The following is a 57063-nucleotide window of genomic DNA, read 5'->3' on the forward strand; positions in this document are numbered from 1 at the left end:
TCCTCGGCGCGGCCGTCGTCTTCCTGTTCTCGGGCCTGGCCATCAACGCGGTGTCCCGCTCCGCCGGGGCCGTGGTCTACGAGGTGCGCCGCCAGTTCCGCGAGCACCCCGGGATCATGGACTACACCGAGAAGCCCGAGTACGGGCGCGTCGTGGACATCTGCACCAAGGACGCGCTGCGCGAACTCGCCACGCCCGGCCTGCTCGCCGTGATGGCCCCCATCGCGGTCGGCTTCAGCCTCGGCGTCGGCGCGCTCGGCTCGTACCTGGCCGGCGCCATCGGCACCGGCACGCTGATGGCCGTCTTCCTCGCCAACTCCGGCGGGGCGTGGGACAACGCGAAGAAGCTCGTCGAGGACGGCCACTACGGCGGCAAGGGCAGCGACGCCCACGCCGCGACCGTCATCGGCGACACCGTCGGCGACCCGTTCAAGGACACCGCCGGCCCGGCGATCAACCCGCTGCTCAAGGTGATGAACCTGGTGGCGCTGCTGATCGCCCCGGCCGTCGTGCAGTTCAGCTACGGCGCCGACGCCAGCGCGACCGTCCGAGCGGTCGTCGCCGTCGTGGCGATCTTCGTGATCGTCGCCGCGGTGTACGTGTCCAAGCGGCGCGGCATCACGGTCGGCGACGACACCGGCAGTGGCGCGGCCGAGCGGGTGGCCCAGCCGACCGACCCGGCGGTGGTCTCCTGACGGAGCGGCGACCGGCCCTCCCCGAGGGCCGCCGCAAGGGACCGAATGGCGGACGGACGGCGCGGACTGACGCGCCGTCTGTCCGTCTTTCCGCTTATCCGGATGCAGACGTGTATCTTCCGGGCCGAGAGCCTTGGAAGGGACCGATCCGGTGAACAAGAAGTTTGCGGCCGCCTTGTCCGGCGGCGCGGTACTGATGCTCGTGCTGTCCGGTTGCGGTGACGACGGCGGCAACAAGACCGACGACTGGGCCAAGAAGGTCTGCGACAAGTGGCAGCCCGAGCTGAAGAAGATCGAGGGAGCCAACGCGGACATCAAGCGCGTGGCGACCGAGAGCAGCAAGCCCGAGGACGTGCAGAAGACGGACGCGGGCGCGTTCCAGACCATGTCCGAGTCCTACAAGGCCATGGGTTCCGCCCTGACCAGCGCGGGAGTTCCTCCGGTCAAGGACGGTGAGGCGACGCAGAAGGCCGCCGTCAAGGGCTTCGAGGACACCTCCAAGGGCTACGCGGACCTCAAGACGAAGATGGACGCCCTCGACCCCAAGGACCAGGGCAAGTTCGCGGAGGGCCTCAAGACCATCGCCAGCGGCCTCGACCAGACCACCCAGGGCGGCAAGGCGGCCCTGGAGAAGCTGAAGTCGGGCGGCCTCGACAAGGCGATGAACGGCCAGAAGGGCTGCCAGGTCCAGGCGACCCCGGAGCCTTCCAAGAGCTGACGGCCCGCCCGCTGACAGGGCGTACGCCGACCAGGGCGGCCGGGACCGTAAACGGGCCCGGCCGCCCTGCCGCGCGCCCGGCCGGGTCCCCGCGGCCTCCCGCCCGGGCCGCCGGCCGCGGCCGCTTCCCGGCCCGTTCCCCGGCCGTGTCCCGTACGTCGCACGGATTCCCGGTGGCAGCGGACACAATGGACCGGTGAGTACCACCAGCCTTCCCCGCCTGCCCTCGCCCGACCGTGCCGGCGCCCTGCGCTCGGCCCTGCTCGCCGCGGGCTTCACCGCCGACGGCCTGCTCGACCTGCTCGGCGCCCCCGCCTACGCCGCGCTGGCCCGCAGCGAGACCGTTCCCGCCCTGCGCGCCACCCGGGCCGACGGCCCGCTGGCGAGCCTGGTGCGGCTGTTCCTGCTCCAGCGGCCCGTGCCGTACGACCGGGCCGCGGCCGCGCTGCCCGTCGAGGAGGCGCTGGCCGACGGCTGGCTGCGGCGCGCGGGGGACGACGTACACGCCGTGGTGGACGTACGCCCGTACGGCGGTCCCGACGGCGAGGACTGGTTCATCGTCTCGGACCTGGGCTGCGCGGTCGGCGGGGCCGGCGGGATCGGCAGCCGGGAGGAGGGCGTGGTCCTCGGCGTCGGAGGGGCCTCCACCACCCTGGCCGGGATCACCGTCCGCACCCCGGTCGGCTCGGCCCTGGACGTCGGCACCGGGTCCGGCATCCAGGCGCTGCACGCCGCGCGGCACGCGACCCGGGTCACCGCCACCGACGTCAACCCCCGCGCGCTGGACTTCACCCGTCTGACGCTCGCGCTGTCGGGGGCGCCGGAGGCCGAGCTGCTCACCGGTTCGCTCTTCGAGTCGGTCGGCGACGCGACCTACGACCTGATCGTCTCCAACCCGCCCTTCGTGATCTCCCCCGGGGCCCGGCTGACCTACCGGGACGGCGGGATGGGCGGGGACGACCTGTGCCGCGCGCTGGTCCGGCAGGCGGGCGACCGGCTGAATCCGGGCGGATATGCGCAGTTCCTGGCCAACTGGCAGCACGTAGAGGGCGAGGACTGGCACGACCGGCTGCGGTCCTGGGTCCCGGCGGGCTGTGACGCGTGGATCGTGCAGCGCGATGTGCAGGACGTGACGCAGTACGCGGAGCTGTGGCTGCGGGACGCGGGCGACCACCGCGAGGACCCCGAGGCCTACGCGCGGCGCTACGAGGCCTGGCTGGAGGAGTTCGAGGCGCGCAAGACCAAGGCGGTCGGCTTCGGCTGGATCACCCTGCGCCGCACGGACGCGGCGGTCCCCTCGATCGTGGTCGAGGAGTGGCCGCACTCGGTGGAGCAGCCCCTCGGCGACACGGTCCGGGCCCATTTCGCCCGCCAGGACTACCTGCGCGAGCACGACGACGCGGCGCTCCTGGAGGGGTACTTCCGGCTCGTCGAGGAGGTCGTCCAGGAGCAGGTCGGCGCCCCCGGCGCGGAGGATCCCGAGCACGTCGTGCTCCGGCAGAACCGCGGGATGCGGCGCGCCACCAAGGTCGACACGGTCGGCGCGGGCTTCGCCGGAGTGTGTGACGGCTCACTGAGCGCCGGGCGGATCCTCGACGCGATCGCCCACCTGGTCGAGGAGGATCCGGTGCTCCTGCGGGACCGCACCCCGGAGGCGATCCGGCTGCTGGTGGAGCAGGGGTTCCTGGAGCCCGCGCGGCCGGCGCAGCCATGAGTTAACCCGGGGTTGGCGCGCCGTACGCCCGGGGCTGGAAAGGTCCGGACCGGGGGAGTCCGGGGGGACTCGGCAGCGGCTCGCGGGCCGCGCCCGCGGCGGGGGGAGACGGTATGGAGAGCGGCCCGGCGGTGTTCGCCGCAACGGTGTTCCTGCTGTTCGGGGCGGTCCTGCTGACCTGGACGGGGGCGCGCGCACGGCGCGGCGCGCCGGTCGCCGAGGGCGTGCGCCACGCCGTGGCCGTACCGGTCGCGGTGCTGGCGGGCGCGGGGTCGCTGGCCCTCGGCGCGTGGTGCCTGGGCCGCCTCTGAACCGGGCGCTCCGGGGGAGGGGCCGGACGGCCCCCGGACCTCCCGCGCGATGATCGGGAAGGGTCCGCCGCGCCATCCGGGCGGCAGAAGTGGCACTTGTCGGGTTACCGTTCGAGTGGCCGTTGCGGGCTTGTCCCGTTTGACACGGGGGCGGGTTGTACCGTCACACTCCGCAGCGTCGCCGTACCGCGACCGAGTGCCGACCGGAGAGAAGAGCCAAGTTGTCCCCGACTAGCGAGACCGCAAAGGGCGGCCGCCGACTCGTCATCGTCGAGTCTCCTGCCAAGGCGAAGACGATCAAGGGCTACCTCGGCCCGGGATATGTCGTCGAGGCGAGCGTCGGGCACATCCGCGACCTCCCGAGCGGCGCCGCGGAGGTCCCCGAGAAGTACACGGGCGAGGTCCGCCGTCTCGGCGTGGACGTCGAGCACGACTTCCAGCCGATCTATGTCGTGAACGCCGACAAGAAGGCGCAGGTCAGGAAGCTCAAGGAGCTGCTGGCCGAGTCCGACGAACTCTTCCTCGCCACCGATGAGGACCGCGAGGGCGAAGCCATCGCGTGGCACCTGCAGGAAGTCCTCAAGCCCAAGGTCCCCGTCCACCGGATGGTCTTCCACGAGATCACCAAGGACGCGATCCGCGACGCCGTCGCCAACCCGCGCGAGCTCAACCAGCGCATGGTCGACGCCCAGGAGACCCGCCGCATCCTCGACCGCCTCTACGGCTACGAGGTCTCGCCGGTCCTGTGGAAGAAGGTCATGCCGAAGCTGTCGGCGGGCCGCGTCCAGTCGGTGGCCACCCGCATGGTCGTCGAGCGGGAGCGCGAGCGCATCGCCTTCCGCTCCGCCGAGTACTGGGACCTGACCGGAACCTTCTCCACCGGCCGCGCCGGTGACGCTTCCGACCCGTCCTCGCTGGTCGCCCGCCTGAACACGGTGGACGGCAAGCGCGTGGCGCAGGGCCGCGACTTCGGATCCACCGGGCAGCTCAAGAGCGAGGTGCTGCACCTCGACGAGGCCAACGCGCGCTCCCTGGCCGCCGCGCTCGACGGGGCCGCCTTCGCGGTCCGCTCGGTCGAGTCCAAGCCGTACCGCCGCTCCCCGTACGCGCCGTTCCGTACGACCACGCTCCAGCAGGAGGCCTCGCGCAAGCTCGGCTTCGGTGCGAAGGCGACCATGCAGGTCGCCCAGAAGCTGTACGAGAACGGCTTCATCACCTATATGCGTACGGACTCCACGACGCTGTCCGAGACGGCCGTCACGGCCGCCCGGGCACAGGTCACGCAGCTCTACGGGGCCGAGTACCTGCCGGAGAAGCCGCGCGTCTACGCGGGCAAGGTCAAGAACGCGCAGGAGGCGCACGAGGCGATCCGCCCCTCGGGCGACCGTTTCCGCACGCCCGCCGAGACGGGTCTGACCGGCGACCAGTTCCGCCTGTACGAGCTGATCTGGAAGCGGACCGTCGCCTCCCAGATGAAGGACGCGGTCGGCAACTCGGTCACCGTCAAGATCGGCGGCCGGGCGAGCGACGGCCGCGACGCCGAGTTCTCCGCCTCCGGCAAGACGATCACCTTCCACGGCTTCATGAAGGCGTACGTCGAAGGCGCCGACGACCCGAACGCCGAGCTGGACGACCGCGAGAAGCGGCTGCCCCAGGTCGCCGAGGGCGACGCGCTGACCGGCGAGGACATCACCGCCGACGGCCACTCGACCAAGCCCCCGGCCCGCTACACCGAGGCCTCGCTGGTCAAGGAGCTGGAAGAGCGCGAGATCGGCCGCCCGTCGACCTACGCGTCGATCATCGGCACGATCCTCGACCGCGGCTACGTCTTCAAGAAGGGCACGGCGCTCGTGCCGTCCTTCCTGTCGTTCGCCGTGGTGAACCTGCTGGAGACGCACTTCGGCCGGCTCGTCGACTACGACTTCACCGCCAAGATGGAGGACGACCTCGACCGCATCGCGCGGGGCGAGGCGCAGTCCGTGCCGTGGCTCAAGCGGTTCTACTTCGGCTCCGAGGACGCCTCCGAGGTGGTCCCGGCCACCGGCGACCACCTGGGCGGGCTGAAGGAGCTGGTCACGGACCTCGGCGCGATCGACGCCCGGGAGATCTCCTCCTTCCCGGTCGGCGAGGGCATCGTGCTGCGCGTGGGCCGCTACGGGCCGTACGTCGAGCGCGGTGAGAAGGACGCCGAGGGCCACCAGCGCGCGGACGTCCCGGAGGACATGGCTCCCGACGAGCTGACGGTCGAGTACGCGGAGGAGCTCTTCGCGAAGCCGAGCGGCGAGTTCGAGCTGGGCCAGGACCCGGTCAGCGGGAACCAGATCGTCGCGAAGGACGGCCGCTACGGGCCGTACGTGACGGAGATCCTGCCCGAGGGCACCCCGAAGACCGGCAAGAACGCGGTCAAGCCGCGGACCGCGTCGCTCTTCCAGTCGATGAGCCTCGACACGGTGACGCTGGAGGAAGCGCTCAAGCTGATGTCGCTGCCGCGCGTCGTCGGCGTGGACGCCGAAGGCGTCGAGATCACCGCGCAGAACGGCCGCTACGGCCCGTACCTCAAGAAGGGCACGGACTCGCGCTCCCTGGAGACCGAGGACCAGCTCTTCTCGATCACGCTCGACGCGGCGCTGGCGATCTACGCCCAGCCCAAGCAGCGCGGCCGGGCCGCGGCCAAGCCGCCGCTGAAGGAACTGGGCACCGACCCGGTCAGCGAGAAGCCGGTGGTGGTCAAGGACGGCCGCTTCGGGCCCTACGTGACGGACGGCGAGACGAACGCGACGCTGCGGCGGGACGACGACGTCGAGACGATCACGCCGGAGCGGGGCTACGAGCTGCTCGCGGAGAAGCGGGCGAAGGCCCCGGTGAAGAAGACCGCCAAGAAGGCCCCGGCCAAGAAGGCGACCGCGGCCAAGAAGGCCACCGCGGCGAAGAAGACGACGACGGCCAAGAAGACGGCCGCGAAGAAGACGACGACGGCGGCGAAGAAGACGGTGGCCAAGAAGGCCGCGGCCACCCCGGCGGCGGACGAATAGCACCACCTCCGCCACCACCCGGCAGGTGGCGGCCGTACCGCTCGAACCGAGGGCCCCGCGCGCAGGCGCGGGGCCCTCGGCGGTGTGGGGTGGGGGCCTCTGCGGTGTGCGGGCAGGGCCGGGGCAGTGTGCGGGCGGGGCCCTCGGACCGGGGCCGGGGCCGCACCGTCCAGCTGTCCGCGGGCCGTCCGCGGCGGTCCGCCGACGGCTTGTGGACGGCCTGTGGACGGGCGGCGAGTGGACCTTGTCCACAGCCCTCCGCACCCGCCAAGCGCAGCGGATAGGCTGGGCGGATGACGCGAGCCGAGCAGCCGACGGTCGTCACGGCCCCCGAGACCTCCCCTTCCGCCCCGACCTACGACGAAGCCCTCGCCGCGGACTCCCGCGAGCGTGCGGTGCGCGCCCTGCTGCGCACGCCCAGGCTGCGCCGCCTGTGGAGCGCCCAGCTCGTGAGCGGCATCGGCGACATGCTCGCCCTGCTGGTCCTGGTGCTGCTGGCGCTCCAGGCCGCCGTTTCGGAAGGCTCGTTCGGCGGTGGCGCCCGCGGTGTCGCGCTCGCCGTCGCCGCGGTCCTCGGCGTCCGCGTCCTGGCCACCGTGGTCTGCGGCGCGGTCCTGCTCGGCCCGCTGACCAAGCTCACGGCGCCGGGCGGCCCGCTGGACCGCCGCTGGACCATGATCGGGGCCGACGGGGTGCGCATCGCGCTGTTCGTCGTGGCCCCGCTCTGGCTCGACTGGATCCCGGAGCACGCGCTGACCGTGCTGCTCGCGACCGTCTTCGTCTCCGGCGCCGCCGAGCGCCTGTGGACGCTGGCCAAGGAGAGCGCCGCCCCGGCCCTGCTGCCCGGGCCGCCGCCCGAGGGGGCGACCGTACGGCCGCTGCCGGACCACCTGGACACCCTGCGGCGCCTGACCCTGCGTACGGCGTTCGCCGCGCTGCCGGTCGCCGCCGCCGCGCTGCTCGCGGCCACTCTGCTCGGCCGGGCCATCGGCCTCGGGGTCGACTGGTTCGCGGCGAACCAGGCCGCGCTGGGCTCGTACGTCGCCGCCGGGCTCTTCGCCGCTTCCGTCTCGCTGCTGCTGCCGCTGGTGCTCCCCGAGACGAAGACCCCGCGCCCGCGGTCCCCGCTGGAGGGGCTGCGCGCGCCGAAGGCGGGGGACCGCCCGGAGAAGGGGCGTACGGGCGCCATCCGGCTGCTCGTGCTCGCCTGCGCCGCGGTCGCCGGAGCCGTGGCCTGCGCCGTCGGCGTCGCCGCGCTGCACGCGTACGACCTGGAAGGCGGCCCGGCCACCTTCGCGCTGCTGGTGCTCGCGCTGGCCGGCGGCACGGCCGCGGGGATCCGGCTCACCCAGGCCGGGAAGATACTGCCCGCGCTGTCGCGGCGCCGCCTGCTGGCCCTGGCGCTCGCCCTCACCGGGCTCGCCCTGCTGCTGAGCGGCCTGGTCGTGGACACCGCGACGGTCCTCTTCCTGACGCTGCTCGCCGGAACCGGCGCGGGCGTGGCGGCCAACACCGGGCACACGCTGCTGGACCAGGAGACCGAGGAATTCCGCCGGGCGCGGGTCACCGAGCACCTGCACGCGGCCGTCCGGGTCGCCATCGGCCTCGGCGCCGTCGGCGCCCCGGCGCTGGCCGCGCTGATCGGGCCGCACCGGCTGACGGCCGGCAAGGTCGTCTTCGACCACGGCGGCGCCGACTTCGTGCTCCTGCTGGTCGGCGCGCTGCTGCTGCCGGTCGCCGTGCTCGTCCTGATCAAGGCGGACGACCGCCGGGGCGTCCCGCTGCGCCGGGACCTGCGCGAGGCGCTGCGCGGCGGCGAGCCGGTGCAGGCCGCCTCCGCCAACGGATTCTTCATCGCCCTGGAGGGCGGCGACGGCGCGGGCAAGTCCACCCAGGTGGAGAAGCTCGCCGAGTGGATACGGAACAAGGGCCACGAGGTCGTCGTCACGCGCGAGCCGGGAGCCACCCCGGTGGGCAAGCGGCTGCGCTCGATCCTGCTCGACGTCTCCTCGGCCGGGCTCTCGAACCGCGCCGAGGCGCTGCTGTACGCTGCCGACCGGGCGGAGCACGTCGACACGGTGGTCCGGCCCGCCCTGGAGCGCGGCGCGGTCGTCATCTCCGACCGCTACATCGACTCGTCCGTCGCCTACCAGGGCGCGGGCCGCGACCTGTCCCCGACCGAGATCGCCCGGATCTCGCGCTGGGCCACCGACGGACTGGTCCCGAACCTGACGGTCCTGCTGGACGTCTCCCCGCAGACGGCCCGCGAGCGCTTCACGGAGGCGCCGGACCGGCTGGAATCGGAGCCGCAGGAGTTCCACCAGCGGGTGCGGGCCGGTTTCCTGACCCTGGCCGCGTCCGACCCCGGCCGCTATCTGGTGGTGGACGCGGGCCAGGACCCGGAATCGGTGGCCACGGTCGTCCGGCACCGGATGGACCGGATGCTGCCGCTGTCCGAGGCCGAGGTGGCGGCGCAGATCGAGGCGCGCCGCCGGGCGGAGGAGGAAGCGCGCAGGGCCGCCGAGGCGGAGGCCGCGCGCAAGGCCGAAGAGGCGCGGCTGCGGGCCGAGGAGGAAGCCAGGCTGGCCCGGGAGGCGGAGGCCGCCCGCCTCAAGGCCGAGGCCGAGGCCGCGCGCAAGGCGGAGGAGGAGCGGCTGCGGGCCGAGGAGGAGGCCCGGGTCCGGGCCGAAGCCGAGCGACTGCGCGTGGAAGCCGAGGAGAAGGCCCGCGCGGTGGAGCAGGAGCGGCTGCGCCGGCAGGCCGAGGAAGAGGCGCGGCTGCGCGCCGAGGCCGAGGAACGGCGGCTGGAGAAGCAGCGCCGGGCCGAGGAGGCGCTGCTGAAGGCGGAGGAGGCGCGTCGGCTGGCCGAGGCTTCCGCGGCGGCGGTGGCCGCAGCGTCCGCGAAGGCCGCTGCCGAGGCTGCGGCTCGTGCTGCGGCCGAGGATGCCGCGAGGGCCGCCGCCGAGGCTGCCGCCCGGGCCGAGGCCGAGGCCGCCGCTCGCGCGGCCGCGACGGCCGCCGAGGCGCCCGCTGCCCCCGCCCCTGTCGAGGGAGCGCATCCAGCGGATGCGGTCACCGTGGTCACGCCGGTGGTGGGGCCGGACGACATCACCCAGACGGTGCCGGTTCCGAAAATTGATCCGCAGCAGGGCCCGGGGCCTGAGTCGTCGACGCCGTCGGCCTCCAGGTCTGCCGACCCCCGGACCGCGGCCGCAGCGCGTCCGGTCTCGCCGAACGAGGAGACGGCCGTGCTGCCGCCGGTCCGGAGCTCCGATCCGACGTCCCGGGTGCCGCAGCGGATCTTCAGGGATGCGGCGGACGAGCAGGGCGGCGGCGCCGAGCGCGGGGGCGCCCGTGATGAGGGTGGCAACGGCAACGACGCCACCCGTGAGCTGCCGGTCGTGGACGCCTCCGGCCGCCCGCGCCGCCGCTCGGACTGGGCGGAGGAGACCCCGATGGACGATCTGCCGACCCTCGCGGACGAGCTGCTCGGGCCGCGGGGCCGGGACGAGGAAGACGACGAGGGCCGCCGCCCGCGCCGCCGCTGACCGGGCCCGCGCCGTGGCCCCGGAGGCCGTCGGCCGGGACTGTCAGTGGGTCCCGCCACAATGGTGGTGAGCGGTGGGTGACCGAGTGAACGCACAGAGAGAAGGGCGGTGGGCGGCATGCCCGTATGGGACGACCTGGTGGGCCAGGAGCGCGTGCAGGCACAGCTGGCCGCCGCCGCCCGTGACGCCGACGCCCTGGTCACGGCCGACGCCGCGGGCATCGAGTCGGCGACCGGCTCCAAGATGACCCACGCCTGGCTGTTCACCGGGCCGCCCGGTTCCGGCCGGTCCACCGCGGCCCGCGCCTTCGCGGCGGCCCTGCAGTGCACGAGCCCCGACCGGGCGCTCGGCGGCGAACCGGGATGCGGATTCTGCGACGGCTGCCACACCACCCTGATCGGCACCCACTCCGATGTGGAGATCGTCCGTACCGACCTCCTCTCCATCGGCGTGAAGGACACCCGGGACCTGGTCCGCCGGGCCCAGCTGTCCCCGGCCGTGGGCCGCTGGCAGGTCATCGTCCTGGAGGACGCCGACCGGCTCACCGAAGGCGCCGGGAACGTCCTGCTGAAAGCCGTCGAGGAACCCGCTCCGCGCACGGTGTGGCTGCTGTGCGCGCCCTCGCTGGAGGACGTGCTGCCCACCATCCGGTCCCGCTGCCGTCACCTGACGCTGCGTACCCCGTCGGTCTCCGCCGTCGCCGACGTACTGGTCCGGCGGGACGGCATCGCGCCCGAGGTGGCCGCCGCGGCCGCCCGCGCGACACAGGGCCACATCGGCCGGGCCCGCCGGCTCGCCACGGACGAGCGGGCCCGTAGCCGCCGGGCCGCCGTGCTGAAGCTCCCGCTGCGGGTGGACGACGTGGGCGCGTGCCTCAAGGCGGCCCAGGAGCTGGTCGACGCCGCCGCCGAGGACGCCAAGCAGGTGGCCGAGGAAGTGGACGTCAAGGAGACCGAGGAGCTGCGCGCCGCGATGGGCGCCGCCGCGGGCACCGGCGGCCGGATGCCGCGCGGGACCGCGGGGGTGATGAAGGACCTGGAGGACCGGCAGAAGCGCCGCCGCACCAGGACCCAGCGCGACACCCTCGACCTGGCCCTCACCGACCTGATCGGCTTCTACCGGGACGTGCTGGCGCTCCAGCTCGGCTCCGGACTGGCCATCGCCAATGAGGAGATACGTCCGGACCTCGACCGGGTCGCCCGCGCGTCGGGCCCCGAGCGGACCCTGCGCCGCATCGAGGGCATCATCGCGTGCCGGGAGGCGCTGGACCGCAACGTGTCCCCGCTGCTCGCGGTCGAGGCGATGACGATGGCGCTGCGGGCGGGCTGAGCCGGCGGGGCGGGGGCCGGCGTCCCACCGGCCCGACGGGCCGGTGCTCCGGGCGCTTCGGTACGCCGGGGCGGGGATGACGGGGGACGCCGGTTGACCGGTTCACCCTTACGGGCGCCCGTACGGCCGCGACCGCGCCGGCCCCGTCCCGCCGGTGCGCGGGTCCCGTGCGCGCCGTGTCACCCCCGGGGCCGGGCGCGGCCTCCGGCTCAGGGGCACCGGCCAGGCCGTACGCTCCGGAGATGGACACGAGTCGCCTGCTGCGCACCACCGGAACCGTGATCGCCGCCGCCGGACTGCTCCTCTCCGGGTGCACCTCGGCAAGCTCGGGCTCCAGCGCGGCCGCTTCCTCCGGGGCCGCCAGCCGGACCGGCCCGGGCGCGGAACCAGGGGCGAGCCGGAGCGCCGGCGCGCAGTCGCCCGAGCCCACGGCGATCCCGGCCGCGCTGGCTCCGTACTACGCGCAGAAGCTGACGTGGCGGGACTGCGGTGCGCCGGGGTTCCAGTGCGCCACCATGAAGGCCCCGCTGGACTACGCGCACCCCGGCAACGGCCAGGACATCGACATCGCGGTCGCCCGCAAGGCGGCCACGGGCCCGGGCAAGCGGATCGGTTCCCTGCTGGTCAACCCGGGCGGCCCGGGAGGCTCCGGCATCGGGTACCTCCAGGCGTACGCGGGCATCGGCTACCCGGCGCCCGTGCGCGCCCGGTACGACATGGTGTCCTTCGACCCGCGCGGCGTGGCCCGCAGCGCCCCGGTGGACTGCCTGACCGGTCCCCGGATGGACGCCTACACCCAGGTGGACCAGACCCCGGACGACGCGGCGGAGCGGGCGAAGCTGGTGACGACCTTCAAGGAGTTCGCCGCGGGCTGCGAGGCGAAGTCCCGCCGGGTACTGCCGCACGTCTCGACGGTGGAGGCGGCCAAGGACATGGACATGCTGCGCGCGGTCCTGGGCGACAAGAAGCTGACGTACGTCGGCGCCTCGTACGGGACCTTCCTCGGCGCGACCTACGCCGACCTCTTCCCCACCCGCGTCGGCCGGCTGGTCCTGGACGGCGCGATGGACCCCGCGCGCCCGGCGCTGGAGCTGAACCGGGATCAGACGGAGGGCTTCGAGACGGCCTTCCGCTCCTTCGCCCGGGACTGCGCGAAGCAGCCCGAGTGCCCGCTCGGCCACGGCGACCCGGACGAGGTGGCCGAGCGGCTGAAGGAGTTCTTCCGCAAGCTCGACGCCCAGCCGGTACCGAGCGGCGACCCGGCGCGCCCGCTGGGCGAGTCGCTCGCGACGACGGGCGTGATCGCGGCCCTGTACGACCAGGCGGCCTGGCCGCAGCTGCGCGAGGCGCTCAAGGACGCCATGAACGGCGAGGGCGCGGGGCTGCTCGGGCTCGCGGACAGCTACTACGAACGCGACGCGCACGGCAAGTACGCCAACCTGATGTACGCCAACGCGGCCGTGAACTGCCTGGACCAGCCGCCCGCCTTCGCGGGTCCGGAGGACGTGGAGAAGGCCCTGCCGTCCTTCCAGAAAGCCTCCCCGGTCTTCGGCGCGGGCCTCGCCTGGGCCTCGCTGAACTGCGCGTACTGGCCGGTCAAGGCCACCGGCGCGGCGCACCGCGCGGAAGCGAAGGGCGCCGCCCCGATCGTGGTCGTCGGCACCGTCCGCGACCCGGCGACCCCCTACAAGTGGGCCCAGGCCCTCGCGGCCCAGCTGGACTCCGGTGTCCTGCTCACCTACGACGGCGACGGCCACACGGCCTACGGCCGCGGCAGCGACTGCATCGACACGGCGATCAACCAGTACCTCCTGGAGGGCACCCCGCCCCAGGACGGCAAGAAGTGCTGACCGGCTGATCCAGCCTCCCGCAATGCCCGACCCACCCCGATACGCCCCTTGCCCCACCCCCCCACGACGACCCGGTTCGGGGCACCCGGTTTAACCCTGTAGACTTGGCGCCGCTGCTGATGAGAGCCTCCCTCCGGGGAATTTCTCGTCTTCCCAGCGGTGCCGCCTTAGCTCAGTTGGCCAGAGCAACGCACTCGTAATGCGTAGGTCTCGGGTTCGAATCCCGAAGGCGGCTCTGTAGAACCCCCAGGACTCACTCGCCGTGACCTGGGGGTTTTGCTATTTCCGGGGCGGGATTGGGCTGCTGGTGGCGCGGGGTGTGGGGCCTACGCTGGCAGACATGGCCACTCGCGATCTGCCGTTCGCTGTCGACGACGGCGTCCACGTGCCCGCGCCCGGCGTGGGTGAGGTCTGGGCCGTCGGTGGTGTCATCCTTCGGCCGGACGGTCGGGCGTTCGCTCAGAAGCGGAGTGCGGACCGACGGCTGTTCGCCGACTGCTGGGACATCGTGGGCGGTCACGTCGAGGCGGGGGAGAGCGTGCTGGAGGCTCTCGGGCGTGAGGTGGAGGAGGAGACCGGCTGGCGTCTGACCCGTGTGCGCCGGTTCCTCGGCACCGCGACGTGGACGGGCGACGACGGCGGTGGACTCCGTCATGAGGCCGACTACCTCGTCGAGGTCGAGGGGGACTTGGGCCACCCGGCGCTGGAATGGTCCAAGCACTCCGCCTACGACTGGTTCGGCCCCGGCGACCTTGCACGCCTCAAAGAGAACCGCGGGGCCGGTGCGTTCCTGGTGCACGACCTCATCGCGGGAGTCGTCGGCCACTAGTGGCGCCCGGCTGACTGCTCGTTAGCGGGGTTCCCACGGGAGGTGGTTCGGGGTGGTGGGGGTGGGGAGCGGGATAATGGGGCGTCCGGTTGGGTGCGTGGGAGGGGTGGGTATGGGGGCTCGGGTTGTGGTGCGGGAGGCTGGGAGTGGGGACGTGGAGGTGGCTGCCGGGTTGTTCCGGGGGTACCTCGACTTCTACGGGGTGAGCGGGCACGACGCGGGGGCGCCCCGGGAGTTTTTGGCCGAGCGGATGCGCAAGGGGGAGTCGCTCGTGCTGCTCGCCGATGTGGAGGGGGGTGAGGGTGCGGGTGGGACCGTGGGGTTCGCGCAGGTGTACCGGACGTTCTCTTCGCTTTCGCTGCGGCCCTTGTGGGTGCTGGGGGATCTGTACGTCGCGCCGGCCGGGCGGCGGAGCGGGGCGGGGCGGGCGCTGCTCAGGGAGACGCTGCGCCGGGCGCGGGAGGCGGGGGTGTGCGGGGTGCAGTTGGAGACGGCGTACGACAACCACGTCGCCCAGGGGCTGTACGAGGCCGAGGGGTTCGTGCGGGATCCCTATCACGTGTACGTCCACGACCTCGGCTGACGCCGTCCCCGGTCACTCCCGGACGTAGAGGCTGTTCAGGGCCCACGCGCTCAGGGCCGCGAGGGCCAGGGCCAGGGGCCACTGGTGCAGCAGGGACGGGCCGCTCGCCAGGAGGGCCGCCAGGCCGTAAAGGCTGATCAGGGTGCCCAGCACGGCCTGCAGGGCCTCCGGGAGGCGGCCCACCCGGACCAGGAGGTAGAGGACCACCGCGCAGACCGGGAAGAGCCACGGGTACTCCCGCCCCGGCCCCTGGAACAGCACCAGGTCGCGCAGCTGGGGGAACCACTCGGCCCGGAGCTCCTTGACCGCCACGTCGTGCGGGAAGCTCCAGCGCGGGGCGAGCTCCGCCGAGAGGCGCAGAGGGTACGTCCAGTCGGTCATGAGCAGCAGCTGCCAGAGGAACAGGGTCAGCGCCGCGCCCTGTCCGAAGGCGGCGGCCTCTCCCAGGCCCGCCACCGGACGTGCCTGGGAGACCGTCCGCGCCCGTACCGCTGCCCGCTCCGACGCCCGCCCCGGCGTCGGGACCGGAACCTGTCGCGTCGGGGTGGACGCGGGTGTCGGCGTCGGCGTCGGCGTCGGCGCGGGCCGAGCGGGGGCGGGAGGCGACTTCGGTGTCCGGGTCGGCGGTGCGGCGTTGTTGTACTTCAGGCGTGCCTCGCGGGCGCGGCGCATCGCCTCGGTCGTGTCGTCCCCCATGGCTGTTCCCCTTCCCTTCTGTCCCGCTGACCCTCTGACTCTCTGACCCTCTGATCAGTGGCGGTGGCGTTGCCGGCGTTCTTCGAAGGCGCGCTTCTGGCGCCGGGTGAGGTCGGCGTCGTCGCCCGCCCGACGGCCGTGCTCGCGGGGGTCGCTGCGCAGGGAAGGGTCCCCGCACACCGGGCAGTCGGGCCGCCGCCCGGTGCGCAGCCAGATGCTCTGGAACGCGTGCTGGCCGGGTGCCTCGCCGAGCACGCGCGGGAAGAACCAGTGGTCCGGCTCCATGGCGAACAGGGCCATCGACAGGTCCTTGCGGAGCGGGGCGGTCAGGAACCCGCCGACCCGGTCGGGCCCGTCGCTCGGGTGCAGCAGGGCCAGGACCACCTTCGCCGCCGCCGCGGTCAGGTGGTGGATGTCCGTGAGCAGCCCCGGTACGGCGTACAGGCGCCCGGTGCCGTAGTCGGTGCGCGGCTGGTGGCCCAGCTCGCCCAGCGATTCGCGGACCCCGCCGGTCGCGCACGACCAGCAGGGGGAGCCGGGGGTGGTGAAGACGACCTCGCCGCCCGCCGCGCCGTCGTACAGGCCGATGAAGACGGCCGGGCGGCGCAGGAAGTAGGCGAGGTGGTTGAGGCGTTGCTGCGCCTGGTTGTCGTCGGTGGCGGCGACCACGAGCCGGGCGTCGGAGATCCGCTGGTGCCAGTGGTGGTCGTCGAGCGAGGCGACGTCGCGGGCGAGGACGGTGACCTTGAGCCGCGGGTTCACCTTGCGCAGGCGCTTGGCGGTGGCCTTGGCCTTGTTGCGGCCGATGTCCCGCACCCCGAACAACGACCGGCCGAGGTTGGCCGGTTCGACCCGGTCGGGGTCGACCAGGGTGAGCCGGCCGACGCCGGAGCGGACCAGCACCTCGGCGAGGTAGCTGCCGACCGAACCGACGCCCACCAGCAGCACGTGGGTGTCCGCGAGGGCCGGGGAGAGCAGGCCCTGGGTACGGGCGAAGAGGCCGGCGCGCGCGGCCCGCGCCCGGCCGATCCCGAGCCGGTAGAGGATCCGCCGCGTCCGTCCGGGCGCCGGTGCGGAAGGGGCCGCGGACTCCGCCGGGGCGCGCGGCCCACCCGGCTGCGGCCCACCCGGCCGCGGTGCGAAGGCCTCCCCCACCCCGGAACCCCCCGTCCCGGAACCCCCCGCCCCGCCGTCCGCCCCCAGCGGCTCCCGGCCGCCCGGTGGCTGCGCGGGTGGACGCCGTACGGACTGCCCCGCGCGGGAGGCGGTGGGCGCGGGCGGCGCCGTACGGGCCCCCGCGGCCCCCAGCGCCTCCCGCAGCCGGTCCTGCTGCGGGATCCGCGGGTCCCAGCCCAGCTCCCGCACGATCAGCTCGGGGTGCGGCCCGTCCGCCCCGGCCTCCTCCAGCAGCAGCGGCGGGGCCACCGGGAAGTCGGCCGTCGCGAAGAGGTGGCGCCGGGCGCCCGAGCGGTCCGGGGGCAGGGGGACCCGTACCCCGGCCACCCCACCCACCTCGCAGGTGAGCGGGAAGGAGTCGGACCAGGTCACCCCGGCCTGCCGGAGCGCCGCGGCCAGCGGCACGACCACCGGGCGCATCGGCTCCAGCCGGACCCCGCGCTCGGTCCACATCGCGCCGAAGAAGGAGATCCGGGCGGTCTCGGTGAACAGCTCGTGCCGCTCGCCGGGGGTGACGAGGTCGTGGGTGACGATCGGCGCGAGGTAGCGCCCGAGGTCGGGCACCGCCTCCAGGGTGCGGCCGTACTCGCGGTGGTCCTGTTGGGACGGCCGGGGCATGCCCGTCGGGTGCGAGTGGATGATGCCCTTGAACCGGACCGGGCCGGCCCCCTCCATCCGCCCTATCTCGTGCAGGAGCCACGGGGTGTTGCTGTACTCCACCCGGGTCACCTGGGCGCGCGCGTCGTGGACGAAGGCGGTCAGCACGTCGCGCCCGCGCAGCCCGAGCAGGGCGCCGCCCTGCTCGGGCCGGGTCCGCCCGATGTCCCGCCCCACCTGGTCGATCACGTAGTCGAAGACATGTACGGGCAGCACGGCAATCGGTCCCTACTGCTTGCGGTTGAAGGGAAAGGGGCGTCCCATACGGACGAAGTCGACGCCCAGGGCCCAGGTCGCCGAGCGCGCGTACGCCTCCTGGAGGGTGGGCTGGCCCGAACCGGAGCGCTCGGACAGGCAGATCAGGCCGCTGTGGTAGAGGTGGAAGCCGTGCTGGTCGTGGCTGGGCAGCGACTCCAGCTCCGGTTCGATCAGGCGGACTTGGTACTCGACCCCGTCGAAGCGCGCGCACATCACGTAGCGGTGCTCGAACATGGTGGTGATCTCGTAGACCCAGCCCTCGGCGCCGGGGGCGTCCTCGTAGTAGGTGTTGGCGGGCAGTTTGGCTTCCACGACCCGGCGTTCGCGCTCCAGCCGGGCCGCGGTGGATCCGGCGGCGAAGGTGCTCTGCGGGACTCTGGAGAGCGGCGCGTCGTTCTCGCCGCCGGTACCGAGGCGGACCTTGCCCTCGCGGTCGACGTACACCTCTTGCCGGCCCGCCGCCGTCTTGGACTGGCTGGCGAAGAAGCTGTCCCGGATGGCGTTCAGGTCGTACATGTCGGCCATGGTCTTCATCCCTCCCTGGTGGGTCGATGAGGTGCTACGCCCGGCTGCGGGCGATCAGTTCGCGCAGCCGGACGGTCTGCGGGTGGTCCGGGCCGTACGCCGTCCAGTGGTCGGCGTACAGGGCCTCGAACTCGGCGGTCGCGCGCCGGGCCTCACCGGCCGCGGCCAGCCAGTGGGCCTGGTCGTAGCGGATCTCCGACAGCTTGGGGTCGGTCGCGGCCAGCACCCCGGAGACGGCGGCGCGCAGTTCGAGCAAGTGCTGGGCGGCCGGGCGCGGATGGCCGGACTCGCCGATGTAGCGGGCGAGGTTGAGCGCGCACAGGATGGCCAGCTGGTCGTCCGCGCCGAGCACCTGGCGGGCCCGCGCGGCCACCGGCGCGAGCCGCTCGGCCGCGGCCGCGGGGCGGCCCGCCCGGGCCAGGGCCTGCGAGAGGTGCAGGGAGACCAGCCAGATCCCGCGGTGATCGGCGGGGAGCGAGGCGCGCGCGAAGTCGAGGACGTCGCTCAGCTGCCGCACCCGCTCCTCGGGCGGGCCCTCCGGGTCCCGCTCGGTGGCTTCCAGCACGGCGTTGCAGCGCGCCTCGACCTGCCGCGCGGGGTCCGCCGGGGGCTCCGGCGGGCGGCCGGGCGGCGGCGGGGTGCCCGGGGTGACGACGACGGTGGGGGGCGGTACGACGGCCAGGCTGAGCCCGCGCAGCAGCCCGGCGACCTCGCGGGCGTCGGCGGGGCGCTCGCCGGGGTTCTTGGTGAGCAGCCGGGTGACCAGGTGGTCCACGGCCGACGGTACGTCCGGGCGCAGGGCGCGGACGGAGGGGATCGCGGCGCGGCAGTGCAGGGAGACGAGGGTGCCGTAGTCGTCGGGGGCGGTGTAGGGCTGGCGGCCGGTGAGCATCTCGAAGAGCACGCAGCCGACGGCGTAGAGGTCGGTGGCCGGGCCGATGGGCTCCTGGAGGAAGCATTCGGGGGCCATGTACTCGGGGGTGCCGACGAGTTGGGCGTAGCCCGTGACGCCGGCGGCGTAACCGAGGGCGCCGAAGGCGGTGTACGAGCGGGCGATGCCGAAGTCGAGGAGGAGCAGGCCGCTGTGGCCCGGGTCCGTCCCGCCCGCCATGGCCGCCCCGCCCGTGCTGCCCGCCCCGCCCGTGCCGCCCGCCGTGGCGGGCGCGGGCGGGGCGGCGCCGCGGATCATGATGTTGCTCGGCTTGATGTCGCGGTGGACGAGGTCCCGGGCGTGGACCGGGACGAGCGCCTCGCACAGTTCGGCGGCCCACCGCAGGGCCTGGTCCACCGCCTGCCGGTGACCCCGGGGGACCACGGCGCGCAGGGTCCGCCCCTCGACGTACTGGGTGATCAGGTAGAGGTGCCAGGAGCCGTCGATCCTGGCTTCGTCCACGTCGTGCACCCGGACGATCCGGGGGTCGTCGATCGCGGCCAGGATCTTCGCCTCGCGCAGGAAGCGGAGGGCGGGGTGCGTGCCCCGGTCCGCGACCCGCAGGAATTTGGCCACGACCGTGCGGTCGAGCCGCTGGTCGTGCGCTTTCCAGACCTCCGCCATGCCTCCTTGGAAACGCTCCAGCAGTGCGTAACGGTCCAGCACAAGGCGCCGCACGGGCGATGGGCCCGCCCCCCGAAAACCCGACATGACCCAAGGGTGGCACTCACCCGGTCATCGGTTCAGCGTATTTCTGAAACATCTCTGAACCTCGGGTGGCTCTTTTACGTCGCTACTTCGCGTCGGCGTAGCACTCCACGACCGCCGTGGTGAAGGGGAACCGGACCGGGGTCTCCCCGAAGGCGATCCGGCCGGCCCGGTCGCCGGCCTCGCGGATGGCCTGCGCCACCGTCTCCGCCTCTTGCGCGGGGCAGTGCACGATCACCTCGTCGTGCTGGAAGAACACCAGCTCGGCGCGGAGGCCGGCGGTGGCCTGGCGCAGGGCCGCCAGCATCAGCAGGGCCCAGTCGGCGGCGCTGCCCTGGACCACGAAGTTGCGCGTGAACCGGCCGCGGGCCCGGGAGTCGGAGGAGGCGTAGCCGGGGGTGAAGCCGCCGGCCGGGCCGGAGGCGCCACCGTCCGCCGCGTACGGGCCCCCCGCCTCCGGGGCCTCCTGGGGGAGGCCGGCCTCCTCCTGGGCGGCGGCCCCGGCCGCGGGCGGGCAGGTGCGGCCCAGCCAGGTGCGGACCAGCCGGCCCTCCTCGCCCGCGCGGGCGGCGTCGTCGACGTAGGCCACGGCGCGCGGGAAGCGGCGGCGCAGGGCGGCGAGGTTCTTGAGGCCGTCGCCGGAGGTCTGCCCGTACACCGCGCCGAGGACGGCGATCTTGGCCATGTCGCGGTCGCCGGAGAAGCCCTGGCGGGAGATCGAGGTGTAGAGGTCCTCGGGGCGGCCGGCCACCTCCATCAGGCCCGGGTCGCGGGAGATCGCGGCCAGCACCCGGGGCTCCATCTGGTCGGCGTCCGCCACGACGAGCCGCCAGCCGGGGTCGGCGACGACCGCCCGGCGGATCACCTTCGGGATCTGCAGGGCGCCACCGCCGTTGGTGACCCAGCGGCCGGTGACGGTGCCGCCCGGGACGTACTCGGGGTGGAAGCGGCCGTCGTGCACCCAGTCCTGGAGCCAACCCCAGCCGTGGGCGGTGTAGATGCGGTACAGCTTCTTGTACTCCAGCAGCGGGGCGACGGCGGGGTGGTCGATCTCCCGGATCTCCCAGCGGCGGGTGGACCTCAGCTTGATCCCGGCGCGGGCGAAGGCCTTGATGACCTCGGCCGGCAGGTCGGGGCGGACCGGGTGGCCGAAGGCGGCGGAGATCTGCTCGGCCAGCTCGGCGAGGCGGCGCGGGGCGCCCCCGCCGCCGTAGCGCTCGCCGAGGAGGTCGGTGAGCAGCGCCCGGTGCACGTCCGCCCGCCAGGGCAGGCCCGCCCGGTTCATCTCCGCGGCGACGAGGAAGCCGGCGGACTCGGCGGTGGTGAGCAGGTGCATGCGGTCGGGGTGGGCGGTGGCGCCGTGGCGGCGCATCTGGTCGGCGTAGACCGCGAGCAGGGCGTCGAGGGGGAGCGGGGCCGGGCGGGGGTCGAAGAGGGAGGACTGGCTGCCGGGGGCCGCGCTGCGCTGCGGGGGGTCCGGGGGGACGGGGGTGTGCGTGAGGCGGGCCCAGGCGGCGGCCGCGGAACGGGGTTCGCCGAGGCGGCCCTCGTGGCCGAGGAGCAGGAGTTCCGCGTCCTCGATGTCGTAGCAGCGGGTGACGCGGGTGCCGGAGGCGAGCAGGCGGGGGTAGACGGCCTGGGTGGAGCGCCAGATCCAGCGGGTGCCGGGCGGGGCGGCCCGGATCGCCTCCTCCGGGGTGGCCGCGGTGGTGCGGGGGCCTTGGCCGTGCGCCGGGGTGGCTTCCCAGCGGGCGTCCGGGGTCTCGGCCAACACCCACCGGGTGGGGTGGTCGCTCATCGTCCGAGTGTTCCACCGGGGTCTGACAGTGCGGTGGTGTCGGGGGCCCGGGGGCGTGTCGGGGGATGGCGTGCGCGGAGTGGGCGTCGGGGAGCCCGTCGGCGCAAGGGCGGGCCGGGAGCGCTCGCGGGGGGCGTGCCAAGCTGTCGGGGTGAAAGATGTTGTCGACCGTGCCTTCGCCGCCGCCCTCTACGCCCAGGACGACACCGGGCTCGACACCGGCGCGTCGCTGCTCGCCGCCGGGCCGTGGGGCGAGGTGGGGCGGGAGCTGCTGGCGCGCGGCGAGGGGTTCGTGCGCCAGGCCTGGGAGCGCGGCTGGCAGCCCGCGGACGTGGTGCGGCTGGTGCGCCGGGATCTGGACGAGCGGCACGTGCGCCTGGTCGGGGACCTGATCGCCGGGGAGGCGCGGCGGTACGCGCGGCTGCCCGCGCGGTGGGGTGCCGGGGAGGTGTGGTGGGGCCCGGACTCGGCGTACGCGGAGTCGGTGGCGGCGCGGGAGAAGTGCGACCGGTTCTCGCTGGCCACCGCGGTGCTGGAGGTACTGCGGGTGCTGGTCCGGCTGCCGTCGATCGAACCGGTCGGCCCGCTGCCCGGGGATCCGGCGGGGGAGCTGGCGCAGGCCGGGCACATGGAACCGCGGATGCTGGGGCGGATCCGGGCGCTGCTGGCCAAGGCCGAGGCGACGACCTTCCCCGAGGAGGCGGAGGCGCTCAGCGCGAAGGCGCAGGAGCTGATGGCCCGGCACACCGTCGACGAGGCGCTGCTCGCGGTGCGCGAGGGAGGCTCCGGGCAGGTGCCGGGGGCCTGCCGGATCGGGGTGGAGCCGCCGTACGAGGAGGCCAAGGCGGTGCTGCTGGACGCGGTGGCGCGGGCCAACCGGTGCCAGGCGGTGTGGAACGCGGCCTTCGAGTTCTCGACGGTGGTGGGCTTCGAAGGCGATCTGGAGTCCGTGGACCTGCTGTACACCTCGCTGCTCGTGCAGGGGACGGCGGCGATGACGCGCGCCGAGGCCGGGCAGCGGGCGGGCGGGCGCAAGCGGACCAAGACGTTCCGGCAGTCGTTCCTGCTGGCCTACGCGAGCAGGCTGGGCCAGCGCCTGGCGGAGACGGCCGAGCACACGGCCGCCGAGACGCCGGACCTGCTGCCCGCGCTGGTCGCCCGGGACGTGGCCGTCGGGGCCCGGGCCGAGGAGATGTTCCCCAAGACGACCACGACCCGGCTGCGCGGGGCCACCGACCTCGCGGGCTGGACCGACGGCACCGAGGCCGCCGACCGGGCGAACGTCGGCGCGGCGCAGGGCCGCCCGGACCGCCAGGCGCTGCGGAAGTAGCCCCGCCCCGGCCGCGGGCTTCCGCCCCGCCCCGGCCGCGGGCTTCCGCTCCGGGGGCGGTCCGGCTTCCCGCGCCGGCCGGCCCCGGACCGGCCCGGCACCGGTCCAGGGCACCCCCGCCGTCCGCCCGCCGCACGAATCCACCGGCCCGGACCGCGCGAATCCACCGGCCGTGTCCGCGCAAATGCGCGGAAAGCCGGACCCGCTACGCTCCCCCCATGAGCTGGCTCCGGGCCCTGAAGGACACCGCCCGATCGGGGCTGACGGTCGAGCGGACCCGGCTGGAGCCGCTCATCGCCGTGCGCGCGGGCGTCGGACTCGCCCTCGTCATCGGCTTCGGGCTGGCCTTCCTGGGCCCCGGCGCGGCCGCCAGTTCCGCCTTCGGCGCCTTCATGGCGGCCATCGCCACCTTCCAGCGCAGCTGGCGCCCCCGCCCGGTGCTCGCGCTCGCCTCCGGACTGACCCTCGCCGTCAGCACCTTCGTCGGCTACCTCGTCGGCTCCTCCGACACCCTGGCCTTCCTCGCGCTGCTCGCCGCCTGGACCTTCGCCTCCGGGATGCTCTGGGCGGCCGGCCCGACCGCGGGGGTGATCGCCTCCGGGAACGTGGCGATCATGCTGGTGACGGTCACCCTGCCGACCTCCGTCGCGCAGGCCGCCGGGCACGCCGCGATGATCGCCGCGGGCGGAGTGGTGCAGGCGCTGCTGATCGTGCTCTTCCCCGTCCGCCGCTGGGGCGCCCAGCGCGACGCCCTCGCCGACGCGCTGGCCGCCGAGGCCGACTACGCCCGGCGGCTGCGCCAGGATCCGGTCGCGCCCTTCGACCCCGCTCCCCTGATGACGGCCCGGGCCGCCGCGCTCGTCACCCGCCGCCAGGCCCGCAGCCGGCCCGCCGAACTGCACGGCGCCCGGGGGCTCGCCGAGCGGATCCGGCCCGTGCTGGCCTCGCTCGCCGACCCCGCCGTGGGGGCTCCGGCCGAGGGGCCCGCACGGGGGCGGGTGCGGGAGCTGCTCGCCGCCGCCGGGTCCGTGCTGGACGCCGCCGCGCACGCCATCCGGCACGGGGAGCCCGCACGCCTGCCCGCGCCGGCCCTCTCCGTGCTCAAGGCGCCGGACACGCCCGACCTGCTCGACGGGGCGGCGCTGCGGGCCGCGCACCGGCTGGCGGCGCTGCTGGAGGACGTCCTGGAGACCGCCGAGCCGGGGTCTGGGCGGACCGCCGACCCCGCGGAATCGATGCTGCGCCCCACCCTGCCCGGGCTGGTCCCGCTGGTCGCCAAGGCGGTACGGGCGGACCTGCGGCCCGGATCGCCGGTACTGCGCCACGCGCTGCGCGTCACCGCCGTCACCTCCGCGGGCTACCTGATCGGGCACGCGCTGCCCTTCGGGCACCCCTACTGGGCGCCGATGGCCGCCGTCATGGTGATGCGGCCCGACTTCAGCCAGACCTACGAGCGCGCCGTCGCCCGCTTCGGCGGCACCCTCGTCGGGGTCGCCGTCGCCACCGGCGTCGTCCGGCTCGCCCAGCCGGGCATGTACCTCTCCGGCCTGCTCGCCGTGGTCAGTGCCTGCCTCATGTACGTCCTGATGCGCACGGGGTACGCCGTCGCCCAGCTCTTCGTGTCGGCGTACGTCGTCTTCCTGCTCGGCATGGGCGGGGTGCGCTGGGACCAGACCGTCCCCGACCGGGTCGCCCTCACCCTCGTCGGCGGGCTCCTCGCGATGATCGGCTATGCGCTCTACCCGGCCTGGGAGACCCCGCGGCTGCGCACCCGGCTCGCCGACTGGGTCGCGGCCGCGGGGCGGTACGCGGCGGCGGTGTTCGACCAGTACGCCGACCCGGCCGGGGCCCGGCGGGCCGATGTGCGGGAGGCGCTGCTGGCCGCACGGGACGCCCGGATCGCCTGGCACGAGGCGGTCGCCCGAGCCGCCGGGGAGCCGGTACGGCACCGGGGGATCTCCCGGTCGGCCGCCGAGGAGGCGGCCGAGGCGCTGGCCGCGCTGGGCCGCCGGGCGATGCTCCTGGAGGCGCACCTGCCCGACCGCGACCGGCCCCCGGCGCCCGGCGCGGCGGCGCTGGCCGAGGCCCTGCGGACCGCGACCGGGGAGGGCGCCCGGGAGGTGCGGGAGCGGCGGATCCCGCGGTGGGAGGCGGTCCGCGCGGTCCTGGACGCGCCGGACGGGCCTGACGCGCCCGCGCCGGGGGCGTTGCGCGGTACCGCCGAGCTGCTGCTGGAGTCGCTGGAAGAGGTCTCGGCGGCGCTCGGGGGAAAACCGGCCCCCCGGCTGTGATCAAAGGACCACGCCGCGTGCACGTGCATCTGCCCATGCAGCGGTTCTTGAACACAGCTATGATCCGGTGCAGTTGACATCTGCACTATCGGGGGCTTCCTGTGGACCACGCGTACAACGGGATGGCGGCCGCAGAACTCGACGGGGTGATGTGGCAGAAGAGCAGGCACAGCAACTCGCAGGGTTCTTGCGTGGAATTCGCCAAACTGCCGGGGGGCGACGTGGCGGTGCGGAACTCGCGTCACCCGGACGGCCCCGCGCTCGTCTACACGCCGGCGGAGATAGAGGCGCTCCTGCTGGGCGTCAAGGACGGGGAGTTCGACCACCTCATCGCCTGACGGCACCGGGCCTGCCGACGAGGGGCACAGGGGCATTGATCAAGCCGTGCACGTGCACTGGCCGGGAACGATCGCAGTGATCGTTCCCGGCCAGTGTCGTGTCCGTCGGCCACCCGCGTCCGCTGGGCGCACGGGTGGCGGCGGGTCAGTCCTGGAGCATGAACAGGGCCCAGACCACTTTCCCGCTGAGCCGTCCCGCGAGCGGGTGCCAGCCCCAGCTGTCGCTGTAGGAGTCCACGAGGAACAGTCCGCGCCCGGATTCGGCGTCGAAGTTCTCCTCCGTCCGCTCCGGTGAGAAACAGCCCCCCGGCCGGTCCTCGCTCGGGTCGCGCACCGCGCACACCAGCCGGGTGCTCCACCGCATCAAGTGGAGCCGCACCGGCGGGTCCTGCTCGGCGCGGGCCTCGCGGCAGCCCTGGGACCCGTGCGAATCCTCGGGCAGGGCGTGCCGCAGCGCGTTGGTGACGAGTTCGGAGACCACCAGGGAGACGTCGTCGAACCGGTCGTCGAGTCCCCACTGGGCGAGCGTCGAGCGGGTGAACGAACGGGCCCCCCGCACCGCCTCGTACCGGGCGGGCAGAGCGCAGGAGGCGGACCCGGAGACAGCCGTGGGATCGACCGGGGGCAGCCCCTGCCGTAACGGCTCTAGCACGGTCGATCCATTCGTCCCCATGCGAGGCACTCCCGGGATTCGCGGCCGGGCGGTATCCCTGGCCAGAAAGAACTGCGGGGTGGGTCTCGCGCCGGCGCGAAGAGCACGCAGGTGCGCGGGGACCATGCTTCCGAATGCGGATGTCAGATGCAAGGGCAGATGCACGTGCACGCGCCGGACCTGTCCGGTCCCGTCATGGTTCTTGCTCATTTCTTCCTACGCATCCTTACGGACTTCTTTTCCGGGGCGCAGGATTCCGTTACAGAACGACTACGGACCGATGCGTTTTGGTGGCAGACTGCGGCCCTTGGGGTTCGGGGGCCCCGCGCAGCCAAGGCGAAGGGGAGGGCAGGACTGGTGACCGCAGAAGCCAGCGGTTCCGTGGTGCGCCGCATTCTCCTGGGCTCGCAGCTCAGGCGGCTCCGAGAATCCCGTGGGATCACCCGTGAGGCGGCCGGCTACTCGATCCGCGCGTCCGAGTCGAAGATCAGCCGCTTGGAGTTGGGAAGGGTGAGCTTCAAGGCCAGGGACGTCGAGGACCTCCTCACGCTCTACGGAGTCATGGACGGAACCGAGCGCGAGTCGCTCCTCGGGCTCGTCCGCGAGGCCAACGCGGCGGGCTGGTGGCACAGTTACGGCGACGTCCTGCCCGGGTGGTTCCAGACCTACATCGGGCTGGAGGGCGCCGCGTCCCTCATCCGCATCTACGAGGTCCAGTTCGTCCACGGCCTGCTCCAGACCGAGGCGTACGCTCACGCGGTCGTCAGCCGGGGCATGCCCACGGCCACCGCCGCCGAGATCGACCGGCGGGTCGCACTGCGCCTGGAACGGCAGAAGGTCCTCGTCTCCGAGAACGCCCCCGTCTTCCACGCCGTCCTCGACGAGGCGGCCCTGCGCCGCCCGTACGGCGACCGGGACGTCATGCGCGGCCAGTTGGAGCACCTCATCGAGATCTCCCAGCGGCCCAACGTCCAGCTCCAGGTCATGCCCTTCTCCTTCGGCGGGCACGCGGGCGAGAGCGGCGCGTTCACGCTGCTGCGCTTCCCCGAGTCCGACCTCCAGGACATCGTCTATCTGGAACAGCTCACCAGCGCCCTCTACCTGGACAAGGACGAGGAAGTGGGGCAGTACAGCCGGGCCATGGAACGGCTCCAGGGCGACTGCCCGGACCCGCGCCAGACCCGGGACCTTCTCCGCGGCCTGCTCCAACTGTCTTGAATCGCACGTACTATGACGACTGATCAGTCTCCGGTGCAGCGCAAGGGTGCGCGCTCGCAGTAAGGGATGGCATGTCCATATTCAGCGACGTGGCCCACCAGTACATCGACGGCGAATGGCTGGCCGGTACGGGCTCGTGGGACATCATCGACGTGAACCCCTACAACGGGGAGAAGCTCGCGGCCATCACGGTGGCCACCGTCGAGCAGGTCGACCGTGCCTACCGGGCCGCCGAGCGCGCGCAGGCCGAATGGGCCGCCACCAGCCCGTACGCCAGACGCGCCGTCCTGGAGCGCGCCCTGCGGATCACCGAGGAACGCGAGCCCGAGATCGTCGAGGCGATGATCGACGAGCTGGGCGGCACCCGGCCCAAGGCCGAGTACGAGATCCACCTGGCCAAGGAGTTCATCCGGGAAGCGGTCCAGCTCTCCGTCCGCCCCGAGGGCCGCATCCTGCCCTCGCCGGTGGCGGGCAAGGAGAACAGGGTCCACCGGCTGCCCGTCGGCGTGGTCGCCGTGATCAGCCCCTTCAACTTCCCCTTCCTGGTCACCATGAAGTCGGTCGCGCCCGCCCTGGCGCTCGGCAACGCCGTGGTCATCAAGCCGAACCAGAACGCGCCGGTCGTCGGCGGCGGGGTGATCGCGAAGATCTTCGAGGAGGCGGGCTTGCCGGCCGGGCTGCTGAACGTCCTCGTCACCGACATCGCCGAAATAGGGGACGCCCTCCTCACCCACCCGGTGCCCAAGGTGATCTCCTTCGCCGGTTCCGACCGGGTCGGCCGGCACGTCGGCGCCGTCGCGGCCCGCCACTTCAAGCGGACCGTCCTGGAACTGAGCGGCAACAGCGCGCTGGTCGTCCTGGACGACGCCGACCTGGACTACGCGGTGGACGCGGCCGTCTTCAGCCGCTTCGTCTACCAGGGCCAGGTCTGCATGGCCGCGAACCGGATCCTCGTGGACCGCTCCGTCGCCGAGGAGTTCACCGCGAAGTTCACCGCGAAGGTGCGCTCGCTCAAGACCGGCGACCCGCACGATCCCGAGACGCACATCGGCCCGCTGATCAACTCCTTCCAGGCGGACGCGCTCACCGCGCTGGTCGACCGGGCCATCGCCTCGGGCGCCCGGGCGCTCGTCCGCGGTTCTACGCGCGGCAACCTGGTCGAACCGACGGTCCTGGCCGATCTGCCCGAGGACTCCCCGCTGCTGGGCCAGGAGATCTTCGGTCCGGTGGCCCTGCTGGTCGTCTTCGACGGCGAGGACGAGGGCGTACGGCTGGCCAACGCGACCCCGTACGGACTCAGCGGCGCCGTCCACACCCGGGACATCGAGCGCGGCGTGCGCTTCGCCCAGCGGATCGAGACCGGGATGATCCACGTGAACGACTCCACCATCGGGGACGAGCCGCTGGCGGCGTTCGGCGGCGAGAAGGCCTCCGGACTGGGCCGGCTCAACGGCGAGGCGACGGTGGAGGCCTTCACCACCCAGAAGTGGATCTCGGTCCAGCACGGACGGACCCGCTTCCCGTTCTGATGTCCTCCGGGCGGGTCAATTAGGACAGTATCTGGCCTCGTTGGTCCGTAGGTTGTCTCTTGTCGGAGACGGCGCGCACCGCGCCGGACACGCACGAGACACGAGGCGGTCGGTCAGCATGGTCACTCACGTTCCCGCGGAAGCGCACGGCGACGAGCGCGGTGCGCTCCTGTCCTTCATCGAGGCGCAGCGCGGCGGCCTGCGGCGCTCGGTCCTCGGCCTCACCGAGGAGCAGGCCGCGAGCCGCCCCAGCGCCAGCGAGCTCTCCCTGTCCGGGCTGCTCAAGCACGTGGCGGAGACGGAGCTGAGCTGGCTGCGCATGGCCCAGCAGCGGCCGAACGAGAAGCAGCGCAACCGCGACACCTGGCCCGACAGCTTCCGGCTGGTCGACGGCGAATCGGTCGGCGCCGTCCTGGAGTTCTGGGACGGGGTGGTGGCCGAACTGGAGAAGTTCGTCCGCGACCTGCCGAGCCTGGACGACACCTTCCCGCTGCCGTCGCAGCCGTGGTTCCCGAAGGAGGGCCGCGTCTCGATGCGCTGGCTGCTCCTGCACCTGATCGAGGAGCACGCCCGGCACGCGGGCCACGCGGACGTCATCCGCGAGTCCCTCGACGGCAAGACGGCCTTCGAGCTGGTCGCGCAGGCGTCGGGGCAGTCCTGGGGCTGAGGCAGGTCCGCAGGCCCCGCGGCGGGCGCCGGTGAGCCCGTACGGGCCACCGCGCTCGCGCGGCGCCGGGCCGCCGGTCAGGCTGGGAGCGTGCCGACCCACGCGCAAGACCACCGCGACCTGAAGCTGCGTGCCGTCTACGTCAACTGCACGCTCAAACGCTCGCCCGAGGTCAGCAACACCGACGGCCTGATCGACAGGAGCCGCGCGGTGATGGAGGCGGGCGGCGTCACCACCGAGCTGATCCGCGCCGTCGACCGCGACATCGCCACCGGCGTCTGGCCGGACATGACCGAGCACGGCTGGGAGAGCGACGACTGGCCGGTCCTGTACTCGCAGATCATGGCCGCGGACATCCTCGTCCTGGCCGGGCCGATCTGGCTCGGCGACAACAGCTCCGTGATGAAGCGGGTCATCGAGCGGCTCTACGCCTGCTCCTCGCTGCTGAACGAGCAAGGCCAGTACGCCTACTACGGCCGGGTCGGCGGCTGCCTGATCACCGGCAACGAGGACGGCGTCAAGCACTGCGCGATGAACGTCCTCTACAGCCTCCAGCACCTGGGCTACACGGTCCCCCCGCAGGCGGACGCGGGCTGGATCGGCGAGGCCGGCCCCGGGCCCTCCTACCTGGACCCGGGCTCCGGCGGCCCGGAGAACGACTTCACCAACCGCAACACCACCTTCATGTCCTGGAACCTGATCCACCTGGCCGCCCTGCTGCGCCGCTCCGGCGGGATCCCGGCGCACGGCAACCAGCGCTCCGAGTGGGACGCGGGCTGCCGCTTCGACTTCCCCAACCCCGAGCACCGCTGAGCGGGCGCCCGCGCCGCGACCGGGCCGCGCTTGCACCTCACGCGACGTGAGGCAGCACAGTGGAGCGCGTACCGAGAAGAGAAGGAGCGGAGGCGATGGGCTACTCCGTGGGACAGGTCGCCGGTTTCGCCCGCGTGACGGTGCGCACCCTGCACCACTACGACGAGATCGGGCTGCTCCGACCGAGCGGCCGCAGCGGCGCGGGCCACCGGCGCTACGACGACGGGGACCTCGACCGGCTGCAGCGGATCCTGTTCTACCGGGAGCTCGGCTTTCCGCTCGACGAGGTGGCGGCCCTGCTGGACGATCCGGCGACCGATCCGCAGGAGCACCTGCGCAGGCAGCACGCGCTGCTCTCGGAGCGGATCGGCACGCTCCAGCGGATGGCCGCCGCCGTGGAGCGCGCGATGGAGGCACGCACGATGAGCATCAGGCTGACCCCCGAGGAAAAGTTCGAGGTCTTCGGGGACTTCGACCCCGACGAGCACGCGGCGGAGGCGCAGGAGCGCTGGGGCGGTTCGCAGGCGTACCAGGAGTCCGCCCGCCGGTCCGCGGCCTACACGAAGGAGGACTGGAAGCGGATCACGGCCGAGGCCGAGGACATCTCGCGGCGCCTGGTCGCTCTGCTGGACTCGGGCGCGCCGGCGGATTCCGCGCCGGCCATGGACCTGGCGGAGGAGCACCGCGGCTGGATGAACCGGAACCACTACACCTGCTCGTACGAGATGCACGTCTGCCTCGGCGAGATGTACGTGGCGGACGAGCGGTTCGCGGCGTACTACGACGGCATGCGCGCGGGGCTGGCGGTGTTCGTGCGCGACGCGATCATGGCGAACGCGGTGCGCGGGGTGTAGGGCGCGCGGAGGCACACGCAGGGCGCGGGACGCGGCAGGCGGTGCGCGCCGCGGTCCCGCCGGGTACCTGGAACCTGGTGGGGGCCGCGTGCGTTCATACTTGAAACCACTGCCATGTGCTCCGGCCCGGCGCAGGAACTGCCCGAAATCCCCCGATCCAGGAGACTCCGGACTCGTGAACATGCTCGCACTCGGCCCTGAGTGGATTTCTCCGGAGTATCTGATCGGGCAGTTCGGCCTGATCGGCATCCTGGTCATCGTCTTCGCGGAATCGGGTCTCTTCGCCTTCCTGCCCGGCGACTCGCTGCTCTTCACGGCGGGCCTGTTCGTCGCGAGCGGCACCATCAAGCAGCCGCTGTGGCTGGTGTGCACCCTGATCGCGGCCGCCGCGATCATCGGCGACCAGGTCGGTTACATGATCGGCAAGGTCTTCGGCCCGAAGCTCTTCAACAAGCCGAACTCGCGGCTCTTCAAGCGCGAGAACCTCGACGCGGCGCACGACTTCATGGAGAAGCACGGCCCCAAGGCCATCGTGCTCGCCCGCTTCGTCCCGATCATCCGCACCTTCGCGCCGATGGTCGCGGGCGCGACCGCGATGAAGTACCGGACGTTCCTGCTGTTCAACATCATCGGCGGCGTGCTGTGGGGCGCGGGCGTCACGGTCCTCGGCTACCAGCTGGGCCAGTTCTCGTTCATCAAGGAGAACGTCGAGCCGATCTTCATCGGCATCGTGCTGATCTCGGTCATCCCGGTGATCTTCGAGGTGCTCAAGGGCCGCAAGGAGAAGAAGGCGAAGACCGGGGAGGCCGCCGAGCGCGGCGCCGGCCAGGACGGGCTCCCGCCCGTACAGGGCCAGCGCGGGCGCCACGCCAAGCGCTGAGCGCCGTACGGGCCCGCGCGCGCCCCGGGAGCACCTGGTGCCCCGGGGCGTTCGCACGTCCTGAAGCGGGCGGTGCGGCCGGGCGGGGCGGGCGGCCGGGTCAGAAGCCGCGGGTCCGCTTGGCCGCGCGGCGCTTGGCCGCGCTCGCCGAGCCGGGGATCCGCATGAACAGCCGCGAGGCCTCCGAGCCCAAGTTGACCCCGATGGCGATGGCGAAGGCGATCGCGGCGGCGTTGGTCAGCGAGGCGAAGCCCATGTTGAGCCGGTTCTCGGCGATCAGGAGCAGCCCGTAGTACGTCGCCGAGCCCGGCAGCAGCGGCCCGATGGCCGCGGTGACGTACGGCAGCGCCGAGGCGAAGCGGTAGCGGGAGAAGAGCTGCCCGAACAGGCCCACCAGCCCGGCCGCGATCGCGGTGGAGGGCACGGGCGGGATCCCGCCCGCGAAGTGCAGGGCGCCGTAGGTCACCCAGGCGACCCCGCCGTTCAGGGTCACGATCAGCACGGTGGAGCGCTCCTGCTGGAGCAGGATCGCGAAGGTGAAGACCAGCACCATCGAGGCCACGATCTGGATGACCGGCCGCTGGCTGATCTGGAGGGCCTCCTCCGGATTGGGCTCCGCGCCCCACTGGAGGCCGATGTAGATCACCACCAGCACGCCCATGATGATCCCGATGAAGAGGTACATGACCTCAAGGAGCCGGGCCGAGGCGGTGATGTAGTAGCCGGTCAGGCCGTCCTGCACGGCGGCGACCAGGGCCCGCCCGGGCAGCAGCGCGAAGAGCCCGCCGGTGATCACGGCCGAGGCGCGCACGTCGATCTGGGCGAGCTTGAGGGCCACCCCGAGCGCGGCGGGCGGCATCCCGGCCACCACGAACTGGTAGAACTCCGGCAGCCCGCGCCCGGCGCACAGCCAGGCGAGCCGGTCGCCGAGGACGGCTCCGATCGCGGCCGCGAAGAACACCACGACGCCGCCGCCGACGAGGGTGGAGGCGGCCCCGGCGAGCAGCCCGGCGGCCAGGGTGAGCACCCAGCCGGGGTACGGGTGGCGGTTGCGCCGGATCTCGGCGAGGCGCCGGTAGGCCTCCTCCAGGGAGACCTCCTGCTCGTGCGCCGCGCTGATGTCGTCGACGAGCCGGTAGACGGCCGCCAGACGGGTGTAGTCGGTGCCCCGGCGGCGTACGGTCCGGCTCGCCGAGACGGGGTGCTCCACCAGCGAGGGCTGGTGGGTGATCGAGAGCATGGTGAAGGTGACGGTCGGCTCGCAGCGGTCGAGGCCGTAGGAGCGGGCCACGGCGAACATCGCCGCCTCGACGTCCTCGGCGCCCTCGCCGCCCGCGAGCAGCAGCTCGCCGATGCGCAGGGTGAGGTCGAGCACGCGGCCGACGGCGGGCCCGGTGTCCTCGCTCAGGCGCTGCACGGCCTCGGGGACGGGCCGGTCGCCCACGGGCATGCGCAGCATCGTGCGCATCCGGTCCTGCCAGGGGGATTCCTTCATCCGGGAGACCGGGTACCCCTGGCCGGGGGTGTAGGCGGGCGGGGAGTGCCGGCCGCTGTAGGTGGCGGGCAGGGCGAAGGCGGAGCCCTCCGGTTCGGCCGGCACGGCCGCGGTGCCCGCGGGGGCGGCGAACTCCGAGGTGGGCTGCTCGTCCTCGAACACGCCGGGGTCGGCCACCCCCGTGGGCTGGCTGAAGGCGCTGCGCGCCTCGTCCGAGGCGGGCTTGCGCCGGTCGCGGTCCTCTGCATCGGCCTCTGCCGCCACGCGTGCTCCTGTGTCCCTGGGCCGGATTCCGAACCGGTGATCCAATTATGCGGAATCGTTTCGTCCGTGGCGGCCCGGGATACGCCGACGGGCGGCGCCCCCGGTCACCGGGGGCGCCGCCCGTCGGGCGGACATCAGCGGAGCTGCACTCAGTGGTGGTCGCCCTGCGCCTGCAGGCGCTTGTACGAGGCCTCGATCTCGGCCTCGGCCTCGGTGCGGCCGACCCAGTTGGCGCCCTCGACGGACTTGCCGGGCTCCAGGTCCTTGTAGACCTCGAAGAAGTGCTGGATCTCCAGGCGGTCGAACTCGGAGACGTGGTGGATGTCGCGCAGGTGCTCGACGCGCGGGTCCGAAGCCGGGACGCAGAGCAGCTTGTCGTCGCCGCCCGCCTCGTCGGTCATCCGGAACATGCCGATCGCGCGGCACTTGATCAGGCAGCCCGGGAAGGTCGGCTCGTCGAGGATGACGAGCGCGTCCAGCGGGTCGCCGTCCTCGCCGAGGGTGTTCTCGACGAAGCCGTAGTCGGCCGGGTAGCTCGTGGACGTGAAGAGGCGACGGTCCAGGCGGATCCGGCCGGTCTCGTGGTCCACTTCGTACTTGTTCCGCGAGCCCTTGGGGATCTCGATGGTGACGTCGAACTCCACGTCCTGCTCCTCCATGATCAGCTGCATTGCTTCGGGACATGCGGTCGACCGCGTGCACGTCCGGACGACGCGTGCGCGTCCGGCCCAGCCCTGCGGGTGGGGTGCCATGCTCGCGGCAAGACTCAGTGGTTAAGTGTCCCTCACGCATACGTGTGATCGCGAAAGGGGCTGGTCGAGGTGCCATTGATCAAGACATGGCAGCTCATCACTGGTTCGGCCGTTGCGGGCCTGGCCCTGTCGGCCGGCGCGGTGGTCGCGGCCGGGCCTTGGGACTCCGGCCAGCGTAAGGCCGAGCGGGTCGCGGCCGCCTCCTGGGGCCGTACGGGTGGCGGAGATCACGGGGAACAGCAGCTTCCGCTTGCCGCCCCGAGCGCCCCCGGCGTGCTCTCGCCGCTGCGCGCCCCCGGATCCGCCCCGGCCGCCCCCGCGCGGAACCAGGACTCCCTCGGGGGCGCGCTGCGTCCCCTGCTGACCGATCCCGCGCTCGGCACGGCCCGCGGCGCCTCGGTCGTCGAGGCGGCCACGGGCGCGGTGCTCTTCGAGTCCGGGTCCCGCGAGGCGATGACCCCGGCCTCCACCATCAAGATCGCCACCGCCTCCGCGGCCCTCGCGGCCCTCGGCCCCGAGCACCGCATCAAGACCACCGTCGTACCGGCCCCCGGCGGCCGGATCGTCCTGGTCGGCGGCGGCGACCCCTCGCTCAGCGCCCGCAAGAAGAACCCCGCCGGCCCCGGCGGCAGCCTCGTCGCCCTCGCCGCCGACACCGCCCAGGCGCTGCGCTCCGCGAACACCGACACCGTCACCCTCGGGTACGACGCCACCCTCTTCACCGGGCCCGCCCGCCACCCGATCGGCCCCAACGGCAACATCGCGCCCGTCAGCGCCCTGATGGCCGACGAGGGCCGCTCCGACGACTCCTTCTCCGGCCCGGCGGACCGCAGCGACGACCCCGCCGGGGACGCCGCCCGCGCCTTCGCCGACCTGCTGCGCGAGCGCGGCATCACGGTGACCGGCGAGGCCGCCGCGGCCAAGGCCCCGGCCGGCGCCCAGCCGCTGGCCGTCACCCTCTCCACCCCGCTGGGCGCCCTCGTCGAGCGGATGCTGACCAACAGCGACAACGACATCGCCGAGGCCCTGGCCCGCCAGACCGCGCTGGCCGCCGCGAAGCCCGCGAGCTTCGAGGGGGGCGAGCAGGCCGTCACCGAGCGGCTCGCCACCCTCGGCGTCGACCTGGCCGGTGCCCGCTTCGCCGACGGCAGCGGGCTGAACCGCGCCGACAAGGTCAGCGCCGGACTGCTCACCTCGCTCCTCGCCAAGGCGGCCGACCCGGCCCGCCCCGGGCTGCGGCCCGTCCTGACCGGGCTCCCGGTGGCCGGCTTCAGCGGCACCCTGCGGGCCCGCAACGCCGGCGAATCGCCCGCCGCCGGCCTGCTGCGCGCCAAGACCGGCACCCTCACCGGCGTGAACTCGCTGGCCGGAGCCGTCGTCGACCCTTCCGGGCGACTGCTCGTCTTCGCGTTCCTGACCGCGAACACCCCGGCCCCGGACACCGCCGAGAAGGCCCTGGACAAGCTCGCCGCCACCGTCGCCACCACGCCGTAGCGCCGGGAGCCCCGCGGGAAGGCCCGCCGAAGGTCCCGCCGGGGGGATCCGCCGGGCGGCCCGTCCACGTACCGTTGACGCATGACGAGCATCGGTGGTGCGGAGATGGTCGACTGGAATCTCGCGGTGACGACCGCGACCCGGCTCGTACGGCCCGGCCCGGAGATCACCCGGGACGAGGCGCGGGCCGTGGTGGCGGAACTGCGCGAGCACGCCAGGACCTCGGAACGGCACGTGCGCGAGTTCACCGGAATGATCCCCGAGGGCCTCGCCGTGGAGGACACGCCGGTCCTCGTGGTCGACAGGGCCGGTTGGGTCAAGGCCAACGTGGCCGGGTTCCGGGAGCTGCTGGGCCCCCTGCTCGGCAAGATGCAGGAGCGGCGCGGCGCCACGCCCGGCGGCGCCGTCCTCGGCGCGGTCGGCGGCAAGGTGACCGGGGTGGAACTGGGGATGCTGCTGAGCTTCCTGTCCTCGCGGGTGCTCGGCCAGTACGAGACCTTCGCGCCGGTCTCCCGCGAGCTGCCCGGGGCGGCGACGGGCGGCGGGCGGCTGCTGCTGGTGGCGCCCAACATCGTGCACGTCGAGCGCGAGCTGGAGGTCGACCCGCACGACTTCCGGCTGTGGGTGTGCCTGCACGAGGAGACGCACCGTACCCAGTTCGCCGCCGTCCCGTGGCTGCGCGCCCACCTGGAGGGCGAAATCCAGACGTTTCTCGGCGCCACCGAGATGGACCCGATGACCATCCTGGAACGGCTGCGCGAGGCCGCGCAGTCCATGGTCGGAGCCCGTCCCGAGGGTGAGCGCGGGGAGGAGGGCCGGTCCCTGATGGAACTCGTCCAGACCCCCGAGCAGCGGGAGGTGCTGGGGCGGCTCACCGCGGTGATGTCCCTGCTGGAGGGGCACGCGGACTTCGTCATGGACGGGGTCGGGCCGCAGGTGGTGCCCTCGGTCGCCGAGATCCGGGAGAAGTTCCAGACCCGCCGGGCCAGCGGCGCCGGCCGCCTGGACCAGGCCCTGCGCAAGCTGCTGGGCCTCGACGCCAAGCTGCGCCAGTACCGCGACGGCGAACGCTTCGTGCGCGCGGTCGTCGGCCAGGTCGGAATGGACGGGTTCAACCGGGTCTGGACCTCGCCGAACACGTTGCCGACCAAGGCGGAGATCGCCAGGCCCGCGGACTGGGTGGCCCGCGTCCACCGCCTGGGGGAGTGAAAGGGCGTGAACAAGGGGGCGTAAACGTGTCTCCTTGGGGGAAGCAGCATCACCCGTCCGAGGGACCGTGGGCCGTGGAAGGGCGTGCGATGCTCAGGGAACGGCTCGGTTCTGTCACCATCGACGCACTCTGAGTGACAGTCCGTCCTCTCGCGGATACCCCTTCGCGAGGTTACGGCGGGCACGGCCGAGCAGCACCCCGAGCGCGCACCACCCTCCCCACGCCTCCGAGGCATCCGAACTCCACCGAAGGGCACCGGACATGGGTCCCCATCCTGCGGTCGCAGCGATACGCCTGGCGGTCCGCCGCGTACTCCACGACGTCCTCACCGACCTGACCGACCCCACCGAACGCCGTACCGCCCCCGCTGCCCGCCGCGCCGACCGCGCCGACAGCAGGGCCCGCACCGACCGCGCCGGCGGCCCGCAGCCGCTCGTGCTCGTCGCCTGCTCCGGCGGCGCCGACTCCATGGCGCTCGCCTCCGCCCTCGCCTTCGAGGCCCCCAAACTCGGTGTCCGGGCCGGCGGCATCACCGTCGACCACGGCCTCCAGGACGGCTCCGACCTGCGTGCCGCGGAAGTCGTCAGCCGGATGACCGCGCTCCACCTGGACCCGGCGGAAGCCATCGCCGTGCGCGTCGGCCGCGAAGGCGGACCCGAGGCCGCCGCGCGCGACGCCCGCTACGCCGCGCTCGACGAGGCCGCCGACCGGTTCGGCGCCGCCGCCGTGCTGCTCGGCCACACCCGCGACGACCAGGCGGAAACCGTCCTGCTCGGCCTGGCCCGCGGCTCCGGCATCCGCTCGCTGTCCGGCATGGCCGAGATCTCCGGCGGGCCCGGCCGCGCCGGCCGCTACCGCCGCCCCTTCCTGCACATCGACCGGCAGACCGCCCGCAAGGCCTGCATGGTCCAGTCCCTGCCCGTCTGGGACGACCCGCACAACATCGACCCGGCCTACACCCGCAGCCGGCTGCGCCACGAGGGACTGCCCGCCCTGGAGAAGGCGCTGGGCAAGGGAGTGGTCGAGGCCCTCGCCCGGACCGCCCAGCTCTCCCGGGACGATGCCGACGCCCTCGACGCCTGGGCCGCCGACGCCGAGTCGGCCGTCCGGGACGAACTCGGCCAGCTGGAGTGCGCCAAGCTCTACGCCCTGCCCCCGGCCGTACGCCGCCGCGTGCTGCGCAGGGCCGTACTGTCGGCCGGGTCCCCCGCCGGTTCGCTGTTCGCCCGCCACATCGAGGAAGTGGACCGCCTGATCACGGGATGGCGCGGTCAGGGCGCCATCAACCTGCCCGGCCGGGTCGAGGCCCAGCGCCAGGGTGGCAGACTGGTCATCCGGCAGGGCTGATGGTGCTCGAACACGGCTGAGGCCTCCGGGGAACCCCGGAGCCGCGGCCGACAACGAAAGTGATGCGGGTGGACGAGAAGGACATGGGCGACGACCTCCAGTCGGTGCTCATCACCAAGGAAGAGATCGACGCGAAGCTGGCCGAGCTGGCCGCGAAGATCGACGAGCAGTACGCGGGCAAGGACCTGCTCATCGTCGGTGTCCTCAAGGGCGCCGTGATGGTGATGGCGGACCTGGCACGCGCCTTGTCCACCCCGCTCACCATGGACTGGATGGCGGTGTCCTCCTACGGGGCCGGGACCCAGTCCTCCGGAGTGGTCCGCATCCTCAAGGACCTCGACACCGACATCAAGGGCAAGCACGTCCTGATCGTCGAGGACATCATCGACTCCGGTCTGACGCTGTCCTGGCTGCTGTCGAACCTGGGCTCCCGCGAGCCGGCCTCCCTGGAGGTCTGCACCCTGCTCCGCAAGCCCGACGCGGCGAAGGTCGCCATCGACGTCCGCTGGGTCGGCTTCGACATCCCCAACGAGTTCGTCGTCGGCTACGGCCTCGACTACGCCGAGAAGTACCGCAACCTCCCGTTCGTGGGCACGCTCGCCCCGCACGTGTACGGCGGCTGACCCCGGCGCTCCCGGATCCCCGCCGGGGAACCTGGGGGCGATTCCCGCCGTTGGAGCAGGGGAAGGCGGGTCTGTCAGCCGTCCCACGAGGCCGCGGGTGACAATTCAGGGGTACATTCCGAAGAACAGTCTTTACTCACAGCAGCATTTACCTACGGGCAGGAGGGACGGGGTGCTCTGCGCCCCGTATGGATGGACGTGAAGCGATACTTCCGTGGGCCGGTCATGTGGATCGTGCTGGCCGTCCTCGCCGTGGTCGTGTTGATGAACGTCGTCGGCTCCGGCGGCGGCTACAAGTCGGTGGAGACCAGCGAGGTCATCAAGGCGATCAACCAGGACCAGGTGGCGAGCGCCAAGCTCACCACCGGTGACAGCCAGATGATCAAAGTCGAGCTGAAGAGTGGCGAGAAGCTCGGCAAGAACGACGGCACCAAGTTCCAGGCCAACTACATCGGGGACCAGGGCGTCGCGCTCGCCAAGGACCTCCAGACCAAGTACGACGCGGGCAAGATCGCGGACGGGTACACCGTCTCGCCGGACAAGACCAGCCCGTTCCTGAGCGTGCTGCTGTCCCTGCTGCCCTTCGTCCTGATCGTCGTGGTCTTCCTGTTCCTGATGAATCAGATGCAGGGCGGCGGCTCCCGGGTCATGAACTTCGGGAAGTCCAAGGCCAAGCTGATCACCAAGGACACGCCGAAGACGACGTTCGCCGACGTGGCGGGCTCGGACGAGGCGGTGGAGGAACTCCACGAGATCAAGGAGTTCCTGCAGGAGCCGGCCAAGTTCCAGGCCGTTGGCGCGAAGATCCCCAAGGGCGTGCTGCTCTACGGCCCGCCCGGCACCGGCAAGACCCTGCTCGCGCGCGCCGTCGCGGGCGAAGCCGGTGTTCCCTTCTACTCGATCTCCGGTTCCGACTTCGTCGAGATGTTCGTCGGTGTCGGTGCCTCGCGTGTCCGCGACCTGTTCGAACAGGCCAAGGCCAACGCTCCGGCGATCGTCTTCGTCGACGAGATCGACGCCGTCGGCCGGCACCGCGGTGCGGGTCTCGGCGGCGGCCACGACGAGCGCGAGCAGACCCTCAACCAGCTGCTGGTCGAGATGGACGGCTTCGACGTGAAGGGCGGCGTCATCCTGATCGCCGCCACGAACCGTCCGGACATCCTCGACCCGGCGCTGCTGCGCCCCGGCCGCTTCGACCGCCAGATCGCGGTCGACCGCCCGGACATGCAGGGCCGTCTGGAGATCCTCAAGGTCCACCAGAAGGGCAAGCCGGTCGCCCCGGACGTCGACCTGGGCGCGGTGGCCCGTCGTACGCCCGGTTTCACCGGAGCGGACCTGGCGAACGTGCTGAACGAAGCCGCGCTGCTCACCGCGCGCGGGGACCGCAAGCTGATCGACAACCACTCCCTGGACGAGGCGATCGACCGCGTCGTGGCGGGCCCGCAGAAGCGGACCCGGATCATGTCGGACCGGGAAAAGAAGATCACCGCGTACCACGAGGGCGGACACGCCCTGGTCGCGGCGGCTTCCCCGAACTCCGACCCGGTCCACAAGATCACGATCCTGTCCCGCGGCCGTGCCCTGGGGTACACCATGGTCCTGCCGGACGAGGACAAGTACTCCACCACGCGCAACGAGATGCTCGACCAGCTCGCGTACATGCTGGGCGGTCGCGCGGCCGAGGAACTGGTCTTCCACGACCCGACCACGGGCGCCGCGAACGACATCGAGAAGGCCACCGCCACGGCCCGCGCGATGGTCACCCAGTACGGCATGACGGAGCGCCTGGGCGCGATCAAGTTCGGTGGCGACAACACCGAACCGTTCCTGGGCCGCGACATGACGCACCAGCGCGACTACTCGGAAGAGGTCGCCGCGCTGGTGGACGAAGAGGTCAAGAAGCTCATCGAGACGGCGCACAACGAGGCCTGGGAAATCCTGGTCGAGAACCGCGACGTCCTGGACAACCTCGTCCTCGCGCTGCTGGAGAAGGAAACGCTGAACAAGGAGCAGATCGCCGAGGTCTTCTCGACGATCGTGAAGCGTCCGGCCCGCCCCGCGTGGACCGGATCCTCCCGCCGTACCCCGTCGACGCGTCCGCCGGTGCTCTCCCCCCGGGAGCTGTCGCTGACGAACGCGGCGAACGGGAGCTCCGCTCCCGTCTCGACTCCGGTGTCCACGGAGAAGACCCCCGAGGCGGCCCCGGAGGACCGTCCCGAGAGCTGACGCGACGAGCACTCCGGAATGGATGCCGCGGTCCCCAGGATCTAGCCTGGGGGCCGCGGCACTTTTATATGTCCAGCACTGCTGTACAGCACTGCAAGGCAGGAACGAGGAAGAGATGACCGATCCGGTGACCCTGGAGGGCGACGGCGTGGTCCGCGAGTTCGACGAGAAGCGTGCCGAGGCGGCGGTGCGCGAGCTCCTCCTCGCGGTCGGTGAGAACCCGGACCGCGAGGGCCTTCTGGAGACCCCGGCACGGGTGGCGCGGGCCTACCGCGAGATCCTGGCGGGCCTGCGGCAGGAGCCGGAGGACGTGCTCACCACGACGTTCGACCTGGGGCACGACGAGATGGTCCTGGTGAAGGACATCGAGATCGTCAGCCTCTGCGAGCACCACCTGCTGCCCTTCCACGGCGTGGCCCACGTGGGGTACATCCCGGCGGAGTCCGGCAAGATCACCGGTCTGTCGAAGCTGGCCCGGCTGGTCGAGGTCTTCGCCCGCCGCCCCCAGGTGCAGGAGCGGCTCACCTCGCAGATAGCCGACTCGCTGATGCGCATCCTGGAGGCCCGCGGGGCCATCGTCGTCGTCCAGGCCGAGCACATGTGCATGTCGGTCCGCGGCATCCGCAAGCCGGGCGCCAAGACGATCACCTCGGCGGTCCGCGGCCAGCTCCGCGACCCCGCGACCCGCAGCGAGGCCATGAGCCTCATCGTGGGCTGACGCGCCCCCGGACACGGCAGGCGCGTACCCGGACACGGGAAAGGACGGCGGTCGCATCGCGCGACCGCCGTCCTTTTCTTCCGTGTGTCTTCCGTGTCTTCTTCCGTGCCCCCGGGGTCAGACGCGGGCGGCCGCGTCGTCCTCGTCGTCCGGCAGCCGCAGGACGCGCTCCAGGAAGAGGGCCGCGACGATCACCGCGAAACCGGCCAGGACCGAGAAGCCCGCGTAGTAGGCCTGCTCGCGCCGGGCGGGCACGTCCAGGCCGTCCGTGAGGAGAAAGAGCCCCACACCGCCGTACATGCCCGCCACGAGGGCCGCCACGAGGGCGCTGGCCTGCCCGAAGACGACCGCGCGGGCCGCCATCAGGGGATCCACGCCCTTCGCGCCCGGCCGGCGTTCCCGCTGGGCCTTGAGGCGGCCGCGCAGCGAGAGGGCCGTGGCGCACAGCACGACGGCGATCACCGCGAGGACGACCGGGGCCGCCAGCGGCACCCCCGGCAGGGTCCCGTAGGAGTTCCACAGCCGGGCGCCCGCCCAGGACAGCACCCCGGCGACCGCGAAGATGCCCGCCAGGACGACCGGCCTCAGTTGCTTCACGTACCCGTTCCCCGCTTTCCCATCCGACAGCAGTGAACAGGCTAACGACTACTCCGGCAGGTGGAGTTCCAGGTCGGGGCGCGCCGTGACGCCGTCCCGCCCGACGGCGGCCAGCAGCTCTGCGACGCTGCCGCGGCCCGCGATCACGGCCTCCGGGTCCACGTCGTGCCACGGGGCCAGCACGAAGGCGCGCAGGTGGGCGCGCGGGTGCGGGAGGGTGAGCGCCGGGTCGTCGGAGACCACGTCGGCGTACGCGACGATGTCGACGTCGATGGTGCGCGGCCCCCAGCGCTCCTCGCGGACGCGGTCGAAGGCCTCCTCGATCGCGTGCCCGCGTTCGAGCAGCGAGGACGGCGGCAGCGTGGTCTTCACGCGGACCACGGCGTTGAAGTAGGCCGGCTGCGAGCCGGGCTCCACGCCCCAGGGCTCCGTCTCGTACACGCCGGAGACGCCCTTGACCCGCAGGCCGGGGGTGTCGCCGAGGGCGTCGATGGCGCCCTGGAGGGTCTCCAGGCGGTTGCCGAGGTTCGCGCCGAGGGCGATGACGGCCCAGCGGGGGTTGGAGAGGGTCACGTCCGCGGCGTCCACCGTCTCGACGACGGAGGCGGGGACCGGCTGTACGGTCGGGTCGCTCTGTGCCTTCAGTCCGTTGTTCATGCGCGGCTCCGGGTGATCGTGATGGTCACGTCGTCGAAGGGGACGGTGATCGGCGCGTCCGGTTTGTGCACGACGACCTCGACCTCGGCCACCGCGTCGTGCTTGAGGCAGCGCTGGGCGATCCGCTCGGCGAGGGTTTCGATGAGGTCGACCGGCTCGCCCTGGACCACCTCCACGACCTCCTCGGCCACCACGCCGTAGTGCACGGTCTTCGTCAGGTCGTCGTCCGCGGCGGCGGGCCGGGTGTCGATGTGGAGCACCAGGTCGACGATGAAGGTCTGGCCTTCCTCGCGCTCCCGGGGGAAGACGCCATGGTGTCCGCGAGCCTTGAGGCCGCGCAGCGCGACACGATCCACGCGAATCACTCCTGCTTTCCTAGGTACTGCCGTCCGGGGCTCCCCGGGGCAAGGGCCTGAGCCGAGTGCGGTCGGCGTCGTCCGTCTTCGAATTTACCTGCGATGACGGGCGAACCGTGCCGACGGGGTCAGGAAGGCTCCTCGTCCCCGTCCTCCTCGGAGTCCGTGAGCACCGGAGATCCGTGGTGGGACCACAGCCGCCACCCTTCGGATGTGCGACGGAACACATTCGTCGCGACGACCAGCTGCCCCACGAGGGGGCCCAGCTCCCCGCCGTCCTCGGCGGGCCCGCCGCTGAGGATGTTCTCGGTGCAGGTGACGACGGCCGTGTCGGCTATCACGGTCACCTTGGTGTCGGTCAGGAAGAACTGGATGTACTCGGTGTGGCTCATGATCAGCGCGTACGAGCGCAGGACCTCGCCGCGGCCCGCGAGGACCGGCCAGCCCGGGTGGACGCAGGAGATCTCGTCCTCCAGCCAGAGCGCCGACAGTGCGTCGAAGTCCCCCCGCTCCATCGCCTCGTAGAAGGCCGTGTTGACCTCTTCGACCGCCTCGATGTCGGTACGGCTCACCGTGCCCCTTCCCCTGCGCGTTCGACCGCCGTGCGGATCACTGCGCGGATCACAGTGCCCCTTCCACGGCGCGGGCCACCCGAACCGCGTCCGCCGTCGCCCGTACCTCGTGGACCCGGACGGCCCAGGCGCCCTCGTGCGCCGCGATCGCGGAGACGGCGGCGGTGGCCGCGTCGCGCTCGCGGGCGGGCGGGGGAGCGGAGTGCGAGCCCGCCAGCACGCGGCCGAGGAACCGCTTGCGCGAGGCCGCGACCAGCAGCGGGAAGCCCAGCGCCCGCAGCTCGGGGAGGTGCGCGACCAGCGCCAGGTCGTGCTCGGCGTTCTTGGCGAAGCCGAGACCCGGGTCCACGACGAGCCGGTCGGGGGCGATGCCGCCCGCGATGACCGCGTCGATCCGCGTCCGCAGCTCGGCGGTGACCTCGGCGACCACGTCCTCGTACACGGCGAGGCTGTTCATGCCCTCGCTGAAGCCGCGCCAGTGCATCACCACGAAGGGCACCTCGGCGGCCGCGACGGCCCCGATCATGCCGGGGTCGGCCAGTCCGCCGCTGACGTCGTTGACCAGCGCCGCGCCCGCCTCGACGGCCCGCGCGGCCACGGTGGCCCGCATGGTGTCGACGGACACGGTGATCCCCTCGGAGGCCAGGCCGCGCACCACGGGGACGACGCGGCGCAGCTCCTCCTCCTCGTCGACGCGGGTGGCGCCGGGCCGGGTGGACTCGCCGCCGACGTCCACGAGGTCGGCGCCCGCGGCCACCAGGTCCAGGCCGCGCTTGACGGCCGCCGTGGTGTCGAACCAGCGTCCGCCGTCGGAGAAGGAGTCGGGGGTGACGTTGACCACGCCCATGACCCCGCAGCGGTCCCATCGCGGCAGACCCGTGACCGTGCCCCTGGTGACGGCTGCGCGCTTCGTGTTCATGGGTCCAGGGTAGAGCTGCCCTGCGGATGGCAGGGCCCCGGCGCCTGTCGGCTGCCGGGGCCCGGGTTCCCGTACGCGCACGGGTGCGCAGCGTTACGCCGCCCGCACCTTGCGGTCGCCCTGGGAGGGCACGGTGGCGCCGTGCTCGTGGGTGCAGGTGCGGACCGGCTTCGGACGCCGGCGGGCGGCGAAGAGGCGCGGCAGGGCCACCGTCACGAAGCCTTCCGCCTGCATCACGGCGAAGCCGATGCGGGGGAGGTCGCGGCTGCTGCGGTAGACCATGAAGCGGGGCTCCCAGCGGGGCCGGAACTTCTCGTTGAACTTGTACAGCGACTCGATCTGGAACCAGCGCGAGAGGAAGACCAGCAGGCCGCGCCACATGCGCAGGACGGGACCCGCGCCGATCTTCTCGCCGCGGGCGAGCGCCGCGCGGAACATCGCGAAGTTCAGCGAGACCTTCTCGATGCCCAGCGCGGGGGCGGCCTCCAGGGATGCCACGATCAGCAGCTCGTTCATGCCGGGGTCGGCGGCGCGGTCGCGGCGCATCAGCTCCAGCGACATGCCGTCCTTGCCCCACGGGACGAAGTGCAGGACGGCCTTCAGGTCGCCGTACGGGCTGGTGTCGCCCTCCTCCACGCGGTGCGCGGTGGCGATGTAGCAGTCGCCGTCGCCCGGGTCGCCGACCCGGCCCAGCGCCATGGAGAAGCCGCGCTCGGTGTCGGTGCCGCGCCACGCCTCGGCGGCGCCGCGCACCTGCTCCAGCTCGTCCGCGGTCAGCTCGCTGACCCGGCGGACCTTGGTGGTGTAGCCGTTGCGCTCGATGCGCTTGACCATCTGGCGGACGTTGCGCATGGCGCGTCCGGCGAGCGAGAAGTCCTTGACGTCGACGATCGCCTCGTCGCCCAGTTCCAGGGCGTCCAGACCGGTCTCGCGGGTCCACACCTCGCCGCCGGTCTCGGAGCAGCCCACGACGGCCGGGGTCCACGAGTGGGCCTTGGCCTCCTCCATGAACCGCTCGATCGCGCCCGGCCAGGCCTCGACGTCGCCTATGGGGTCGCCGGAGGCGAGCATCACGCTGGAGACGACGCGGTAGGTGACGGCGGCCTTGCCGCTGGGGGAGAAGACGACGGCCTTGTCGCGGCGGAGCGCGAAGTGGCCCAGCGAGTCGCGGCCGCCGTGCTTGGCGAGCAGCTCGCGCAGCTTCGTCTCGTCGTCCGCGGTGAGGCGGGCGGCCGGGTGCTCGGGGCGGAAGGCGAGGTACATGGTGGTCAGCGCGGTCAGCATGCCGAGCGCGCCGAGGGAGTAGCCGACCGTCCAGGAGACCCGCCCGGCGTAGTCGACGGGGCCCTCGAAGCCGAAGAGGCCGTAGACGACGTGGGTGATCTGTTCGTAGATGCCCGGGTTTCCGACGACCTTGCCCGGGTGCGAGTTCACGATGACGAGGCCGAGGCCGATCGAGCCGGCGCTCATCAGGACGAAGTTGGCGAGCGCCTTCCAGCGGCTGCGCGGATCCGGCAGTGCCTTGAATTCACCCTGGTGGCGCAGGATCAGCGCGAACAGCGCCGCCGCGAGGACCAGGCTGACGAAGGAGTGGCGGTACGCGAACTGCGCCACCGCGCCCGCGGGCAGCAGGACGACGGCGGCCCGCCAGGCCCGGCGCTTGCGGCGCTTGAGTCCGTGGGCCAGGAGGAGGAGCAGCACGCCCGCGCTGATGGCGAGGGCGGCGGCGAAGGGGCCGAGGGATCCGGGGATCACCTCGGTGAAGGCGTGGACCCGGCTGTGCCGGAAGCGCGGGAAGACACCCGCGAGGACGTCGAGGAACCCGACGATCATCACGGCCGTGCCTACCAGGCCGGGTACGGCCTCCGGTCGTGGTCCGCGGAGGATTCGGCGGACCCGGCTCGGAACCTGTCCCGACTTATCGCCATCTATCCTGCTAGACATCGCTTCCCGTTGCTCCGCGAGAGATCATTGGCCGAAGGCCGTGACGGCCTCCGGTGTGTGGTGCGTCCAGTAGGACGACACGAAGGGGGAGCGGGTTCACTCCCTCATCGCAAAAACTCGTCCTGCCACTCAGAAAGACGGCTTACTGCTCATGGGTCTCACCAGCAATCTGGTTCTGGCGCTGGCCATCATCGCCGGTGTGCTGCTGTTCGCGGCAACGGTCTGGTTCTGGCCGCGGCTCTCGGGCCGCACGTTCCGTGCGTACACCGGCCGCATCGCGCTCCTCCTGGCGACGCAGCTGGCGCTGTTCTCCGCAGTCGGCCTCGCGGCCAACAAGTCCTTCCTGTTCTACGGATCCTGGGCCGACCTCTTCGGTCAGGAGACCTCGGTGGGCAAGGTCGTCGACCACTCGATGAGCAGCAAGGACATCAAGGTCGTCGCCAAGCAGAAGCTGGACGTCCCGGGGGGTGCCCGGCCGTCCGTCGGCGGTCAGATCTTGAAGGTGTCGATAACGGGCCAGAAGTCGAACATAACGAGCCCGGGCTACGTCTGGCTGCCGCCGGAGTACTTCCAGCCGCAGCACGCCAAGGCCAACTTTCCGGCCGGGATCGTGCTGACCGGCTACCCGGGCACGGCGGAGAACCTGATCAAAGGGCTGAACTACCCCATGACGGCCTTCAAGCAGGCCAAAGCGGGCAAGATGAAGCCGATGATCCTGGTCATGCTCCGCCCGACGGTGGCACCGCCGCGCGACACCGAGTGCGTGGACATCCCGGGCGGCCCGCAGACCGAGACCTTCTTCGCCAAGGACCTCCCGCAGGCCATCACAGAGACCTTCCGGGTCGGCAAGAAGGCCGAGAACATGGCCTTCATCGGCAACTCGACCGGCGGCTACTGCGCGCTGAAGATCGCCGCGCACCACCCCAAGACCTTCGGCACGGCCGTCGGCCTGTCCGCCTACTACGAGGCGCCGAACGACCCGACCACCGGTGACCTCTTCCACGGCGACGCCAAGCTCAAGGACCGCGCCGACGTCCTGAAGAGCCTGGAGGGCAAGGCCCCGTCCGGTACCTCGTTCCTCGTCACCAGCAGCGAGAAGGGCGAGCCGAACATCGGGGACACCCGCAAGTTCATCAAGGGCGTCAAGAGCCCGGACCGGGTCTCCTCGATCATCCTCGACAGCGGCGGCCACAACTTCAACACCTGGCGCCGGGAGATCCCGCCGATGCTGGTGTGGCTGAGCAGCCGGGTGCAGGCCTGATTCCCCGCGCCTGAGCCCGGGCCCCGCGCTCGCGCGGGCCCCCGCTCAGGCCTCCCGCAACTCCGCTCAGGCCTCCTGGAACTCCGCCCGGCGCAGTGCCCGGTGCACGCCCTGCGGAGTGAGGACGCCGACCAGCGCGCCGGACTCCGGATCCCTGACCCCGATCCGCCCCGAGTCCTCCTGGAGCAGCACCGCCAGCGCCTCCCGCAGGCTCGCCCCCAGCGCCACCGACGCGGCCGGATCCCCCTGCCCGTCCACCGCGGCCAGGTCGTCGACCGCCACCGCGGTCACCGCGAGCCGCTTGAGCCCCCGGTCGCTGCCCACGAACCGGGCGACGTACTCCGTGGCCGGCGCGCCCAGCACGGTGGCCGGGCGCGCGAACTGCTCGATGGTGCCCTCGCCGTAGACGGCGATGCGGTCACCGAGCCGGATCGCCTCCTCCAGGTCGTGCGTGACCAGCAGGATCGTTTTCCGCACGGACTTCTGCAGGGCCAGCAGGTCGTTCTGCAGCCGCTCGCGGACCACCGGGTCCACCGCGCCGAACGGCTCGTCCATCAGCAGCACGGGCGGGTCGGCCGCGAGCGCCCGGGCCACTCCCACGCGCTGGCGCTGGCCGCCCGACAGCTGCTGCGGGTAACGGCCCCCGTAGGTGGCCGGATCCAGGCCCACCAGTTCGAGCAGCTCGGCCGCCCGGGCGCGCGCCTTGGCCTTCGGCGTGCCGATCAGCTGGGGGACGGTCGCGGTGTTCTCCAGCACCGTCTTGTGCGGGAAGAGCCCGACCTGCTGGATGACGTAGCCGATCCGGCGCCGCAGCTCGACCGGGTCGGCGGCCGCGATGTCCTCGCCCTTCAGCAGGATCCGGCCGTCCGTCGGGTCGATCAGCCGGTTGACCATCTTCATGGTCGTCGTCTTGCCGCAGCCGGACGGGCCCACGAGGGTGACCAGCTCGCCCTCGGCCACCTCGAAGGACACGTCGTCCACGGCGGTCGTCCCGTCGGGGTAACGCTTGGTCACATGCTCGAATCGGATCACCGGTCCATCCTTCCCTACCCGTGGAGGGGTTTTGTAAAGGGAGTGTTGCCCCGCTGCGAATGATTCCGGCCGTTGTCGGCGGCGGGGGTTATGGTCGCTGTACACGCGTTCGGTGAGCGGATCGGTGACTGGGGGTGAGCACGATGGCCGGGCAGAGCTGCCTGGTGGCGAACGACTGGATCTGCTGGGACTACGTCACGTCCCGCAGCCAGGAGCTGACGGACGCCACCCTCCAGCACGTCTGGATCACGGTGGTCTCGGTCCTCATCGGCGTCGCGGTCTCCGTCCCGCTCGCCCTGCTGGCCCGCCGCGGCCGCCGCTGGGCCGCGCCCGTGCTGGGCCTGACCACCCTGCTCTACACGATCCCCTCGCTCGCCATGTTCTCGCTGCTGCTGCCCTTCTTCGGGCTGTCGGCCTCCCTCGTGGTGACCGGCCTGGTCCTCTATTCGCTGACCATCCTGGTGCGCAACGTGCTGGCCGGGCTGGAAGGCGTCCCGGAGGAGGTCCGCGAGGCGGCGCGCGGCATGGGGTACGGGCCGGGCCGGCTGCTGTGGCAGGTCGAACTGCCGCTCGCGCTGCCGGCGCTGCTCGCGGGGGTCCGTATCGCCACGGTGTCCACCGTCGCGCTCACCACGGTCGGTTCGATCGTCGGCAAGGGCGGCCTGGGCAACCTCATCGCCCCCGCGGTCAACAGTTCCTTCAAGGCCCAGGTGCTCACCGCATCCGTGCTGTGCGTGCTGCTCGCGCTCGTGGCCGACCTGCTGCTGCTCGGCGTCCAGCGGCTGGTGACCCCCTGGACCCGCGCCGTGCAGGAGGGCTGAGCCGATGGGCGTACTGGGTGAGGCCGCGGACTGGCTCGGGGACGGCGCCAACTGGTCCGGCGAGAGCGGCGTGTGGCACCGGCTCGCGGAGCACGCCTACGTGAGCGGGGTCGCACTGGCCCTCGCCTGCGCGGTGGCGCTGCCGGTCGGTCTCTGGCTCGGCCACCTCGGCAAGGGCGGCGCCCTCGCCGTCAACGTCTCCAACATCGGCCGGGCCGTCCCGGTCTTCGCCGTCCTCGCGCTGTTCATGGTCTCGCCGCTGCGCAGCGCGGGCTACGTACCGACGATCGCCGCGCTGGTCCTGTTCGCCGTGCCACCGCTGCTCACCAACGCCTACGTCGGCATGCGCGGCGTGGACCGCTCGGTGGTGGAGGCGGCCCGGGGCATGGGCATGTCCGGGCGCCAGCTGTTCCTGCGCGTGGAGCTGCCGCTCGCGCGCCCCCTGGTGATGACGGGCCTGCGGTCGGCGGCCGTCCAGGTCATCGCGACGGCCACGATCGCGGCCATGGTCGGCCAGGGTGGCCTCGGCCGCATCATCACGGCCGGGTTCAACACCTTCAACACCCCGCAGGTCATCGCGGGCGCCCTGCTGGTCGCGGCGCTGGCCCTGGTGGTCGAAGGCGTCCTGGTGGCCGTCGACCGGCTGCTGCTGCGCCCGGCGGTACCGGCCGGCTGACAGCGCGTCGGCTGCGGACCCTCTTTTTCTCGTTCGTCATCCTCTGCTTCTCGACTCCTGAACGGAGCAACCATGGGCAAGACCACGCGCATCCTCGGCGCGACACTGGGCGCGGTGGCCCTCACCGCTTCGCTCTCCGCGTGCGGCGGTGACAGCCTGGAGAAGACGAAGGACGGCGGCGCGTCGTCCTCTTCCTCCGACACTTCCTCGTCCGGCGGGGCCAAGGGCAAGCTGGTGATCGGCGCCGCCGGGTTCACCGAGTCGAACGTGCTGGCCGAGCTGTACGCCCAGGTCCTCAAGGACGCGGGCTACGGCACCTCGATCACCACGGTCAACAACCGCGAGCTGTACGAGCCGTCGCTGGAGAAGGGCGAGATCGACATCGTCCCGGAGTACGCGGCCACCCTCGCGGAGTTCCTCAACGCCAAGGTGAACGGCTCCAAGGCGCCCGAGCAGAAGCCCGTCGCGTCCAGCGACGTGACGGCGACGGTCGCCGCCCTGGAGAAGCTCGCGGGTCCGCTCGGGCTCAAGGTGCTCCCGGCGGGCGCGGCGGTCGACCAGAACGCCTTCGCGGTGACCAAGGAATTCGCGGCGAAGAACAACCTGAAGTCCCTTTCCGACCTGGGCAGGTCGGGGGCGAAGGTGAAGATCGCGGCGAGCGACGAATGCACCGTCCGCCCCTTCTGCGCGGTGGGATTGAAGGCAACATACGGAATCGACATTTCCGGTATCGATCCCAAGGGCGTCGGCACCCCGCAGGCCAAGCAGGCCGTCAAGGACGGCGTCGACCAGCTCGTGCTCACCACGACCACCGACGCCACCCTCGACAGCTACGGCCTGGTGCTGCTGGAGGACGACAAGAAGCTCCAGAACGCGGACAACGTCCTGCCCGTGGTCAACGCCAAGGACGCGGGCGCCCCCGAGGTCGCGGCCGCGCTCGACAAGCTCACCAAGACGCTCACGACGGCCGACCTGGTCGACCTGAACCGCAAGGTGGACGCGGAGCGGGCCAAGCCCGCGGACGTCGCGAAGGCCTATCTGGAGTCGAAGGGCCTGCTGAAGAAGTAACCGGAAAAAGGGTCAGGAGCGGCCGCCTCAGGCGCCGTTACACGGTCGATGGCCACACGTCGGGTAACTGCCCGGAAACAGATTGCCGGGCAGTTACCCCACGGGCCCCGTACGCCCTGTAAATTTCTGGCCATGCCCCGTGGACGCCACCGCAATCCCGAACCCCTGCACCGGCTGCTCACGCCGACGACCCTCGCAGGTGCCTCGATCACCAGCGCGGGCGTGGCCTGGCTGCTCGCGGAACCCGTGGCGCTCCGGCTGCTCGTGGCCTTCGCCGGCGCTGCCGGGGTCACCGGCGCCGTCGTCATGCGCGCCTGGGACCGGGCGGCGGGCCGCCGGGTCGCGGAGCTGACGCGCGAGCGGGTCAAGGACGAGTGGCGCACCGATGAGCGGATAGCCGAGCTGGAGTCCGACCTGGAGGAGTCCCGCGCGCTGCGGGCCCGCCTGGACACCAAGCTGCGCGCCAAGCGCGTCGAACTGGCGGGCCTGCGCGGCGAGCACGCCGCGCTGCTGCGCCGGTACGCGACCGCCGAGACCGAGCGGGCCAGCGCGCTGGAGGGCCGCCGGCTGCTGGCCATCGAGGCCGCCGCGACGCCGGCCAAGGCACCCCGGGAACTCCCGCCGGTTTCCGAGGAGCGCACCGCGAGCGGCGCGCCCACCCCGGTGGGCTACGCCCGGGCCAACGCCGCCCTGGCCGCCCTCGCCCGTACGGCGCGGACGGGCGGGCCCGGCGAGCCGACCACCCGGCGCACCCCGCCGTCCGTCCGGGGCGGGGCGGGATCCGGCACGCGGACCGGCACCCCGGCAGGAGCGGGAACGGGATCGGCGGCCGCACCGGAATCCGGCGCCGCATCAGACACGGAGGGCGGCGCCGCGGCGGCGGCCCCGCGCCAGGCGGCCCCCCACTCCCGGCCCGGCCCCGCGGCCGCGGTCCCGGCCCGGCGGCTCGCGGCCGCCGTGGCCCCCTACGCCGCGTCGCGCCGTCTGACCTCCCGCGTCGAGGGGGGCTTCGACTTCTTCGGCACCAAGACCGCCGCCCAGACCCGCGCCGCGATCGAGGCGGTCCAGCACGAGGACCTCGCCGACGTCGTGGGCGCCGAGGCCCTCGCGGCCCACGAGGCGGAATCGGCGGCGGAAGCGGACCGGCCGGAGGCCGGGCCTGCCACCCCCGAACCGCGCGCCGCGGGCCAGGTCATCGACCTGACCGAGCACGACGAGACCGAGCCGATCGACGTCGCCCGGCTGCGCACCGCGATCTCGTAGCCCGGGGGCCGCGCGGCCCCGCCGTGCCCCGGTCAGAACAGCGGGAGCTGGCCCGGCAGTTCGGCCAGGACGAAGCCGTCCAGCGTCGGCGCCGAGGCGCCCAGCACCACGCGCGCCCGCGAGCCCGGGCAGGAGACCAGCTCGCCCCTGCCGCCGGGGGGATCGTGGCGGGCGATCCGGCCGGCGGTCACGGCGCAGTCGCGTCCGCAGGCGGGGCAGGCGCGGCGGGGGGAGTGGGACATGGTCCCAGTCTGCCCCCTCGCACCGACACCGCGCCCATCCGTCGAATCGTCAGACCTGGATCGCAGCCTTCTCCTTGTGGCAGACCGGGGCCGTCGCCCGGGTCCACAGGGCGGTCCGGTCCGCCGCGTCCAGATCGTCCAGCTCCCGCCCGAAGAGGGCCGTCAGGACCTCGAAGAACTCCCCGGGCGTGGTCAGTTCCCGCTTGATCGGATCGGCGTGAGCCTCGACCCGGCTCAGGGTGCGGCCGCGCAGCACGTCCATGCCGGTCGCGTCCCGGCGCAGGACGGCGAGCGTCCGTACGAAGCAGGAGTCGGCGGCGGAGGTCAGCCGCAGGTGCTCGGCCGCGAAGTCGGCCATGGTCGCCGGGGCCGAGCGGAAGTTCATCACCGGGAAGGGGCCTCCGACGTTGTGGAAGCTCCAGCCGGAGCCGTCCGGCAGCGGGGTCAGGGTGTACCGGAAACCACCCTGTGCGTACGTGCCCCCGCGCAGGGGGAGCGGCTGGTACGGCCCGTCGCCGAGCCCGGTGTCCACGAGGTACGCACCGCCCTCGCCGCCGCCCGGCTCCCCCGGCACCCGGACGCTCAGCGCGAGGTGGTTGCCGTTGACCATCCGGGAACCGCGGTCGTCGTCCACGCCGCCGACGTGCCGGGTGACCTCGTAACCGAGCGCTTCGAGGAGCAGCGCGAAGGCGCCGTTGAGGTGGAAGCAGTAGCCGCCCCGCCCGGCGGCCAGCCGGCGCACCGACTCCACGGGGTCGATGCCCGGCGGGCGCCCCAGCTGGATGTCGAGGTTCTCGTAGGGGACGCGCTCCACGTGCGCGCGGTGGAGCGCGAACAGGGCGGCGGCCGAGGGCGGTCCGGGCTCGCCGGTGCCGAGCCGCCGCAGGTACGCGCCCACCAGTGCTGGGCTCAGGCCGGAGGTCATGGCCCCCAGCCTGCTGGCTCGCCCCCCGCTTGTCGATCGTTCGCGGCCGCCGCCTGGGCGGTCCGCGACTACTTGTCGATGTCGCCCACGACGAAGAAGAGCGAGCCGAGGATCGCCACCATGTCCGCGACCAGCTGGCCGGGCAGCAGCACGGCCAGCGCCTGGATGTTGTTGAAGGAGGCCGACCGCAGCTTCAGCCGGTACGGGGTCTTCTCGCCCTTGGAGACGAGGTAGTAGCCGTTGATCCCGAGCGGGTTCTCGGTCCAGGCGTACGTCTGGCCCTCCGGCGCCTTCAGGACCTTCGGGAGGCGCTGGTTGACCGGCCCGGGCGGCAGCTGCTCCATCCGGTCCAGGCAGGCGACCGCCAGGTCCAGCGCGTTGTGGGTCTGGTCCAGCAGGCACTCGAAGCGGGCCAGGCAGTCGCCCTCGCTGCGGGTGACCACCTTGAGGACGTCCTGGAGTTCGCCGTAGGCGAGGTACGGCTCGTCGCGGCGCAGGTCGAAGTCGACGCCGGAGGCGCGGGCGATCGGCCCGGAGACGCCGTAGGCGTGCACGGCCTCCGCCGACAGGACGCCGACCCCGCGGGTGCGGCCGCGGAAGATCTCGTTGCCGTGCACCAGCTCGTCGTACACGGACATCCGCGAGCGGACGTCCGCCACCGCGGCCCGCGCCCGGCCGAGCCAGCCCGCCGGGAGGTCCTCCTTGAGGCCGCCGACCCGGTTGAACATGTAGTGCATCCGGCCGCCGGAGATCTCCTCCATGACCGCCTGGAGTTCCTCGCGCTCGCGGAACGCGTGGAAGATCGGGGTGATCCCGCCCAGCTCCAGGGGGTACGAGCCCAGGAACATCAGGTGGTTCAGCACCCGGTTCAGCTCGGCCAGCAGCGTGCGCATCCACACCGCCCGCTCGGGGACCTCCATGCCGAGCATGCGCTCGACGCCCATCACCACGCCCAGCTCGTTGGAGAACGCGGAGAGCCAGTCGTGGCGGTTCGCGAGCATCACGATCTGGCGGTAGTCCCGCGCCTCGAAGAGCTTCTCGGCGCCCCGGTGCATGTAGCCGACCACGGGCTCGGCGGAGATGATCCGCTCGCCGTCCAGGACGATGCGCAGGCGCAGCACGCCGTGCGTGGAAGGGTGCTGGGGGCCGATGTTGAGCACCATGTCGGTGCTCTCCGCCGCGCCGCCGATGCCGACCGTGGTCTCCGTCATGCGGGCATTCTCGCAGCCCTAGGGTGGGGGGATGGAAACGGGGAGCGCGGGTGGCACGGCGGGTGCGGCGGGCGGGACCGGGTGGGTGGGGCTGCCGCGGGGGCTGCTCACGCTCCGGCGGCTGCTGCTGGTGATCTGGCTGGGGCTGTTCGCCGTCGGTACGGGCGTCCTGCTCGGGTGGCTGGCCGGGCCGGCGCGGGGGGCGTTCGCGCTGGTCTGGGCGGTGCCGGGGGTGTGGTGCTGGGTGCTGCTCGGGCGGAACTGGCGGTCCTGGCGGTACGCCGAGCGCGCCGACGACCTGTTGATCAGCCGCGGGGTGATGTGGCGGCACGAGACGGTGGTGCCGTACGGGCGGATGCAGCTGGTCGAGGTGACCTCCGGGCCGCTGGAGCGCCGCTTCGGGCTGGCCTCCGTACAACTGCACACGGCGGCCGCGACCACCGACGCGACCATCCCCGGGCTGGTCCCGGCGGAGGCCGAGCGGCTGCGCGACCGGCTGACCGAGCTGGGCGAGGCAAGGTCGGCGGGCCTGTGACGCCGCCGACGGGGCCCCCGGCGACCCCTCCCGCCGGGGAACGCAGGCTGCATCCCTTCACACCGCTGCGCCGGGCCTGGGTGCCGATCGGCGGCACCGCCGGTGTGCTCGTCCAGCAGGGCGAGAACGCGCAGGAGTGGCTCAAGGACTCCGCCGAGGGCCTCGGCAGCGGCCTCGGCGCCCTCGTCCTGCTCGCGGTGATCGCCGCCGCCGGCCTCTACGGCTTCCTGAGCTGGCGCTTCACCTATTACGCCGTCACCTCCACCGAACTGCGCATCCGCACCGGCCTCTTCTTCCGGCGCACCGCGCACATCCGCCTCGACCGGCTCCAGGCCGTCGACGTCACCCGCCCGCTGCTGGCCCGGATCACCGGTGTCGCGAAGCTCAAGCTGGACGTCATAGGCACCGAGGACAAGGACGAACTGGCCTACCTCTCCGAGGACGACGCCGTCGCCCTGCGCGCCGAGCTGCTCGCGCGGGCCGCCGGATTCGCGCCCGATGAGGCCGTCGGGGTCGGCGAGGCGCCGGTCCGCGAACTGCTGCGCCTGGGCACCCCGCAGCTGGTGCGGTCCCTGCTGCTGAGCATGGGCGTCTGGGCCGCGGTCGCGGGCGGGCTCGCGGCGCCGGCCGTGGTCTTCTGGCTCAGCTCCAGCCTGTGGGCCGCCGTCGTCACGCTGGTGCCGCTGCTGGGCGCGGTGTGGGGGCGCAGCCTCGGGCGGTTCCTGACCGAGTACGACTGGACGGTCGCCGAATCGCCGGACGGCCTGCGCCTGGACCACGGGCTCGCCGACCGGGCGCACGAGACGGTGCCGCCGGGGCGGGTGCAGACGGTGCGCATCGTGGAACCGCTGCTGTGGCGGCGGCGCGACTGGGTGCGGGTGGAGCTGGCGGTGGCCGGGTCGAAGAACGACGTGCTGGTGCCGGT

General features: G+C 72.8%; 50 protein-coding genes and 1 tRNA gene (2 of these 51 cut by a window edge). 33 read left to right on the forward strand and 18 right to left on the reverse strand.

Annotated features, from left to right (window positions below):
* From ABZY31_RS09320 to ABZY31_RS09370, 11 genes are all read left to right on the forward strand, one after another.
* Positions 1 to 695, forward strand: the 3' end of a protein-coding gene (locus ABZY31_RS09320; RefSeq protein WP_356406568.1) for a sodium-translocating pyrophosphatase. Its footprint begins 1708 nt before the window's first position; only the last 695 of its 2403 coding nucleotides appear in the window; its start codon lies beyond the left edge, outside the window; its stop codon occupies positions 693 to 695.
* A gap of 151 nt (positions 696 to 846) precedes the next feature.
* Positions 847 to 1413 carry a small secreted protein gene (locus ABZY31_RS09325; protein WP_356406571.1) on the forward strand — a complete coding sequence of 189 codons (567 nt, stop codon included), beginning with the start codon at positions 847 to 849 and terminating at the stop codon, positions 1411 to 1413.
* 196 nt (positions 1414 to 1609) lie between these two features.
* On the forward strand, positions 1610 to 3127 hold the full coding sequence (locus tag ABZY31_RS09330; RefSeq protein ID WP_356406574.1) for a methyltransferase: 1518 nt from the start codon (positions 1610 to 1612) through the stop codon (positions 3125 to 3127).
* Between the two features lie 113 nt (positions 3128 to 3240).
* Complete coding sequence (locus ABZY31_RS09335; RefSeq protein ID WP_356406577.1) at positions 3241 to 3438, forward strand: hypothetical protein; 198 nt, start codon at positions 3241 to 3243, stop codon at positions 3436 to 3438.
* Positions 3439 to 3659: 221 nt separating this feature from the next.
* Complete coding sequence (gene topA, locus ABZY31_RS09340) at positions 3660 to 6470, forward strand: type I DNA topoisomerase (protein ID WP_356406580.1); 2811 nt, start codon at positions 3660 to 3662, stop codon at positions 6468 to 6470.
* A gap of 293 nt (positions 6471 to 6763) precedes the next feature.
* The gene (gene tmk / locus ABZY31_RS09345; protein WP_356406582.1) at positions 6764 to 10018 is read left to right on the forward strand and encodes a dTMP kinase; all 3255 of its coding nucleotides are present in this window, start codon (positions 6764 to 6766) and stop codon (positions 10016 to 10018) included.
* A 117-nt stretch (positions 10019 to 10135) separates the two neighbouring features.
* The gene (locus ABZY31_RS09350; protein WP_356406585.1) at positions 10136 to 11347 is read left to right on the forward strand and encodes a DNA polymerase III subunit delta'; all 1212 of its coding nucleotides are present in this window, start codon (positions 10136 to 10138) and stop codon (positions 11345 to 11347) included.
* Positions 11348 to 11589: 242 nt separating this feature from the next.
* Positions 11590 to 13197 carry an alpha/beta hydrolase gene (locus ABZY31_RS09355; protein ID WP_356406588.1) on the forward strand — a complete coding sequence of 536 codons (1608 nt, stop codon included), beginning with the start codon at positions 11590 to 11592 and terminating at the stop codon, positions 13195 to 13197.
* A gap of 161 nt (positions 13198 to 13358) precedes the next feature.
* Positions 13359 to 13432 (forward strand) — tRNA-Thr (locus ABZY31_RS09360).
* Positions 13433 to 13537: 105 nt separating this feature from the next.
* Complete coding sequence (locus tag ABZY31_RS09365) at positions 13538 to 14026, forward strand: NUDIX domain-containing protein (protein ID WP_356406591.1); 489 nt, start codon at positions 13538 to 13540, stop codon at positions 14024 to 14026.
* A gap of 154 nt (positions 14027 to 14180) precedes the next feature.
* Positions 14181 to 14609, forward strand: a complete 429-nt coding sequence (locus ABZY31_RS09370; protein WP_356406594.1) for a GNAT family N-acetyltransferase — start codon at positions 14181 to 14183, stop codon at positions 14607 to 14609.
* A 12-nt stretch (positions 14610 to 14621) separates the two neighbouring features.
* Here ABZY31_RS09370 and ABZY31_RS09375 read toward each other — a convergent pair whose 3' ends face one another.
* From ABZY31_RS09375 to ABZY31_RS09395, 5 genes are all read right to left on the reverse strand, one after another.
* Positions 14622 to 15305 (reverse strand): hypothetical protein, encoded by a 684-nt coding sequence (locus tag ABZY31_RS09375; RefSeq protein WP_356406597.1) that lies wholly within the window; start codon positions 15303 to 15305, stop codon positions 14622 to 14624.
* A 54-nt stretch (positions 15306 to 15359) separates the two neighbouring features.
* On the reverse strand, positions 15360 to 17354 hold the full coding sequence (locus ABZY31_RS09380; RefSeq protein WP_356406600.1) for a ThiF family adenylyltransferase: 1995 nt from the start codon (positions 17352 to 17354) through the stop codon (positions 15360 to 15362).
* A gap of 12 nt (positions 17355 to 17366) precedes the next feature.
* Positions 17367 to 17930, reverse strand: a complete 564-nt coding sequence (locus ABZY31_RS09385; RefSeq protein ID WP_356406603.1) for a hypothetical protein — start codon at positions 17928 to 17930, stop codon at positions 17367 to 17369.
* Between the two features lie 25 nt (positions 17931 to 17955).
* Positions 17956 to 19476, reverse strand: coding sequence for a serine/threonine-protein kinase (locus tag ABZY31_RS09390; protein WP_356406606.1), 1521 nt, complete (start codon positions 19474 to 19476; stop codon positions 17956 to 17958).
* A gap of 169 nt (positions 19477 to 19645) precedes the next feature.
* The gene (locus ABZY31_RS09395; RefSeq protein WP_356406609.1) at positions 19646 to 21358 is read right to left on the reverse strand and encodes a bifunctional 3'-5' exonuclease/DNA polymerase; all 1713 of its coding nucleotides are present in this window, start codon (positions 21356 to 21358) and stop codon (positions 19646 to 19648) included.
* A 151-nt stretch (positions 21359 to 21509) separates the two neighbouring features.
* On the opposite strand from ABZY31_RS09395, the gene ABZY31_RS09400 reads away from it, so the two are divergent.
* The 3 genes from ABZY31_RS09400 to ABZY31_RS09410 all read left to right on the forward strand — a co-directional run bounded on the left by ABZY31_RS09400 (position 21510) and on the right by ABZY31_RS09410 (position 25317).
* Entirely contained in the window at positions 21510 to 22688 is a 1179-nt protein-coding gene (locus ABZY31_RS09400) for a DUF2786 domain-containing protein (RefSeq protein ID WP_356406612.1), read from the forward strand.
* Positions 22689 to 22906: 218 nt separating this feature from the next.
* On the forward strand, positions 22907 to 24979 hold the full coding sequence (locus ABZY31_RS09405; protein WP_356406615.1) for an FUSC family protein: 2073 nt from the start codon (positions 22907 to 22909) through the stop codon (positions 24977 to 24979).
* Positions 24980 to 25080: 101 nt separating this feature from the next.
* The gene (locus ABZY31_RS09410; protein WP_356406618.1) at positions 25081 to 25317 is read left to right on the forward strand and encodes a DUF397 domain-containing protein; all 237 of its coding nucleotides are present in this window, start codon (positions 25081 to 25083) and stop codon (positions 25315 to 25317) included.
* 145 nt (positions 25318 to 25462) lie between these two features.
* Here ABZY31_RS09410 and ABZY31_RS09415 read toward each other — a convergent pair whose 3' ends face one another.
* Positions 25463 to 25990, reverse strand: a complete 528-nt coding sequence (locus ABZY31_RS09415) for an ATP-binding protein (RefSeq protein ID WP_356406621.1) — start codon at positions 25988 to 25990, stop codon at positions 25463 to 25465.
* Between the two features lie 333 nt (positions 25991 to 26323).
* Here ABZY31_RS09415 and ABZY31_RS09420 point away from each other — a divergent pair, with 333 nt between their 5' ends.
* The 6 genes from ABZY31_RS09420 to ABZY31_RS09445 all read left to right on the forward strand — a co-directional run bounded on the left by ABZY31_RS09420 (position 26324) and on the right by ABZY31_RS09445 (position 31930).
* A complete protein-coding gene (locus tag ABZY31_RS09420) occupies positions 26324 to 27187 on the forward strand; it encodes a helix-turn-helix transcriptional regulator (protein WP_356406832.1) in 864 nt (287 codons plus the stop codon).
* A 71-nt stretch (positions 27188 to 27258) separates the two neighbouring features.
* Positions 27259 to 28716, forward strand: coding sequence for an aldehyde dehydrogenase family protein (locus ABZY31_RS09425; protein ID WP_356406624.1), 1458 nt, complete (start codon positions 27259 to 27261; stop codon positions 28714 to 28716).
* Positions 28717 to 28834: 118 nt separating this feature from the next.
* Positions 28835 to 29383, forward strand: a complete 549-nt coding sequence (locus ABZY31_RS09430; protein ID WP_356406627.1) for a DinB family protein — start codon at positions 28835 to 28837, stop codon at positions 29381 to 29383.
* 90 nt (positions 29384 to 29473) lie between these two features.
* Entirely contained in the window at positions 29474 to 30196 is a 723-nt protein-coding gene (locus ABZY31_RS09435; protein ID WP_356406630.1) for a flavodoxin family protein, read from the forward strand.
* Between the two features lie 95 nt (positions 30197 to 30291).
* On the forward strand, positions 30292 to 31050 hold the full coding sequence (locus ABZY31_RS09440) for a MerR family transcriptional regulator (protein ID WP_356406632.1): 759 nt from the start codon (positions 30292 to 30294) through the stop codon (positions 31048 to 31050).
* Positions 31051 to 31225: 175 nt separating this feature from the next.
* Complete coding sequence (locus ABZY31_RS09445) at positions 31226 to 31930, forward strand: VTT domain-containing protein (protein WP_356406635.1); 705 nt, start codon at positions 31226 to 31228, stop codon at positions 31928 to 31930.
* A 100-nt stretch (positions 31931 to 32030) separates the two neighbouring features.
* Here the strand turns inward: ABZY31_RS09445 and ABZY31_RS09450 are convergent, their stop codons facing one another.
* Entirely contained in the window at positions 32031 to 33689 is a 1659-nt protein-coding gene (locus ABZY31_RS09450; protein WP_356406638.1) for a threonine/serine exporter family protein, read from the reverse strand.
* A gap of 149 nt (positions 33690 to 33838) precedes the next feature.
* A complete protein-coding gene (locus tag ABZY31_RS09455) occupies positions 33839 to 34333 on the reverse strand; it encodes an inorganic diphosphatase (protein WP_215021489.1) in 495 nt (164 codons plus the stop codon).
* 177 nt (positions 34334 to 34510) lie between these two features.
* On the opposite strand from ABZY31_RS09455, the gene dacB reads away from it, so the two are divergent.
* The 6 genes from dacB (at position 34511) to folE (ending at position 42059) form a co-directional block, all read left to right on the forward strand.
* Positions 34511 to 35935, forward strand: coding sequence for a D-alanyl-D-alanine carboxypeptidase/D-alanyl-D-alanine-endopeptidase (gene dacB, locus ABZY31_RS09460; RefSeq protein ID WP_356406641.1), 1425 nt, complete (start codon positions 34511 to 34513; stop codon positions 35933 to 35935).
* Positions 35936 to 36016: 81 nt separating this feature from the next.
* Positions 36017 to 37144: a zinc-dependent metalloprotease gene (locus ABZY31_RS09465; RefSeq protein WP_356406644.1), complete on the forward strand. Its 1128-nt coding sequence runs from the start codon at positions 36017 to 36019 to the stop codon at positions 37142 to 37144.
* 262 nt (positions 37145 to 37406) lie between these two features.
* On the forward strand, positions 37407 to 38492 hold the full coding sequence (gene tilS / locus ABZY31_RS09470) for a tRNA lysidine(34) synthetase TilS (protein ID WP_356406647.1): 1086 nt from the start codon (positions 37407 to 37409) through the stop codon (positions 38490 to 38492).
* A gap of 62 nt (positions 38493 to 38554) precedes the next feature.
* Complete coding sequence (hpt, locus tag ABZY31_RS09475; protein ID WP_356406650.1) at positions 38555 to 39115, forward strand: hypoxanthine phosphoribosyltransferase; 561 nt, start codon at positions 38555 to 38557, stop codon at positions 39113 to 39115.
* A gap of 192 nt (positions 39116 to 39307) precedes the next feature.
* Entirely contained in the window at positions 39308 to 41341 is a 2034-nt protein-coding gene (gene ftsH / locus ABZY31_RS09480) for an ATP-dependent zinc metalloprotease FtsH (RefSeq protein WP_356406653.1), read from the forward strand.
* 115 nt (positions 41342 to 41456) lie between these two features.
* Entirely contained in the window at positions 41457 to 42059 is a 603-nt protein-coding gene (gene folE, locus ABZY31_RS09485; protein ID WP_356406656.1) for a GTP cyclohydrolase I FolE, read from the forward strand.
* 117 nt (positions 42060 to 42176) lie between these two features.
* Here folE and ABZY31_RS09490 read toward each other — a convergent pair whose 3' ends face one another.
* From ABZY31_RS09490 to ABZY31_RS09515, 6 genes are all read right to left on the reverse strand, one after another.
* On the reverse strand, positions 42177 to 42656 hold the full coding sequence (locus ABZY31_RS09490) for a DUF3180 domain-containing protein (RefSeq protein ID WP_356406659.1): 480 nt from the start codon (positions 42654 to 42656) through the stop codon (positions 42177 to 42179).
* A 48-nt stretch (positions 42657 to 42704) separates the two neighbouring features.
* Positions 42705 to 43313, reverse strand: coding sequence for a 2-amino-4-hydroxy-6-hydroxymethyldihydropteridine diphosphokinase (gene folK, locus ABZY31_RS09495; protein ID WP_356406662.1), 609 nt, complete (start codon positions 43311 to 43313; stop codon positions 42705 to 42707).
* Positions 43310 to 43669 carry a dihydroneopterin aldolase gene (gene folB / locus ABZY31_RS09500; protein WP_356406665.1) on the reverse strand — a complete coding sequence of 120 codons (360 nt, stop codon included), beginning with the start codon at positions 43667 to 43669 and terminating at the stop codon, positions 43310 to 43312. Before folB ends, folK begins: the two co-directional genes overlap by 4 nt.
* Positions 43670 to 43797: 128 nt before the next feature.
* Entirely contained in the window at positions 43798 to 44241 is a 444-nt protein-coding gene (locus ABZY31_RS09505; RefSeq protein ID WP_356406668.1) for a nuclear transport factor 2 family protein, read from the reverse strand.
* A 49-nt stretch (positions 44242 to 44290) separates the two neighbouring features.
* Complete coding sequence (folP, locus tag ABZY31_RS09510) at positions 44291 to 45160, reverse strand: dihydropteroate synthase (protein WP_356406671.1); 870 nt, start codon at positions 45158 to 45160, stop codon at positions 44291 to 44293.
* A 93-nt stretch (positions 45161 to 45253) separates the two neighbouring features.
* A complete protein-coding gene (locus tag ABZY31_RS09515; RefSeq protein ID WP_356406674.1) occupies positions 45254 to 47104 on the reverse strand; it encodes a phosphatidylglycerol lysyltransferase domain-containing protein in 1851 nt (616 codons plus the stop codon).
* A gap of 151 nt (positions 47105 to 47255) precedes the next feature.
* On the opposite strand from ABZY31_RS09515, the gene ABZY31_RS09520 reads away from it, so the two are divergent.
* On the forward strand, positions 47256 to 48365 hold the full coding sequence (locus ABZY31_RS09520; protein WP_356406677.1) for an alpha/beta hydrolase-fold protein: 1110 nt from the start codon (positions 47256 to 47258) through the stop codon (positions 48363 to 48365).
* A 66-nt stretch (positions 48366 to 48431) separates the two neighbouring features.
* Here ABZY31_RS09520 and ABZY31_RS09525 read toward each other — a convergent pair whose 3' ends face one another.
* The gene (locus ABZY31_RS09525) at positions 48432 to 49397 is read right to left on the reverse strand and encodes an ATP-binding cassette domain-containing protein (protein WP_356406680.1); all 966 of its coding nucleotides are present in this window, start codon (positions 49395 to 49397) and stop codon (positions 48432 to 48434) included.
* Between the two features lie 143 nt (positions 49398 to 49540).
* Between ABZY31_RS09525 and ABZY31_RS09530 the strand changes: the two genes are divergently transcribed.
* The 4 genes from ABZY31_RS09530 to ABZY31_RS09545 all read left to right on the forward strand — a co-directional run bounded on the left by ABZY31_RS09530 (position 49541) and on the right by ABZY31_RS09545 (position 53225).
* Positions 49541 to 50218: an ABC transporter permease gene (locus ABZY31_RS09530; protein ID WP_356406683.1), complete on the forward strand. Its 678-nt coding sequence runs from the start codon at positions 49541 to 49543 to the stop codon at positions 50216 to 50218.
* A 4-nt stretch (positions 50219 to 50222) separates the two neighbouring features.
* Positions 50223 to 50894 (forward strand): ABC transporter permease, encoded by a 672-nt coding sequence (locus ABZY31_RS09535; RefSeq protein ID WP_356406686.1) that lies wholly within the window; start codon positions 50223 to 50225, stop codon positions 50892 to 50894.
* 72 nt (positions 50895 to 50966) lie between these two features.
* A complete protein-coding gene (locus ABZY31_RS09540) occupies positions 50967 to 51962 on the forward strand; it encodes an ABC transporter substrate-binding protein (RefSeq protein ID WP_356406689.1) in 996 nt (331 codons plus the stop codon).
* 132 nt (positions 51963 to 52094) lie between these two features.
* The gene (locus ABZY31_RS09545; protein ID WP_356406692.1) at positions 52095 to 53225 is read left to right on the forward strand and encodes a hypothetical protein; all 1131 of its coding nucleotides are present in this window, start codon (positions 52095 to 52097) and stop codon (positions 53223 to 53225) included.
* 32 nt (positions 53226 to 53257) lie between these two features.
* On the opposite strand, the gene ABZY31_RS09550 is transcribed toward ABZY31_RS09545, so the two are convergent.
* The 3 genes from ABZY31_RS09550 to ABZY31_RS09560 all read right to left on the reverse strand — a co-directional run bounded on the left by ABZY31_RS09550 (position 53258) and on the right by ABZY31_RS09560 (position 55603).
* Positions 53258 to 53467 (reverse strand): hypothetical protein, encoded by a 210-nt coding sequence (locus ABZY31_RS09550; RefSeq protein WP_356406694.1) that lies wholly within the window; start codon positions 53465 to 53467, stop codon positions 53258 to 53260.
* Between the two features lie 49 nt (positions 53468 to 53516).
* On the reverse strand, positions 53517 to 54392 hold the full coding sequence (locus tag ABZY31_RS09555) for an arylamine N-acetyltransferase (protein ID WP_356406697.1): 876 nt from the start codon (positions 54390 to 54392) through the stop codon (positions 53517 to 53519).
* A gap of 68 nt (positions 54393 to 54460) precedes the next feature.
* A complete protein-coding gene (locus ABZY31_RS09560) occupies positions 54461 to 55603 on the reverse strand; it encodes an NADH-quinone oxidoreductase subunit D (RefSeq protein ID WP_356406700.1) in 1143 nt (380 codons plus the stop codon).
* Positions 55604 to 55634: 31 nt separating this feature from the next.
* On the opposite strand from ABZY31_RS09560, the gene ABZY31_RS09565 reads away from it, so the two are divergent.
* Entirely contained in the window at positions 55635 to 56138 is a 504-nt protein-coding gene (locus ABZY31_RS09565) for a PH domain-containing protein (RefSeq protein ID WP_356406703.1), read from the forward strand.
* Positions 56135 to 57063, forward strand: the 5' portion of a protein-coding gene (locus ABZY31_RS09570; RefSeq protein WP_356406706.1) for a PH domain-containing protein. The gene runs 409 nt beyond the window's last position; the window shows 929 of its 1338 coding nt (coding positions 1-929); the start codon lies at positions 56135 to 56137; its stop codon lies beyond the right edge, outside the window. Before ABZY31_RS09565 ends, ABZY31_RS09570 begins: the two co-directional genes overlap by 4 nt.

Source organism: Streptomyces sp. NPDC006529, assembly GCF_040611795.1.
In the GTDB taxonomy this organism is placed as follows: domain Bacteria; phylum Actinomycetota; class Actinomycetes; order Streptomycetales; family Streptomycetaceae; genus Streptomyces.

What these genes read in the sequence shown, in the direction of transcription:
- ABZY31_RS09335 (WP_356406577.1), top strand. Translation starts at nt 3,241, where the DNA reads ATGGAGAGCGGCCCGGCGGTGTTCGCCGCAACGGTGTTCCTGCTGTTC.
- tmk (WP_356406582.1), top strand. Translation starts at nt 6,764, where the DNA reads ATGACGCGAGCCGAGCAGCCGACGGTCGTCACGGCCCCCGAGACCTCC.
- ABZY31_RS09350 (WP_356406585.1), top strand. Translation starts at nt 10,136, where the DNA reads ATGCCCGTATGGGACGACCTGGTGGGCCAGGAGCGCGTGCAGGCACAG.
- ABZY31_RS09355 (WP_356406588.1), top strand. Translation starts at nt 11,590, where the DNA reads ATGGACACGAGTCGCCTGCTGCGCACCACCGGAACCGTGATCGCCGCC.
- ABZY31_RS09365 (WP_356406591.1), top strand. Translation starts at nt 13,538, where the DNA reads ATGGCCACTCGCGATCTGCCGTTCGCTGTCGACGACGGCGTCCACGTG.
- ABZY31_RS09375 (WP_356406597.1), bottom strand. Translation starts at nt 15,305, where the DNA reads ATGGGGGACGACACGACCGAGGCGATGCGCCGCGCCCGCGAGGCACGC.
- ABZY31_RS09385 (WP_356406603.1), bottom strand. Translation starts at nt 17,930, where the DNA reads ATGAAGACCATGGCCGACATGTACGACCTGAACGCCATCCGGGACAGC.
- ABZY31_RS09390 (WP_356406606.1), bottom strand. Translation starts at nt 19,476, where the DNA reads ATGGCGGAGGTCTGGAAAGCGCACGACCAGCGGCTCGACCGCACGGTC.
- ABZY31_RS09395 (WP_356406609.1), bottom strand. Translation starts at nt 21,358, where the DNA reads ATGAGCGACCACCCCACCCGGTGGGTGTTGGCCGAGACCCCGGACGCC.
- ABZY31_RS09405 (WP_356406615.1), top strand. Translation starts at nt 22,907, where the DNA reads ATGAGCTGGCTCCGGGCCCTGAAGGACACCGCCCGATCGGGGCTGACG.
- ABZY31_RS09415 (WP_356406621.1), bottom strand. Translation starts at nt 25,990, where the DNA reads ATGGGGACGAATGGATCGACCGTGCTAGAGCCGTTACGGCAGGGGCTG.
- ABZY31_RS09425 (WP_356406624.1), top strand. Translation starts at nt 27,259, where the DNA reads ATGTCCATATTCAGCGACGTGGCCCACCAGTACATCGACGGCGAATGG.
- ABZY31_RS09430 (WP_356406627.1), top strand. Translation starts at nt 28,835, where the DNA reads ATGGTCACTCACGTTCCCGCGGAAGCGCACGGCGACGAGCGCGGTGCG.
- ABZY31_RS09440 (WP_356406632.1), top strand. Translation starts at nt 30,292, where the DNA reads ATGGGCTACTCCGTGGGACAGGTCGCCGGTTTCGCCCGCGTGACGGTG.
- ABZY31_RS09465 (WP_356406644.1), top strand. Translation starts at nt 36,017, where the DNA reads ATGACGAGCATCGGTGGTGCGGAGATGGTCGACTGGAATCTCGCGGTG.
- tilS (WP_356406647.1), top strand. Translation starts at nt 37,407, where the DNA reads ATGGGTCCCCATCCTGCGGTCGCAGCGATACGCCTGGCGGTCCGCCGC.
- hpt (WP_356406650.1), top strand. Translation starts at nt 38,555, where the DNA reads ATGCGGGTGGACGAGAAGGACATGGGCGACGACCTCCAGTCGGTGCTC.
- ftsH (WP_356406653.1), top strand. Translation starts at nt 39,308, where the DNA reads ATGGACGTGAAGCGATACTTCCGTGGGCCGGTCATGTGGATCGTGCTG.
- folE (WP_356406656.1), top strand. Translation starts at nt 41,457, where the DNA reads ATGACCGATCCGGTGACCCTGGAGGGCGACGGCGTGGTCCGCGAGTTC.
- folK (WP_356406662.1), bottom strand. Translation starts at nt 43,313, where the DNA reads ATGAACAACGGACTGAAGGCACAGAGCGACCCGACCGTACAGCCGGTC.
- folP (WP_356406671.1), bottom strand. Translation starts at nt 45,160, where the DNA reads ATGAACACGAAGCGCGCAGCCGTCACCAGGGGCACGGTCACGGGTCTG.
- ABZY31_RS09515 (WP_356406674.1), bottom strand. Translation starts at nt 47,104, where the DNA reads ATGTCTAGCAGGATAGATGGCGATAAGTCGGGACAGGTTCCGAGCCGG.
- ABZY31_RS09520 (WP_356406677.1), top strand. Translation starts at nt 47,256, where the DNA reads ATGGGTCTCACCAGCAATCTGGTTCTGGCGCTGGCCATCATCGCCGGT.
- ABZY31_RS09530 (WP_356406683.1), top strand. Translation starts at nt 49,541, where the DNA reads ATGGCCGGGCAGAGCTGCCTGGTGGCGAACGACTGGATCTGCTGGGAC.
- ABZY31_RS09535 (WP_356406686.1), top strand. Translation starts at nt 50,223, where the DNA reads ATGGGCGTACTGGGTGAGGCCGCGGACTGGCTCGGGGACGGCGCCAAC.
- ABZY31_RS09540 (WP_356406689.1), top strand. Translation starts at nt 50,967, where the DNA reads ATGGGCAAGACCACGCGCATCCTCGGCGCGACACTGGGCGCGGTGGCC.
- ABZY31_RS09545 (WP_356406692.1), top strand. Translation starts at nt 52,095, where the DNA reads ATGCCCCGTGGACGCCACCGCAATCCCGAACCCCTGCACCGGCTGCTC.
- ABZY31_RS09550 (WP_356406694.1), bottom strand. Translation starts at nt 53,467, where the DNA reads ATGTCCCACTCCCCCCGCCGCGCCTGCCCCGCCTGCGGACGCGACTGC.
- ABZY31_RS09555 (WP_356406697.1), bottom strand. Translation starts at nt 54,392, where the DNA reads ATGACCTCCGGCCTGAGCCCAGCACTGGTGGGCGCGTACCTGCGGCGG.
- ABZY31_RS09560 (WP_356406700.1), bottom strand. Translation starts at nt 55,603, where the DNA reads ATGACGGAGACCACGGTCGGCATCGGCGGCGCGGCGGAGAGCACCGAC.
- ABZY31_RS09565 (WP_356406703.1), top strand. Translation starts at nt 55,635, where the DNA reads ATGGAAACGGGGAGCGCGGGTGGCACGGCGGGTGCGGCGGGCGGGACC.